Consider the following 55,903-nt stretch of genomic DNA (forward strand, 5'->3'; position numbering starts at 1 on the left):
GCGGCCTCGTCGAAGACGGCCGTGTCGGACATCGTGTAGCCGTGGGCGGCACCCTCATAGACCTCGTTGCGCGCCGAGAGACCCGCGTCGGCCAGCGCCTCCCCGAGCCTGGCGACGGCCTCCGGCCCCATGGAGCGGTCCTGGTCCGCGTGACCGAAGACGAACTCGGCACGCGCGTCCGCGAGGCCCCGATGGGGGCTGTCGTCACCCTCGGTGGCGAGCCCACCTCCGTGGAAGCCACCCACCGCGGCGACGCCGGCGTCGAGGTTGGCGGCGCGCACCGCGAGACGGGCGCCCATGCAGTAGCCCACGGTGCCCACCGGACCCTCGGCGACGCCGGTCAGCGCGCGCAGGGTCTCGAGGTAGACCGGGATGTCTGCTTCGGCGCGGGTGGCCGTGAGCGCCTGCACCCTGGGCATCGCGGCCTCGAAGAACTCATCGCGCGCGCCCGGGTCGGTGAGGTCCGTGGTGGGGGCGAGCTCGTCCTTGGTGCCGTCCCGGAAGAAGACGTTGGGCGCCAGGACGACATAGCCCCAGTCGGCGATCCGCTGCGCCATCTCGGCGATGCGGGGGCGCAGCCCGATGGCATCCATGAACAGCAGCACCCCTGGGTGCTCCTCGGAGGTGTCGCGCTGCGGGCGGGCGACGAAGGCCTCGGCCACCGCACCCTCGGCCATGGGGATGGGGATCGTCTGCACGCTGGCCATTCTGCACCTGCGCCTGCGGCTCACGTTTGGGGAGGTATCTGGAGCCCCTTGTCGCGACTCCTCCGTGATGGCAGGCCAACCGGGCGTTGCCAGGACGAAGGAGGACGACCATGCCCACTGCATCGGATCTCATCACGGCAATCGCCCACGGACGGGTGACCCTCGGCCGCGACCGCCTCGAGTTCCTCGCCTCCTTCGACGACCGCGTCTGGGAGGTCGTCGGCGGAGGACCGCAGGGCCTGAGGGTGCACCAGCGCGGTGATGACGCCTCGCTCAACCCCCAACCCCTCCCTCCCCACGAAGCCGGACGCCAGCTGATGAGCCTGATGGCCCGAGGCATCATCATCGTCAGCGGGCGCGACCAGTCCGCCCAGAACGCCTTCTTCGAGGATGTCGAGGACTGGTGTGGGACCAGCTGGCCCCGCCGGTGGCCGTGGCTCGGTCCGGGACCGGTCCCCGAGCCGGACGCGGAGCATGGCACCGAGCGTGGGCTGCGTGACGACTTCCGGCGGTCAGCCCTGGTCGGCGGTGCCCTCGCGGCGGCGGAGATCGCAGCGCGCTACCCGAGTGGTGAGCTGCGGGACGTCTTCGAGAAGGCGGCCCAGCGGCTCACCGAGGCCGGCCTTGGCTGAGCACTCAGCCGACGATGCGCGACTCGCGGTCGTAGTTCTTGCCCAGGAACTGCGGCACGAGCGCCCACCGGAAGGCGAAGACCATCACGACGAGCGTTGCGACGTAGGGCAGCATCGACACGAACTGGTGCGGGACGCCGATGCCGCTGACCTGGGCCCGCTGGGCGAGGACCTCCATGGCGGCGAAGAACGCGGATCCGGCGAGGATGAACTGGGGCCGCCAGCCGCCGAAGAACGCCAGCGCGATGGCCAGCCAGCCACGGCCGGCCACGATGCCGTCGGCATAGACGCCCGAGAAGACCATCGGCAGGTAGGCACCACCCACGGCCATGAGCGCAGCACCGACGGTGCCTGCCCACAGCCGCGTACGAGTGACGTTGATGCCCAGTGAGTCGGCAGCCTTGGGGTTCTCACCGACGGAGCGCAGGCGCATGCCGGCGTCCGTGCGGTAGAGCCACCACCAGAGGAACAGCGACAGTGCGACCGCAACGAACACCAGCGCGTCCTGGCCGAAGACGAGGTCGGGCAGCGGTGCGATGCGGGGAGGCTCGTCGTTGCCGATGACGACCCGGTAGAGCAGGGACGCGGTGCCGCCGGCGAGGAAGAACAGCGCGAGCCCCACGACGAACTGGTCGAGCCGCAGTGAGGTCGTCGCCCACGACAGGATGAAGCCCACGAGCGCTCCGGCAAGTGCTGCGGCGACGAGGCCGACGACGTTGCCTCCCGCCTTGAGCGACACGACGTAGCCCACGGCGGCACCGAGGAGCATGAGCCCCTCCTGCGCGACGTTGAAGATGCCCGCCCGGCCGCTGAGCATCGTGCCCTGGGCGACGAAGAGGAACGGCACCATCGCGGTGATGGTCAGGGTGAGGAACTCGCTCATGCTGGCGCTCCCGGCGTGGCAGTGGCACTGGCTCGTCGCGCGGAGCGGCCGGCTCGAGCGCGTTGCAACCTCTCGGTCGCGACGTCGGACATGAGCAGGAACAGCAGGATGAGGCCCTCGAGGATGAGGACGATCTCGACCGGCGCTCCCGAGACCCGCTGCATCGACCCCGCCCCGACCTCGAGCACGGCGATGCCGAAGGCCACGAACGGCACCGCGGTGAGGGAGCCACGGGCGATGAGCCCGATGATGATGCCGAGCAGCAGGAAGTTGGACTGGATGCCCTCGAGGGTGCGCTGGTGGACGCCGGATACCTCGATCGCGCCGGCCAGCCCGGCGAGGCCACCGGCGACGATCATCGACGTCACGGCGACGCGGCCGGTCCGGATGCCGTGCAGCTGGGAGGCGCGCTCGTTGAGGCCGACCGCCCGCAGCTCGAAGCCCGCGACGCTGCGCTTGGCCATCACCGCTGCGACGACGGACACGAGCAGGACCAGCAGGACACCCGTGTGCATGGGCGGACGACCGATGCCGGGCAGGACGGCGCCGTCTCCGATGGGCAGCGTCACGGCCCCTCCGGCACCGGGGTCGGACCACACCACGGAGGCGACGTAGTCGAGCACCTCGAACGAGACGAAGTTGAGCAGCACCGTGGACAGGATCTCGTTGACGTGGAAGGACTCCATGAGCCAGGCGGAGATTCCGGCCCACACCGCACCGGCGAGCGTGCCGACCACGATGACGAGCGGCAGCAGGACCACCATCGGGAGGTCCGACATCGTGATACCGACCGCGGCCGCGCCCACCGAGCCGAGGATCATCTGGCCCTCGCCACCGATGTTGAACCGGCCGGCCCCGAGGGGGATCGCGAACGCCAGTGAGAGCAGGGTCAGGGGCGCCCACTTGTGCACGGTCTGGACCATCCCGGTCTCGTTGCGGAACGAGTTGGTGAGGACCGCCCGGAACGCCTTGGCCGGGTCGTGTCCCAGCACAGCGATGAGGACGCCCACGACCACGAACGCAGCCAGCACGGCAATGACATAGGGAATCGCGGCATACGCCATGCTCTTGGCCCGCTGGGCGAGCGGCGGAGCGACGGCGACATCGTCCACCGTGCCCGTGGGGGCTTCCTGGAGGTCGGAGCTCACGCGCCCACTCCTGTCATGAGTCGACCAAGGTCGTAGGGGTTGGCCTCACCACGCGCGAACTCGCCGACGAGCCGGCCGGAGTAGGCGACGGTCACGCGGTCGGACAGCGCGAGCACCTCGTCCAGGTCCTCGGAGATGACGATGACCACGCAACCCTGCGACGCCGCCCGGCGGACGCGGTCGTAGACGAACTGCGTCGAGCGGAGGTCGAGTCCGCGGGTCGGGTTGTGCAGGAGGAGGAGCTTGGGGTTGTGCGCGAACGCCCGCGCGAGGATGACGCGCTGGATGTTGCCGCCGGAGAGCTGTCCACACGGGGTGGCCGCACTGGGCGTCTTGACGCTGAACTCCTTGATCGCGGCGACCGCCTCGGTGCGCGCGGCACGCCAGTTGATCATGCCGGCCTTCGCTCTGGTCCGGTGCGATCCGAGGACGAGGTTCTCGGTGATCCCGGCACCCGGGAGTATGCCGTCCCGCTGGCGGTCCTCGGGGACGTAGACCACGCCGCTGCCCAGCCAGGCGGCGGTGGGCCGACCGACGAGCTCGGCACCGTCGACGCTGAGGGAGCCTGTGGCGGAACGGGTTCCGGTCAGGGCCTCGGCCAGCTCCCCCTGGCCGTTTCCGGCGACCCCGGCGATGCCCAGGATCTCGCCGGGGCGCAGGGAGAGCGTCACGTCGTCGACGAGCGGCTTGCCTCCCTTGCCGGCCACAGTGAGACCGCGGACGGTGACCCGGGCAGGGGTTGGGGTCACCGTGTCCGCGGCCGCACCCTCAGGTTCGGCCTCGCTCGACGTGTCGAGGGAGGCCTCCCCGAGCTCTTCCTCACCGAGGGAGACCTGCGCCGTCTGGGCCAGGGCAGCGGCCTCGGCGTCACCACCCGCGATCTCACCGATCATCGTGGCGGCGAGGTCGTCGGCGGTGGTGTCCGCCTTGTCGACGGTGGCGATCCATCGGCCGTCGCGCATCACCGTCATCCGGTCGCAGACCTCCATGGTCTCGCGGATCTTGTGGGTGATGAGGACGACCGACATCCCGTCGTCGACGATGGCGCGCATCGACGAGAACAGGTCGTCGACCTCCTGCGGGGTGAGGTTCGTGGTGGGCTCGTCCAGGACGAGGACCTTGGCGCCGCGATAGAGCGCCTTGAGGATCTCGACGCGCTGGCGCACCCCGACGGGCAGGTCAGCCACGCGGGCGCCGGGGTCGACCGTGAGTCCGAAGCGCGAGGACAGCTCAGCGATGCGCTGGGCCGGTGTCTGCGTCGAGCCGTCGGGAGCCACGAGCTTGGTCGAGTCGGTGCCAAGGACGATGTTCTCGGTGACCGTGAAGACGTCCACCTGGAGGAAGTTCTGGTGGACCATGCCGATTCCGGCGGTGATCGCATCCTTGGGCGAGGTGATCGTCACGGGAGAACCGTCGACCTCCACCGTACCGGCGTCGGGCGCGTAGAGGCCGTAGAGGACGTTCATGAGCGTCGTCTTGCCTGCGCCGTTGCCGCCGAGCAGGCCGTGGATCTCGCGGTTGGCGACGGTGAAGTCGACTCCGTCGAGGGCCACGACCGGCCCGAAGGTCTTGCGTATGCCGGACATACGGAGCAAGGGTCAGCCGATCTTTGCCGTGTCGAGCTTGACCTTGACCGTGCCGGCCTTGACGTCGGCCATGGCCTTCTCGACCGCAGCCTTCGCGTCCGCTGGCACGCTGTCGGAGAGCTTGATGGTCACACCGGTGTCGAAGCCCAGGAGGTAGTTGCCCTTCTCCTCGCCCGCCTTGATCTTGCCGAGGATCTCGGCGAGCGGCTTGGTGAAGTCGTACTCGACCGACCCGGCGTAGTGGGGACCCGCCGCGGCGGACTTGTCGGTGTACTTGGCCGTGACCCAGCCGTCGCCCGCCGGACGCCCCTCGAACGCCTGGAAGGTGCCGGTTGCGCCCACGTTGAGTGAGCCGACGATGACGTCAGCACCCTGGCCGAGGAGCTGGGTGGTGAACTGCTGGGCCTTGGAGGCGTCGTTGAAGTCACCCGTCCAGACGGGCTTGATGGCCGTCGAGGCACCGGAGTCCTTGATGGACTGCTCCATGGCGTGGACCTCGGCCATCGAGAACGGCAGCGACAGGCCACCGACGTAGCCGACGGTGCCGGTCTTGCTGAGCTTGGAGGCGAGGACGCCGATGCCGTAGAAGCCGAGGTGGAACTGCCGGTCGATGGTCCAGACGTTGGCCGGCTGGTCCTTGGGAATGCCGTCGTACTCGGCGATGAAATTCACGTCCGGGTTGTTCTTGGCGACCTTGGCGGTCGCGTCGTAGAACTGCGAGCCGTGGGTCCACACGACCGTGGCGCCATCACCGACGGCCTCGGTGAGGCGGGCCTCGACGTCGGGCACGGCGACCTTCTCGCTGAACGAGGTCTGCGCGCCGGCGGCCTTGGCCGCTTCGAGCGCCTGGAGGCCGACCGCGTTGTAGTCGGCGTCGTTGGTCGGGCCCGAGAAGATGGCGGCGACGACAGCCTTGCCGTCCTTGCCTCCGTCGCCGCTCGATGCTCCGTCGGTGCCGTCGTCGCTGCCGCCACAGCCAGCCAGCACGAGGGCCGAGATCGAGGCGAACGCAAGCGTGGACGCGGCACGGCGCGTGAGCCGCCCGGAGGTGAGGGTGGTCAGGGGGGAACGCGATCGGGTCATGGCAGGTCCTCTGGTGCCGGGAGCGCCTCTCCGCTGAGCCGCTCGCACGTGTGCCGAGCAGTCTGATGTGTTGGCGGCACACCCCTCATTGGCAGTACCTGCCAATGGTCTCGGACCCGGTTGGCAGTTCTGCAGCGAGGGGCAGGCCCTGTCCGCGGGCTGGCGCGAGGCACGCAACTCACGCGAGCCCCGAGAGGTGCGCGGGCGGCATACCGGCAAGTTCTGCCTGTTCTGCCAACGGAACGTCGCCCCGCGCCTCACCGGCCAGAACCAGCGTTCACCGTTGCTCTCAGCGACCACTGTGACCACCGAGTGGGACCGATCGGGCAGGGCTCGGTGGGCCGGTGGGACGGAGTGCTCAGGCGAGCACGGCGGACAGGGCGTCGTCGAGCTCGTCCTGTTCGAGGGCGGCTTCGCGCTCGGCGGCGTCGTGATCGGCCATCCATTGCTCGACCCAGTGCTCGATAAGGTCATCGGAAGGTTCGTGGAGCCAGGGGTCGGGCGGTCCGGTGTCGAGGTGTGCCCGTTCGGCAGCGCGTGCCTGGGCGGCTGTCGCGGCGGCGTACTTCTGGGCGCGGGCACGGTGGATGGCGGTGAGGAGCCCGGGTAGGTCGCGGTCGTAGGAGCCCGGGGTGAGGTCCCAGGTGACGGACCTGCCCTGTTCATCGGGTGGGTGCACGGTCGCGGTCAGGCGCTGGTCGTGCACGTGCGTGTGGTGGCGTTGGCACAGCAACGCGGCGTACGCCAGGTCTGAGGGGCCGCCGTCGACCCAGTGGACGAGGTGATGGGCCTGGGTCCAGGCGGCGGGGGCGTCGCACCCGGGGTAGGTGCAGCCACCGTCGCGGTGCCACAGCGCTCGGCGTTGGGCCCTGGTGAACAGGCGGACGGCTCGGCCCAGGTTCAGGATCTCACCGTGCGAGCCGAGGACGACGGGAATGATGTCCGCGTCGCAGGCGAGCTGGCGCACGGTGGTCGGTGCCAGGATCGTGGCCTGCGCGCGGGTGAGCATGACCCGCCCACACCCGGTACGCCCGCCCGCACCCGTATCGGTACCGGCGTCGGCATCGGTGCGACCGCTGGTGCCCGTGGCGGTGTCGCTCTCAGTGGCGGGGAAGAAGCCCAGGAGGTCCTCCAGCCCGACCTGCACGTGCATCGTGGTCGGGGCCCCACCGGGGCTGGCGTCGCCGGCGTCCTGTGCAGCAACTCGGGCGCACAGCGCCGCCAGCGCCTCGGCACGCCGCTGCCCCGCCGGGCGCAGGTCCCGCTCACCGGTGACCTCGTTGGGTGCGGGCCTGGACAACGGCCCGATCGCGGCCTCCAGCGCCGCCGACTGCTGCGGGGTCAACGCCAGGTCGTACGTGGTCAGGTCCCCGTCGGCCACGGTGGGGCTGGACAGGTGCGCTCCCGAGCGCAACCGGTCCTGCAGGTCGTCGAACTCGTCCTGGCGACCGAACTGGGCGATCAGGCGGGTGCGAATCTTCTTGGCATCACGTGCGCCCCACTGCACCCCGAAGTCCAGGATGGCCTTGGCGACCGTCGGCACCGCCTCGGGCTCGAGCAGCTCCTCCAGCCGCGACATCTCCCGCAGTGCGGTCACGGCCAACGCGGGCGCGACCTCACCGGTGACCAGGCGTGCCCACACGATGCCTTCGGGTCGGGCGGCATCGGCATACGCCCCCGCCTGCGGTCCGGCACAGCCCCACAGCCCGGCGGGAGCGGAGGCGGCGACGTCCTGGCCGAGCTGGGCCACCAGCCCTGCGCCGCCCTGGCGCAGTGAGGGGGCGTGCTCACGCACCCACTCGTGCACCGAGCCCTGCCCCCGGCGGGCGGAGGTGAACTCCCCACGGTGGGCGGCTTCGGCGGTCAGGCGCACCTGCGCGGCCCCGGCGCGGGCCTTGACCTCGTCGGCCAGGGTCATGAACTCCGCGAGCTCGCCGCCGCTCAGGCGGGCCAAGGCGTCCCCCACGACACCGGCTCCGTCAGCGCTGCTGGCCAACGCGTCACGCGCACCCTCCAGGGCCACGCGAAGCTGCGCGACCGGGGTGGCTGAGGCGTTGTCCATACCCACCATTGTTGTCGAACTCACGTTCGGATGTCAAGCATTTCGAGCTACGCTCTGGGCTGAATTCCGAACTGCCACAACCGAATTCGCCACCATGGCACGACGACCAAGCCGGTCGTCAACCCGCCACCACCGACGCTACAAGCCGGCACCGACAGCCTCATCGAAACCTCCGGCCAGCGACCTCGGCCGCTCGACCGAGCGAGGAGCCGAGGCCGAACCGCCGCACACTGCGACCACCCGCTGCTAGCGTCCGCACATGCGGGATGGACACCGCCTCACTCTGGGATCCGCGCGGGAGGGTGCATGCGCCTGCTCGCCGTCGTGACCAGCGCAACCCTGCTCGCCCTGGCGGGCGTTCACGGTGGGGTGGCGACCTTGGATCACCATGACGGACCGCTCCGGGTCGGCGGCGACGACGGCATCCTCTGCATCCCCACCTCAGCTGACGGGCACTACACGTTCGGCCACGAGGCAGCCAGGAACGCCACGGACCACGCCCTGCAGGTCGATGCCGTCGCTCTCGTCGGAGCACGCAATGTCGCGATGGTCGGGCCCGGCTACCTCTCCCCGATCGATGACACGGGGCTGATCGGGGCGATGCCCGGCTGGCCGCCGGAGGGCGGGTCAGCGACGTTCGACCGCAAGAGGGTCATGCCCCTGACCTTGGCGCCGGGCCACATCGAGAACCTCGTGCTCCAGCTCGTCGCGACCACCCCGGCGGAGTTCGACGCCGTTGAGGTGACCTACACCGCCAACAGGAGGGCCCGGCGCGAGCGCAACAGCACTCGTCTGGAGATCCGCGACTCGTGCCTCAGTCGGTGAGTGAGAGAGCCATCGCTTCGTCCATGCGCTCCTCCTCGGCCGACTCCTCGTCGTCGAGGTGTGACAGAGCTGCGCGGCCGGCATACAGGACGACCATGCCCAGCACGACGGCCCCGGAGCCGACCCAGAAAGGCACGTGCACGCTGATCTCCTCACCGAGCTTGCCCGCAAGCCACGGCGCCACGGCTCCGCCACCGAACCGCACGAAGCTGTAGGCAGCCGACGCCACCCCACGCTCGACCGGTGCGGCCTTCATGACCGACTCCGTGATGAGCGTGTTGTTGATGCCCAGCGCGAAACCGGCAAGGACGACGCCGACGACGAGGACCGGCTTCGACATCGTGAACACAGCCATCGCAGCCAGGAGAACCGCAAACATCGTCATCGCGAAGAAGATCGAGGGCAGCGTCCCAAAGCGGTGCTGCAGGCGCGGGGCGACGAACACCGACGAGATGGCCAAGAGCAGTCCCCACCCGAAGAAGATGAAGCCGATCTGGATCGCACCCATCTCGAGGGCGAAGGGCGTGAAGGCGAGCAGGGTGAAGAACCCGAAGTTGTAGAGCATGGCCGTGATCGCCACGACGAGCAGTCCGCGATGCTTGAGTGCACGGAACGGGTCCGCGAGGCTCGTGGCCTTCGCGGCCGGTGGCGTCGCGGGCAGCATGACGGAGGTCAGCACCAGAGCCAGCACCATGAGGACAGCCACGCCGAAGAACGGTCCCTTCCAGGACAGCTCGCCGAGCAGCCCGCCGATGAGCGGACCGGTCGCGATGCCGACACCGAGCGCGGCTTCGTAGAGGATGATCGCCTGCGCCGTCGACCCCCGCGCCGACCGCACGATGGTGGCCAGGGCGGTTGCGACGAAGAGCGCGTTGCCCAGTCCCCACACCGCGCGGAACATCACGATGCCGTTGACGCCGTCCTGCATCCCGGCGAGCGCCGATCCCACGACGATGATCGCGAGCCCGGTGAGCAGCGTGCGCTTGGCCCCGATGCGGCTCGAGACTGCGCCGGTGATGAGCATGGCGACGCCCATGACCGCCATGTAGCTCGTGAAGAGCAGCGACACCTGCGAGGGAGACGCACCGAGGTCGTCGGCGATCGGCTTGAGGATCGGGTCCACCAGGCCGATGCCCATGAACGCGATGACGGAGGCGAAGGCCACCGCCCAGACGGGTCGTGGCTGGCGCCACATCGAAGTTTCACTCATCTCTTGGTTTCCTATATTTGTTGGCTATATATCGATGTATGCCGGTCCGCCGCCTTCCGCTTCCCACCCGCCTCCCTTTGTGCGGGTGACCCGTCAAAGGCGGCCGGAGCAAGGGAACTGTTCCCTTGTTCGGGACGTGGTTCCCCTGCCTGGAGGGCTAGGTGACCAGTCGGTCGACGATGGCGATGGCGCGGTTGAGGGTGGCGGCGTCTCGTTGGCTCAGGCCCTGCAGCAACGGTGTGATCGCGGCGCTGCGCGAGGCGCGCGCCGTGGCCAGCTCGCGCTCACCGCGTACGGAGAGGTCGATGAGGCTGGCGCGAGCGTCGTCGGGGTCGGGGGTACGCGTGAGCCAGCCGTGGGCCTCCGCACGCTGGATCTGGGAGGTCATGGTCGGCTGGCTCGAGTGGTCCGCCTCGGCCAGGTCGCCGATGCGGGCGGGGCCGATGTCGCCGACGAGGGCGAGGAGTCGCACCTGGGCGGGGGGCACGTCGAGCTGCGCGTTGCGAGTGGCCCATCGGTGGAGTCGAGCGACGGAACGCAGCAGCTCGTAGCCGTCGACGCCGGGGGCCTCCACGCGTGCTTTCTCCACCACCTTCATCCCACCAGAATACATAGGGAGGCGATGTCTCTCAACCGAGGCGCACTCGCCCGGGGCTCACCACGCGAGCGCCGACGCCACACAGCAACCGACCGTCGCCTGTTCGGATGAGCGGCAGCAGCCGCGATCCGGTCCGTTGACCAGTCGCGGGGTCGAGGTCGATGACCGCGCACCGCTCGAGGGGCTGGCCGACCTCCACGACGGCATCGCCGAGCTGCAACCGGGTCCCGGGCGGCGGGTCCTCGTCTGCGACCAGCGTGAGAGTCGCGCGGAAACGGGCATCGAGAGCCTGCGGCATGGCATACCCACTGCTGGCGATCGTCCCGGCAAGGCGACGCAGAGCCCCGGTGGTCACGATCGAGACCGGCTCCGCATAGACGACGTCGCCACGCTCGGCGCGCGCCAGCACCACCTCCCGCCCCAGCGCGCGGGAGAAGACGGCACTGAGTGCGCTGTCCTGCAACCGGATTCGCGCCCCACGACCCCAGTAGTCCGCCACGGCGGCACCGTCCACGGCATCCCGCGTCTCGGCCCGCGCCACCTGCCCGTCCGGGCCGGTGACCTCGAGGCCACCAGCCACGGACCGGGCTGTGAAACCCAGGAGTCCCGGGTTCTCCACGGTGCGCAGGACCCGACGCGCGGCCACGTCGACGAGGCAGAAGTCGCGGTCGCCGACGGGGCCGTGGGCATCGAGCTCCATCTCGTCCAGGTCGACGTGGCGGGTGCCCTTGATGAGGGCGAGGCCGAGCCGCTGGACGTGCTCGCTCACTCGGAGAGGGTGGCCTCGAGGCTGATCGGCACGGACTTGAGCGCCTGCGACACAGGGCAGTTCTCCTTGGCGTCCTCGGCAGCGGCCTGGAAGTCGTCGGCGGACATGCCGGCCACGGAGCCGACGACCTTGAGCGCGATCTCGGTGATGCCGGTGCCGGGGACGAACGTCACCGCAGCGGTCGTGTCGAGCGAGGTCGGGGGCGTGCCGGCCTTGGCCAGGCCGTTGGAGAACGCCATGTTGAAGCAGGACGAGTGCGCCGCGGCGATGAGCTCCTCGGGGCTGGTCTTGCCGTTGGCCTGCTCGGCGCGCGAGGGCCAGTTGACGTCGAACGTGCCGACGCCGGAGGACTCGAGCGTGACCTGTCCGGTGCCGGACATGAGGTCGCCCTCCCAGTGGTTCGAGGCGGTGCGGGTTGTTCCAGCCATGAGTGCTCCTTCATCGAGGTGACCTGAGGTGGTTCCGCTCCCACCTTCGCCTGCCCCGCCCCCGCACACAAGGGCGGGGTCCGTTTCAGACCCGGCCGCGCACTGCCCAGGCCACCGCGGTGACCTCGAACGGCGCGTCCGGCAGCCCACGACGGCACTCCTCACGCAGCGCCTCACGCGCCTGCGGGTCGAGCGACTGCACGTAGTCACCTGCCGGACCGACGCCCAGCGTGAAGGGCTCCCACCACTCCTCGAAGCTCGGGTGGGTGACGGTGACGGCGATCTCGTCGGACTCGACGTCGGTGAGAGCGGCTTTGGTGGCCAGGATCGCCAGCTCGCCCGCGCGGGCCCCGGCGAGGTGCGACTCACCAGTGATGCGCGGGTCGAGACGTCGGGCGGCGCTCCACAGCGGGTTGAGCGGGGACCGGTCACCGGCAAGATCCCACGTGCAGGCCGCCACCTGCCCACCCGGCTTGGTGACCCGTGCCATCTCGGCGAGGCCGGCGACGGGGTCCTGCATGAAGTGGACGACCAGCTGCGCCAGGGCCCGGTCGAAGTCGTCGTCGCCGAAGGGCAGGTGCTCGGCCGGGGCACGGTGCACCTCGAGCCCGGGGAAGCGCGCGACGATGGCCTCGACGAACGGTGGTGACGGGTCCACCGCGGCCACGTGGCCGACACCCAGCCTCTCGATGAGCACGCCGGAGAGGGCCCCCGGACCACAGCCGACGTCGAGTGCGCGCTCACCGCGACGAACCCCGACCCAGTCGGCGAACACCACACCGAGCGGTTCGGAGTAGCGGCCCATGAACCGGCCGTACGCCTCGGCAGCGACCTCGAACGTCACCTGGCTGACGCTACGCCCGCCGGGGCTGTGCGTCGAGAGTCATCTCCTGTATACATGTGGAGCACTTGCACACATCAAACTCGGGAGTATGCCGTGACCCACCGTCCGTGTTTCCACCTCGCCATCCCTGTCGACGACATCGCCGCGGCGCGCGAGTTCTACGGCGGCGTCCTCGGACTGAGCGAGGGCCGCTCGGCCGACGTCTGGATCGACTGGAACTTCTATGGCCACCAGGTCGTGACGCACCAGGTGCCGGTCCACCCCGGATCTGCAGGTCACAACCACGTCGACTCCCACGAGGTCCCGGTCCCCCACTTCGGCGCCGTGCTCTCCACCGGGGACTTCCACGACCTTGCCGACACGATGAAGGCAGCCGGTGCGACGTTCGTCATCGAGCCCTACCTGAGGTTCGAGGGCCAGCCGGGCGAGCAGTGGACGATGTTCTTCCTCGACCCGGCCGGCAACGCCATGGAGTTCAAGGCCTTCGCCGACGAGTCCCAGATCTTCGCGAAGTAGGCGCCGCGCCCATGACCCCTGGCCCCTCAGCCGCCTCCACCAAGGCCGAGGCCGTGCATGCGGCCGTGCTGGCTGACGTCATGTCGGGTGCCCTGCCACCGGGGACGCCGCTGGACGAGGTCGCCCTCGCCGAGCAACACACCGTCTCGCGGACCCCCGTGCGCGAGGCGCTGCGCCGTCTCCAGAGCGAGGGCCTGCTCGAGACCGGCCCCCGCCGCCAGCTCCTCGTCGTCGACGTCTCGCCCGAGCACAAGCGGGAGATCACGACACTCCGCATCGCCATCGAGAGCGCCGCCGCAGCCCAGGCGAGCAAGATCCGCACCGACGACGACCTCGACGAGCTCGAGCTGCTCGTCATGAAGCAGCGGCGGGCCGCACAGGCCGGCGACGCCGAGACGTTCATGCAGCTCGACGAGGAGTTCCACCTCACCCTGGCCGGTGCCGCCCGCATGCCGACCCTGTCGCGGATCCTGGGCCAGCTCGGAGCGTTCGTGCGCCTCATCCGGCTGGGTGAGGAGACGCCCACGACGCACATGCTCGGGCTGGTGCGCGAGCACGAGGAGCTCATCTCGCTGCTGACCCTGCGCAAGGCGCCGAAGCTCCAGTCCGCCCTGCGCAGCCACATCCAGCGGACCAGCCCCCGCGACTGACACCCTCGGCCGACTCCCTCCCCCTGCCGCCTGTCGGGACCTTCGGCCCTGTGACCGCTGCCGGACTGCCGTCACAGTGGGAGAAAGGCCCGCACGCAGACGAGGTGATTGGAATGATGGACTGGGGCGACATGGGCCGCGGCTACGGCTCGATGACCTTGGGCTGGGTGCTCGCCACCCTGCTGCTGATCGGACTGGTGAGCCTGCTCGTCTTCGTGGCTGTGGGAGCACTCTCCAAGGGCAGGTCGGAGCCGGCGCCACCGGCGGCCGATCCCGCCCGCTCCGCGGCGGAGTCCGAGCTGGAGCTGCGCTATGCGCGGGGCGAGATCGACGCCGCGGCGCTGGTCGAGGCCCGTTCGGTCCTCCGGCAGCGATGAGCCGGTGATGGACACCAGCACCCTGAGGGCGCGGCAGCACCGGGTGGTCATCGGCGTGGGGTCTGTCCGCACGACCGGTCCCGCATTGACGTGGGCCATCGAAGAGGCGGCTCGGCGGCACCGCCCCCTGCACCTGATCCAGGCAGACACCCCCGCGGGCCGGGCGCGCCCCTCAGGGGTGGACGCGCCAGGTGCTCCCCTCACGCCGGAGCTGCGTGCCGTCCTGTCGCGCGTGCGGGAGCTCTCCCCGTCGCTGGAGGTCACCGCCGAGGCGTCCGGCCAGACCCCGGCCCACGCGTTGACCGAGGCCTCGGACTACGCCTCGTGCGTCGTCATGGGCGGGCATGGGCGGGGGCCGCTCGGCACGGGCCTTCTCCGTTCGACGTCCGACGAGGTGGCGGTGCACGCGCAGTGCCCGGTCGTCGTCGTGCGCGGCCCGGCCCAGTCCCGTCAAGCGCGCGCCCGCGTGGTCGTCGGAGTCGATGGTTCGGAGCTCTCTGCGGCGGCGATCGGCTACGCGTTCGCCAAGGCGGCGGACTACGGGCTTCCCCTGACGGTGGTCCATGCCTGTCCCTCGCGCGCCACCGCCGGCTATGTCCCCCCGTGGCAGGCAGACGACCCGGCCGCCAGGGTCGAGTCCGAACGTGCCGCCACGGCACAGGAGGTCGCGGGTTGGTCCGGGGAGTACCCAGATGTCCGCGTGCACCGTCACGTCCTGCGAGGGGACCCGGTCTCGGCGCTCGTCGACCACTCCCGTGGAGCCGCGTTGCTGGTCGTGGGCAGCCGAGGGTTCGCCGGCCTGAGCGGCCGGCTGGTCGGTTCGGTGAGCCAGGCCGTCCTGGGCCGGGCCCACTGTCCTGTGGCCGTCGTCCGGTCCGGAGAGGTGACGCGATGAACACCTCAGGCCTGGGCGGCCGTGCGGCCGTCGTCACCGGAGGAGCCTCCCAGCACGCCCTGCAGCGCGTCGGCGAGCCAAAGGAGGTCGCCGAGCTGGTGTCCTGGCTGGCCAGCGACGGCGCCTCGTTCGCCACCGGCACCTGCTACCCCATCGACGGCGGATATCTGGCTCGCTGAGAGTTTCAAGGGGCACACGCCCCCGATCGAGAGGAACGGAGCTCCACATGACGAAGGCGTGGGTCGTCTACGAGTCGATGTACGGCAACACGCGCGAGGTCGCGGACGCGGTCGCGCAGGGGGTCAGGGAGTGGGCAGACGTGGAGGTGCGAGAGGTCTCGACCGCCACGGTCCTGCCCGACGACCTCGACCTGGTCGTCGCGGGAGCCCCCACCCACGCCTTCGGTCTCAGCCGTCCCAGCACCCGCGAGGATGCTGCCCACAAGGCGCACCGGTCCGTCGAGTCGGCGGGCATGGGACTGCGCGAGTGGATGGACGCAGTCGACCTCCCGACGTCCGCACCATCCTTCGTCACCTTCGACACCCGCGTCAGGCATCCCCACCTGCCGGGGTCCGCGGCGAAGAAGGCGGCCAAGCGCCTGCACGCGGCAGGTGGCACCCAGATGGCGAAGCCGACGTCGTTCTGGGTGGACGGCATGGAGGGACCTCTGCTCGAAGGTGAGCGCGAGCGGGCCCAGGCGTGGGGTGCTTCGCTCGACATGAGCTCGGCACCATCACGCGAGCAGTGACCGTGCCGGCATCCGGGCACTGCGGCGGCCGCGGGCCCACGGGCGCCAGCTCGGGGCGTACTGTCACACATAGCGGGACCCTTCGGGTCTCCCCACCAAGGGACTGATCATGTCCGACAAGTCACCACGCAACTCGCTCTCCAAGAAGTCGGACAAGTCCATCAAGGAGAAGCGGGCCGACAAGCGGGCCAAGTCCACCGAGTCCACCGGAATTGAGACGTCGCTGCATGGCAAGAAGCGCTGAAACCAGCCCTCTGCTCTCCCTCGGAGTCATGGCTCGCTCCCGCAAGGAGAACGAGCGCCGCCTCCCGATCCACCCCGCGCACCTCGACCGGATCGACCCGGAGCTGCGTGCCCAGATCTTCGTCGAGGAGGGCTACGGCCTCCCCTTCGGCGTGCCGGACGAGACCCTGGCTGCCTCGCTCGGTGGGGTTCGCACCCGCGCGGAGCTCATCGAGCAGTGCGACGTCATCCTGCAGCCCAAGGTGCAGTCCGAGGACCTCGCGGAGATGCGTGACGGCCAGGTCGTCTGGGGCTGGCCCCACTGCGTCCAGGACACCCCGCTCACCCAGGAGGCCATCGACCGCCGGCTGACGCTCATCGCGTTCGAGGCGATGAACCACTGGGCCCGCGACGGCAGCTTCCTGTTGCACGTCTTCCACCTCAACAACGAGCTCGCGGGCTACAGCTCGGTGATCCACTCGCTCGCCCTTTCAGGTACCACCGGCACCTACGGGCGCAAGCTGCGTGCCGTCGTCATCGGCTTCGGTGCGACCGCTCGTGGCGCCGTGACGGCACTGAGCGCGCAGGGCATCGACGACGTACGCGTGCTCACGAGCCGCAAGGTCGCGGCCGTCGCCTCGCCGATCCACTCGGTGCAGATCGTCCACCTCGACCACGACGACGAGGACCCGAACCAGACCCGCGTGGTCACCAACGAGGGCCGGGTGCCGCTGGCGACCTATCTCGCGGACAACGACATCGTCGTCAACTGCGTCCTGCAGGACCCCACGGCACCGTGGACCTTCCTCCAGGAGGAGGACCTCGGTGCGTTCCGTCCCGGCAGCCTCATCGTCGACGTGTCCTGTGACGAGGGCATGGGCTTCAGCTGGGCGCGGCCGACATCGTTCGAGGACCCGACCTTCGTGGTGGGCACCAACAACACGACCTACTATGCGGTCGACCACACACCGTCCTACCTGTGGAACTCGGCGACCTGGGTCAACAGTGAGGCGATCCTGCCGCACCTGCGCACGGTGCTGTCAGGCCCCACGGCGTGGGCGCAGGAGCCGACCATCGATCGAGCAGTCGAGATCCAGGACGGCGAGATCCGCAACCCGGCGATCCTGTCCTTCCAGGGCCGGGACGAGACCTACCCCTACGCGCAGTCGGGCGCCCGCGAGGACGACGGCTCCCGCTCCGACTAGGGTCCGGTCCTCGCGGGGTCCCGGTCCTCGCGGATCCCAGGGGTCGGGACCTTTGGCCCTGGCGCCGCCGACCGCCCGCACGGGACGGTGGTCTCGGAAGGAGTGAGTGACCAGCGACTCGACGAACCACCTGGTCGCTGGACCGGACACAGTGCCCGGTCGCCATGTCCACTCAAGACGTCATCGACATGAACCGCCCCGACCCCGCCACCGCCTTCATGACCCCGTCCCCCAGTGCCGGTGAAGCCACCGAGCACCTGGACCAGCTCTCGGCCCGTGAGCTCATCGCCGAGCTGGCACGCGTCGAGGACTCCCTGCGCAGGTTGCGCACCCTCTCGACCGGCGCAGACAGCCGGAGCCCCGACCACCGGCAGGGTCCGTGGCGCCGGCAGGAGCACGCGATCGTGGATGAGCTGACCGTGCGCCGCCGTCGCCGCGGGCTCATCGCTGCCCCGCTCGCGAGCGAACAGCCACCTGAGAGGACCCGACCGCCCTGGGTCTGAGACTGCCCAGCGCGAGTCTCAACACGGCCCCCGGTTCAGAGCGAAAAGAGGCGCGCCGCGTTGTCGTGCAGGACCGCTCGCAGCCAGTCGTCACCCAGGCCCAGGTCGACGAGCACGTCCACGGCCTCCTTGTAGGCATAGGGGATGTTGGGGAAGTCGCTGCCGAAGAGAATCCGGTCGGCGTTGACATCGAGGCGAGCACGGTCGTGCTGCGGGAACGGCGCCAGCCGCTCGAGGAACGGCGTGAACGCCATCGTCGTGTCGAGATGGACGTTGTCGTGGCGCTCCACGAGGTCGAGGAACTCTGCGTATTCGGGCGCACCCATGTGGGCGATGACCAGTGCCAGGTCAGGGAACCGTTGCAGCACTTCCGAGATGGGCCCGGGCCCGGTGAACTCACCGGGGTGGGGCCCGCTGCCGCAGTGGATCACCACGGGTGTGCCCGACTCGGCCAGCTGACCCCACACCGGGTCGAGCAGCGGGTCACGCGGGTCATAGGCACCGACCTGGACATGAGCCTTGAACACGCGAGCGCCGGCATCGAGAGCCGCGGCGACGTCCGCGCCGGCCGACTCCTCCGGGAAGAACGTCGCGGTGTGCAGGCAGTCGGGCGTGCGCGCCGCGAAGTCGGCGGACCAGCCGTTGAGCCAGGCCGCCATCCCCGGCTTGTGCGGATAGAGCATCGACGTGAACGCACGGACCCCGAAGCCTCGCAGCTGCTCGAGCCGCTCCTCCTCGTCACCGCGGTAGGTGATCGGCCACGCCTGCCCGTCCCCCTCTCCGAGCCGGTCGAAGAACGCCCAGACCTTCCTCATCACGGGCTCGGGCATGAAGTGCGTGTGCACGTCGATGATCCCCGGGAGGCCAAGTCGCTCCACCAACCCAGCGGTCGTCACGGTGCCAGAGCTTCCACCAGCTGGTCGACGGTCGGCGAGCCAGACAGCCCATCGGGACCGGAGTAGACCCGGCAGGCGAAGCCCACTGGCTCATCGCCCGTGGAGAACGGATCCCTTCCGTCGATGCGAAGGCTCGGGGAACCGATGAATGCCAGGCGTTCGGCAGCCTCGGCACCGGTCACCTCGATCCGGTCCACCACCAAGTCACCCAGACCCAGCCGGTGCGCTGCCATCACGAGACGCCGTTCGATGATCGCGGTGTTCGGGCAGCCGTCGAAGGAGAGCAACTCGATCTTCATGGTTCCATCATCCCCGTCAGCCTCCTTGCCCAGCGCCGAGATCAGGGCCGAGCGGGGTCAGTGCGCTGATCGCGCAGGCGCCGGACGACGTCCACAAGCGCGGCACCCTCGGCAGGGGTGAGGTTGGCGCCGAGGCCGTCGACGAGCTCGGGCAGCGTGTCGAAGTCGTCGGGCGTGATCGCCCGGTGCTCGGTCGGCCGCCGCGGCCGCCGGACAGTCACGGCGTCCTCGCTCATGGAGACGATGACGGCGGTGCCGTCCGAGTCGACTCCGTGCGCGACGCACATGAGGGACGTCATGAAGTGGCTCGTCGTCTTGGTGCTGGTCCAGTGGTGCCCCATGGCGACGTCGACCGGCCTCACCGGCAGCGTGTCGATGGTGTGCACCCGCTCCCACTCTTCTCCGGTGTGCCGCAGGACTTCCCACACATCGACCGTGCCGTCCTTCGCTGCCCGTATGCCGTGTCGCCACCCTTGCGCCGTCACGTCGGCTCCGTCCACGAGCGGGATCGGACCAGCGGCGAGCGACCGACACCCGGGTCGCAGACCAGTGGCTGACCATCGAGTTCGACCTCGACGGTGAGGTGCGTGCGAGGGGCGAGCTGCGGGTCACCGACCCGACCGAGGTGACGCGTCACGGCATACCCCAGGCGTTCGAGAACGGCGGCGAAGAGTGAGGAGTGCTCGAAGCAGTAGCCGCCACGTCCGCGACCGACGAACTTCTCCTGGATTGCGGCAAGCGTGACGCCGGGGTCGGCGCCGAGGAGGACGTCGATGTTGTCGAAGGTGAAGGCGCGCACGTGCGCGGTCTGGAGTCGGGTCAGCGCGTCCAGACTGGGCGGCTCTTGGTCGACACCTACCTTCGCGAGATAGGCGTCGAGGTCCAGGGTCTCGGTCAGCCACGGGTCAGCGGGCAGGGCGTCAGTTTCGCTCCGGTCCCGGGGATCGTGCATCACAGTCTCTGGGCGCGAAGGCGCAGAGCGTTGGCGATGACGCTGACGGAGGACAGGGCCATGGCCGCAGCCGCGATCATCGGCGAGAGCAACCATCCGAAGGCGGGATAGAGGACTCCAGCGGCGATCGGCAGGCCCGCAGCGTTGTAGATGAAGGCGAAGACGAGGTTCTGCCGGATGTTCGACATGGTCGCACCGGACAGCTTGCGGGCTCGCACGATCCCCGTGAGGTCACCCTTGAGCAGGGTGATGCCGGCGCTCTCCATGGCGACGTCCGTCCCGGACCCCATCGCGAGCCCGACGTCGGCGGCGGCCAGAGCCGGGGCGTCGTTGACGCCATCGCCCGCCATGGCCACGACGCGCCCACTCTCGCGCAGTCGCTTGACGACATCGGCCTTGTGGTCGGGGAGCACCTCGGCCTCGACCTGGTCGATGCCGAGACGCCGAGCGACGGCCTCGGCGGTGACCCGGTTGTCACCGGTGAGCATCACGACGTTGACACCGTCGGCACGCAGCGCGGCAATCGCGGCAGGACTGGTCTCCTTGATCGGATCGGCGATGGCGATGATGCCGGCGAGCTGATCGTCCGAGCTCGCGAAGACGACCGTCGCCCCTTCCGCCCGGAGGCGGTCCGCTTCAGCAGCGAGGGCGCTCGGATCGACCCCCTCCTCAGTGAGGAACGCGGCACTGCCGACGCGGATACGCCGGTTCTCGACGGTGCCGGTAACGCCCTTGCCGACGGGGGAGTCGAAGTCCGTGACGTCGGGGATCGAGCCACCGGCGTCGTTGACAGCGTTGACGATCGCCAGCCCGAGGGGATGCTCGGAGGCCCGCTCCACCGCTGCGACCTGACGGAGCAGGTCGTCCCGGTCGAAGCCGTTCGTCGTCACCACCTGTGTCACGGACGGCTTGCCCTCGGTGAGAGTGCCGGTCTTGTCGACGACGAGCGTGTCGACCTTCTCCATGCGTTCGAGCGCCTCGGCGTTCTTGATCAGCACGCCCAGACCGGCACCTCGCCCGACACCGACCATGATCGACATGGGAGTGGCCAGCCCCAGGGCACACGGGCACGCGATGATCAGCACCGACACGGCCACCACGAGGGCATGAGCCAGGCGGGGGTCCGGCCCCACGATGGCCCACACGAGGAACGCGACGATGGCGATCACGATCACGGCCGGGACGAACCAGGCGGCGACCTGGTCTGCCAGACGCTGGATCGGGGCACGCGAGCGCTGAGCCTCGGCGACCATCTGGACGATGCGCGCCAACATCGTGTCGCGCCCCACCCTGTCGGCACGCACGACCAGCGACCCGGTCTGGTTGATGGTGCCTCCGATGACGGCGTCACCGACGTTCTTGGTGGCCGGCATGGACTCACCGGTGACCAACGACTCGTCGAGGGTCGAGCGGCCGTCCTCGACCTCTCCGTCGACAGGGACCTTCTCGCCGGGCCGCACCCGGAAGCGGTCACCGACGGCCACCTGGTCGAGAGTCACGTCCTCCTCGGTTCCGTCCTGGTTGATTCGACGGGCCGTGTCGGGCGTGAGGTCGAGAAGTGCCCTGATCGCACCGGAGGTCTGTTCGCGGGCACGCAGCTCCAGCACCTGCCCGAGCAGGACGAGCGTCGTGATCACCGCCGCGGCCTCGAAGTAGACGGCGACGACACCGTCCATGCGGAACGCGTCGGGGAAGAGGCCCGGTGCGATGGTGCCGACCACGCTGAACAGCCAGGCCACTCCTGTGCCCATGGCGATCAGCGTGAACATGTTGAGCTTCATCGTCCGGACCGAGGTCCAACCCCGCTCGAAGAACGGCCAACCAGCCCACAGGACCACCGGAGTGGCGAGGACGAGCTGGGCCCAGGCCGAGGCCTGTCGCGAGATGAGGTCGTGGATCGCCGGGACGAGATCCCCGCCCATCGCCAGGAGCACGACGGGGATGGACAGCGCCACCGCGACCCAGAACCGGCGAGTCATGTCGGCCAGCTCCGGACTCGGTCCAGTCTCAGCCGTGACCATGACCGGTTCCAGCGCCATGCCGCAGAGCGGGCACGATCCCGGACCGGGCGTGCGGATCTCGGGATGCATCGGGCAGGTCCACTCGGCGACCTCACCCGCGGGCGGCATCGCACCGACACTGCTCTCGTGACCGTCGTGATCGTGGTGATCGTCGTGATCGTGCTGCGTGCCGGCGGCGAGGTAGGCCGACGGGTTGACCGCGAACTTGGCCTGGCAGCTCGCAGAACAGAAGTGAACCTGCGTGCCCTCGTGCTCAAGGACGTGTGTGCTCAAGGTGGGGTCGACAGCCATCCCGCAGACGGGATCCTTCGCCGTCGGCGTACCCGTCGGAGGTGCAGCATGCTTGTTCATGTCACCCACCATACCCCCTAGGGGTATGGACTCAATAGCCGCGGTGCGCGGGCGCCACTACGCGACACAGGCCCACGCACTACGGTCAGCGCCCATGGACCTCGGCGCTGACCTCACCTCGCGCGTCGCGTCCGCCGCGCCCGGCCTCGACACGGGGGCGCTCGCGACGGCTGCCCTCGCCGCCCTGGCAGTCGTCCTCATCCCGATGGTCTGGCTGCGGCTGCGCATCGCCGTGACCCTCGTCCACGAGCTCGGCCACGCCGTCGTCGGCGTCGCGTTCGGGCGCCGCTTCACCGGCTTCGTCGTGCGCGGGGACATGTCCGGCCATGCCGTGACCGTTGGCCCAGCTCGCGGTGTCGGCCGGGTCGCGACGACGTGGGCCGGCTACCCGATGCCGGCGCTCGTGGGCCTGCTCATGGTCTGGACGGCAACGACGGGGTATGCCGCGGCGCTGCTCTTGGGATGCCTCGTCACCTTGGTCGTCGTGCTCGTCTTCGTGCGCTCCGCCGGGACGCTGGTCACGGTGGCTGCAGCGGCGGCCGGGGTCGGGGCGCTGTGGTGGTGGCGGCACGACGAGGTCCAGGTCCTGGCCGTCGTCACGACCGGGCTGGTCCTGCTCGTCGGCGCCTGGCGCCACCTCGGGGCGGTGGCGTCGTCGCACGGCCGACGGGACCCGGGAAGTGACGCGGCGGTGCTGAGGCGACTGACCGGCATACCGGCTTCGGTGTGGCTGCTGACGTTCGCCGCCACGCTCGCGGGAGCGACGTGGATCATCGCGCGACTGCTGCTTGACCTTGCCTGACGGCGACCGGCAGCTACCAGTCGTGGCCGTGGGTGAGGAGCTCCACCTCGAGCTCGAAGCGCTGGCTGCGTGAGAGCGAGCCGCGCCCGGTGGGCACCGGCAGGTCCACGCTGCGGCAGTAGTCGCGCAGCGCGAGGTCGTAGGCGAGGGTGCTGGCGGCGAGGCGTTCGGCCTTCCATGGCTGGTTGTCCGCCTCGACCTGCCGGACGTGCTCGGCCAGCCGCGACAGCTCGAGCCCGAGGAGGACGGGAGGCAGGGGCTCCTTGGCGCGGCGGCGGCGCATCACCACGGCGACGCCCGGCAGCGCGCACAGCAACGCCACCGCTGCCACCGTCCCGAAGGTGCCATCCATCCCGCTCACCTCGAGACCAGTTTGCCCCACGTGGGAGCCGGCCAAACCCCTGTCGTGGCCTTCAGCTCAGAAGGGTGCGCACCGCCTTCTCGATGCCGGCCTGGCGCTTCATCGGGTCCCGGTCGGACGAGCTGGGGACGGTGATCGTCTCGCCCCTGTCATAACGGTCGAGGACGCGCGGGTCGACGTAGGAGTTCTTGGCGATCGTCGGGGTGTTGCCGAGGTAGTCGGAAACCTGCTGGATGGCCTCCTTGACCGCACGCCGCCTCGAGGCCTGGGTGTCGCCCGGCTCCGGTGAGGTGGCGAGGGCGACCGCGGCGTGGACGGTCGCGTGCCAGGTCCGGAAGTCCTTGGCGGTGACGTCGGCGTCGAAGAGTTCAGCCAGGTAGGCGTTGACGTCGCCGGACTCGAGGTCACGCCAGCCGGAGGCCGTGCGGTAGGCGAGCACCCGGTCGGACCCGCCGCGCCGGCGACGCATCTGCGTGATGGCGGCGGCCACGTCCTCGTCGCGGATGGTCACCTGCTGGCTGATCCCGCCCTTGCCCTCGAACGAGAACACCAGCCCTTCCTTGACCTTGCGCACGTGCTTGCGCTCCAACGTGGTGAGCCCGAACGAGCCGTTGGCGTCGGTGTAGACGTCGTTGCCGATGCGGAAGTAGCCCAGGTCGAGCAACCGCACGGCGACCGCGGCGGCGCGGGTGAGCGGCATGCCTTCCTGGTGGAGGTCCTGGGTCACCCGCTTGCGGGCGGCGGGGAACTGCGCCGCGGCCTCGAGGATCCGCTCGAACTTGAGCTGGTCCTGCTTGGCCCGCCACTCCGGGTGGTAGAGGTACTGCTTGCGGCCCGCGTCATCGATGCCCACCGCCTGGACGTGGCCGTTGGGGACGGTGCAGATCCAGACGTCGCGCCAGGCCGGCGGGATCGCGAGGGAACGGATCCGCTCGACCTCGCTCTGCGGCAGGCGCTTGCCCGACTCGTCGACATAGGTGAAGCCCTTGCCGGCCCGCTTGCGCGTCCAGCCGCGGTCCTGGGGTGAAACCTTGCGCAGTCGGGTCATGGAGCACATCGTCGCAGGTCAGAGGCCTCCGGAACCGACTGATTGCGCCTCCGGCCAGCACCGTCGGTGCGGCGGGCGGGCCGGAGCCGGTCGTGGACCGTCCCGGGACAGGTGAAGGGCCCTCGGAAGTATGAGTTCCAAGGGCCCTTCGGGGTGATCGGTCGATGTGACGAGCCCGATCGACATCTCTTCGCCGGCGATCCCGAGCGCCACGTCACCTGGCTCCCGCAGCGGGCGGACCCGCTGTGTGGACCTCGTCTCCGAGCTGTCCCGCTCTCCCCGAGGGGAGTGCGTAGGGCATTTCTACGCCCGAATTGACCTGTGGCACAAGGGCTTTCGCGAAACTGCTCGGAGAAACATTTCTGTCCACAGACGTCCGGCACTTGTGCACCCTTTCTTGTCGCTTGTCCACACGCAGCCCGCACCTGTCCCCAGCTTGTCCCCAAGCGCCTGTGGACAGTCGATGCCGGGAACCGTCGTCTGCTCGATTCGCCTGCGGGAGTGCGCCGCCCCGTCCTACATTGGAGAGCATGCTCGGCCATGCCGATCGCACGTGGCGCACTCACGACGTCGCAGCTCCAGAGCAGTTCAGGGCTTGGGAGCGAATGGCGACCGAGGCTTTCGCGCCGGTGTCACTGTCCCGGTCGCCAGGGGATGAGGGCGATGCCGGGTTCCTCACGGCCTGTTCCACCCGGGCTGTGGACGACCTCGGCATCGCCTGGCTCGACTCCGGAGCGCAGCAGGTCCACCACCTGAGCCGTCACGTCGCCCAAGGTCCTTCGGGCACCTACTTCCTCAACCTGCCCCTCGTCGGCGAGGGCATGGCCCTGCAGGACGGTCGCGTGAGCGTGACCGGGCCGGGGGACTTCGTCCTGGTGGACGGTGACCGGCCCTTCACGCTCGAGTTCGGGACGCGATTCCAGCAGCTTGCCATCGCCATCCCGCGACACCGGCTGGACCCGCTGCTCGCGGACCCGACCCAGTCGAACTGCGTGGTCATCAAGGGCGATACGGGCGCCGGCGCCATCGCCTCCACCGCGATCCAGTCGCTCGCCGCGCAACGGTGCCGGCTCAGGCCCCGAGAGGCCCACGGCATCGCCAACGTCCTCGTGGAGCTCGTCTCCCTCGCCGTCACCGCAGCGGTGGAGCAGCGTCCGGCCCCGTTGCGGCTGCGTCGCTTCCAGGCCGTGCTCGACGAGGTCGAGCGTCGCCTGTGCGACCCTGGTTTGCGTCCGCAGGACGTGGCTCGCGAGCTCTCGATCTCGGTGAGCTACCTGACCAAGCTCTGCTCCGAGCACGGCACGAGCTTCGGGCGCATAGTCCTGAACCGTCGGCTCGATCGGGCGCGTTCCCTGCTCACCGCGGAGGCGGCCGCGGGCGGCGCCGGCGCCGGTATGACCGTGACCGAGGTGGCGAATGCGTGCGGCTTCTCGGACTCCGGCTACTTCGCCCGGGCCTTCCGGGCCCGGTTCGGGACCACGCCCACCGAGCACCGCTGCGCGACAGCGCAACGCGAGCGGCCGGCATACACGACATCGGTGGGACGAACTCCCTAGGTCCGTCCCACCGATGCGTGGCGCGGTCAGCAGTCGACCGACTCGGCTCCCTCGACCCAGGTGTTGATCATGGTGAAGGGGAGCTCGGATCCGGCGCCGAAGTACTCCAGACCCTTGTTGTTGGCACCGTTGGGGTTGGTCCGCCCCGTCTCCTTCGGGTCACCGATCGTCATGTGCTCGAAGATCTTGATGCCCACGGGAAGCCCTGCCGCCCGGAGCGCGGCATAGCCCGCGTCGACCGCAGCATCACAGGAGGCCTGGTAGCCCATTTCCAGGTCGGCGCCCTGCTCCGCGCTGACGACGAACCAGTTCGAGGAGGTGGGGCCGTTGAGGGAGTACATCGGGATGAAGCAGTGGTGGGCCAGCGCCGCGGGGGCGGCGACCAAGAGCGCGGTGGTCGCGCCGGCGACGGCGAGCAAGGGGCGCCGCAGACGTGTGGACATCTTCATGAGTTCCTCCTGGAGTGATGTGCAAGCGGGGTGCAGGGAGTGGTGAGTGAAGCGTGACGCAGGGAGGACCGCGTCGTCCTGCACGAGTGCGCACTCGAGGTGGGACGAGCGCGCACAGTTCAGCCGTCTCAGAAGACGGTGTAGCCGCCGTCGATGACGAGGACCGACCCGGTCATGAAGCTCGCAGCGTCCGACGCCAGGAACACCACGGCCGGACTGATCTCGTCCGGCACCGCGTAGCGCTGCTGCGGCGCGTCCTCGATCCAGAACCGTTGGAACTGCGGCTCGTCGACCGGGGCCATGTCCGTCTTGACATAGCCCGGTGCCACCGCGTTGACCCGAACCCCGGAGGGCGCCCACTCGGCTGCCAGCGACTTGGTCAGCTGGTGCACAGCAGCCTTGGAGGCGTTGTATGCCGGTTGCCACTGTGGGCGGTTGACGATCATCCCCGAGATCGAACCGACGTTGACGATGCTTCCGGTCCGCCGCTCGACCATGTGGGCTCCCACCGCCTGCGACACCCGCCACAGGGCGGTGAGGTTGGTGTCGATGACCTGGGCCCACTCGTCGTCGGTCACCTCGAGGGCGGGCCGGTGCACGCATGCTCCGGCGTTGTTGACGAGGATGTCGATGCTCCCCGCGCGGGCCAACGACTCGGCCACCACGGCATCGACCGACTCGCGGCTCGTCAGCTCGCCGAGGACGACGTGGGCGGTGCGCCCGAGGGACTCGACCTCGGCCCGGACCTCTTCGCCGGCTTGGGCATCCCGGCCGTGGATGACGACGTCACCGCCGGCCTCGGCGATGGCCCGGGCGAACGCCCGGCCGAGACCTCGGGTCGCACCGGTCACCAGCGCGGTGCGGCCCTCGAGCGAGAACGTGTCCAGGACTGCCATGGCGAAACTCCTGAGGTGAGGGAAAGGGTCGGTCAGGGGGTGAGGTCGAGGGCGCCGGCGGTCCATTGCCACATGCGGCGGCGCTCGTCGGGTGTCGGCTTCGTCCTCGGCAGGAAGGAGGTGGGGCGTTCCCGCCGGTCCATCCACAGGCCCCCGCCGGTCGGCCGGGGTTGGGCGGCGAGAAGCCAGGTGGTCGTGTCGGCGCCGGCGTCCACGTCGCGCAGGAGCGGGCCCATGACCTTGTCGAACGTCGGGAGTGAGTCGCTGACGCCGGGCGTCGCGGCCCACCCGGGGTGCATGACATAGGTTTCGATGCCGTGCGCGGCCCAACGGTCCGAGAGGACCGGCAACAGCTCGACCTGGGTCCGCTTGCTGCGGGCATAGGCAGTGGAGCCGGAGTACTCGCCGCGCGTGTAGTCGGGGTCGTCGACGGGGAGCTTCTGGGTGTACATCCCGCCCGAGGTCACGAAGACCACGCGCGCGTCGCCGCCCTCGAGGGCCGGCAGCAGGAGCTCGGTGAGCAGCACCGGCCCGAGCACGTGCAGCGACATCGACAGCTCGTGCCCCTGCGGTGACTCGGTGCGCGTCGGCGGCATGGCACCCGCGTTGTGCACGAGCCCTTCGAGGTGGAGGTCGGCGGCAAGCATCTCCGCCGCGCAGGCCCGCACGCTGTCGAGGTCACCGAGGTCGCACGACCACGTGGTCGACGGTCCGGTGAGGTCGGCGGCCACGCCGGCAGCCTTGTCGGCGTTGCGGACGATGAGGTGGACGTGGGCACCGAGAGCGCTCAGCTGTCTCGCCGTGGCGGTCCCGAGCCCGGAGGTGGCACCCGTGACCGCGACGTGGCGACCAGCCAGTGCCCCGACGGCGGGGTCGGCCGGCCACGTCGGGAGGCGACGGCGCACGGCATACCCGATCTTCGAGAAGCCGGGCACGACGGCTCGGTCGAGTGCTGTGTCCAGGGCGGCGGCAACCGGGCGGGGGTCCATGGCCTGACCCTACGTGTGCGCGCCTCTGCTTCGGCCGGTCAGTCGGCGACGCCGAGGAGCGTGCGGCAGGCGTCGGCGCAGGCACGGCATGCCTCGGCGCAGATGCGGCAGTGGTCGTGGTGCTCGCCGTGGCTGCCGCACTCGTCCGCACACTCGGTGCACACGGTGATGCAGGCCTCGACGATCGCCCGCCAGCTGTCGCCGTTGGGTCCGGGGCGCGAGAGGATGTCGGCCGTCGTGCGGCAGATCGCGGCGCACTGGTTGTCGAGGTCGATGCACCGCGCCATGGCGCTGGCGTCCTCGCCGTGGAGGCAGGCATCGGAGCAGGTGGCGCAGGTGCTCGCGCAGTGGTTGGCGGCGTCGATGGCCGCACGCAGTTGCTCGAGGTCGAAGGAGTCACGGCTGGGGTGGGTGGTGAGGATGTCGTCCATCCTTCGACCGTAGGACTGTTTCCGGGCGTGTGGGCGGCAGAGCACTCCTCAAATCCGGGCGGCACCCGTGGCGAGGGCCAGTCCAGGTGGGTCTTGTTGGGGCGGTTCGGAGGGAGGACCGTGAGGCCATGGGTGTCATCGAGCTGGAGGTGTCGCGGGTCGTCCACGCCCCGATCAGCGACGTCTTCGACCGACTGGCCGACATCGAGGGGCACAACGACTGGATGCCCAGGAAGGGCAGCATGCTCCGCCGCACGCAGCAGACGTCGCCGGGTGAGCCGGGCGTCGGGACGACCTACGTCGACCGGACGCAGGCGGGGACCTTCCCGGGCGAGATCGTGGAGTTCGCACGGCCCACCCGGCTCCGCTACCACTGGTGGAGCTCGACGAAGGGTGGCCGCATCCACATGGAGGGCTGGCCGGGCTACTTGCTCGAGGCCAAGGCCGACGGCACGACTCTGGTGCGCCATGACGCGAGGATGAACACCCATGGCGCCTATCGCCTCGCGACGCCGGTCATGCGCTGGATGGCCACGCGGGAGCGCACCGCCACGGTCGATGCCCTCCAGAAGTCCTTCGAACGCAAGCCCTAGGTATGCCGTGTGGTCACCTGAGGTGACCACACGGCATACGCCGGGGTTGTGCGTTTGTGGTCAGAGGCTCGTGAGAGCCACCTTCCAGATGCCGCGGCCGTGGGTCGCGGCGTAGAGACTGCCGTCCGGCGCGACGTTGAGGTCGAAGACGGTCGACAGCGGGAGGGCACCCGCCGTGCCGGAGACGCCACCGACGCGCTTCCACGACGTGACGTTGCCGTCGCTGTCGAGGGAGCCGACCAGCACGCCGTAGTCGGTGCCGGCCACGAGCGAGTGGCCGACGTGGACGAGGTCGGTGAACGGGACGTCCGGGGTGCCGGCCGACTCGTTCGTCCAGGTGACGCCGCCGCTCTTGCTGAGCACGCCCTTCCAGACGTGGTCCTGCTGGGCGCCGGGACCCTCGATGAAGCGGCGGTTGTAGCCGTTGAACGCGACGTAGACGGTCGCCGAGTCCGCCGAGACGGAGTCGATGTAGACCGCGTTGGGGTAGCGGTTGGGCAGACCGGTCATGTCGAGCTCGTGCCAGGCGCCACCGAAGTTGGTTTGCACACCCCGGGTGAACCCGGCGCTGTTGCAGTTTGACTCACCACACCAGCCAGCGACGACGACATCCTTCGTCGCGTCCTGCTTGGCACTGGGGTCGGCGACGGCGTCCAAGGCGACGGTCATGCGACCACCGCTGCCGAGCGTGGCGCGCTTGGTCCAGCCGTGCGCGGACAGGGTCGCCGCCTGGTTCGCCGTGGTGGCGAAGCCGAGGTCGTCGCTCCAGATGGAGTTGCCACCAGCCACCCAGCGCTCACTGGCGTGGTCACCGGTGTTCTCCGAGCCGCGGACGACGCGGAAGGGAGCGGTGAAGCGCGGGTTGGGGTCCGGAACGCTCACGTCGATGATGGCGCTCTTGGACCCGTCCGTCTGGCCGCAGTTGGTGGTCATCCAGAGCACGAGGTCGGTGTACTCGTCGAGGATGTTGCACCCGTTCCTGGGGTCGACGATGCTGTCGCCGCCGTCGCCGCCGAACGGGCTGACCATCTCGGTGTGGCCCTGGTTGTCCTTGCGGTCACCACGCACGAGGGCTCCGCCGTTGTCCTGGAGGCCACCGAAGACGGTGTAGCCGGCGCGCTCCGGGTCCTTGCCGACGCCGACCGAGTAGTACTGCAGCGTGCCGAGGCCTGGCGAGTGGTTCGCCCAGTCCGTCGCGTTGCCCTGGGCGTTGACCTTGCCGTTGACCGGGCGGGACTTCACACCACCGTCGTTGCCGACGTAGACCCGACCGCCGCTGACGACGATCGAGTGCTGGTCGGAGTGGGTGGTCTGCGGACAGGTGTTGTCCGACTCCTTGAGGGACCAGCACTTGAAGCCGAAGTTCCAGTAGGGACCGACCGTTGTCCAGCTGGAGCCGGCGTTGGTGGTCTCGTAGACCTCCTCGAGGCCGAGCCACACGTGGTTGGGGTTGCCCGGCTCGGTCTCGATGAAGTTGTTGTACCAGGCCTGGACGCCGGGGCTGTAGCCCTTGCCGGCGAACCCGTGCAGGGCCGAGGTGGAGTTGCCGAGCTTGTTGCTGTCGGCGATGCGGTTCCACGGGCCCTCGAGGGTCCCGCTCGAGGACCGGTAGACGCCGTCGAGGACGGTGTCGGCTCCCTTGAGAAGCCGCTGGGGCGACTCGACGACGGTGTAGAGGACGGTCTTCTTGCCGGCCTTGTCGGTGCCCCAGGCGAACTCGGCGTTGCCGACCGACTGGTTGGCGAGGGCACCTTGGGGCTGGACGACCGCGTAGGTGCCGTTGGCTCCGGTCGCGCTCTTGTAGAAGCCGTTGTAGGCCGCACCGCTGCGCCAGGCCGCATTCGCGAGCACGGCGCCGGAGTCGTCGATCGCGACGTCGTTGACCATGTTGTTGTAGGGCGCGGCAATGTTGGAGTCGTCGGCCGGGTTGGGCATCAGGACGTTGGTCCAGTTCGTCGCTGCCTGGGGCGCACCGCTGGCGGCGAGCGGGTAGCGCCACAGGCCACGGGTCGTCGCGGCGTAGGCCCAGTGGTGCACGTCGTCGAAGCGAACCTTGTTGATGCCGCGGCTCTCGAGTTCGGTGCCGCCCAGCCGGTCGCCGTCCGTGAACTGCGCGGCCGTGGCGTTCGCGTCGGCTGCGCGGCCGTTGCGGAACATGCCCGCGCCGACATAGGAGGTGCCGCCGGTGTTGGCCTCACCCGTGGCGTACCAGAGGGCGTTGTCGTGCCACTCGAGGTCACCCGTGGACAACGAAAGGATCTTGTCCGAGAGGGGCTGCCACGCTCCGTCGTCCGAGGGGTCGGCCGCCACGTTGAGCTTCTTGCGCCACACGCCACCGTTGGCGCCGCCGGCGAAGAGGTAGCCGCCACCGACCGCCAGACCGGTCACCCGTCCGGCGACGAAGCCCGCTCCGCCCGACGAGTTCGAGAAGCTCGGGTCGCGGTAGTTGGGGTCATCGGCGTCGTAGCTGAGGTTGGTGACCTCGCTCCACGCACTGCCGTTGGACGCCAGCGAGCGGAAGTTGCCCAGGCTGTTCGAGAGCTGGCCGGCCGCGACCGAACCGTAGGGCGCCAGTCGCGCATTGGCGGTCGAGGTGAGCGAGGCAAAGATCTCGCTGGACTCCGAGGACGGGTCGCCGACCTTGCCCTCGATGCCGTGCTCTGCGGCCTCGCGCGCGGCCTCGTCACCGCCGGCCTTCTCGAGATAGCCGCGGTAGTGCGGCTGGCTGTTCTCCTCCTGGATGTGGGCGTAGATGCCCCCGGCTGCCCCTGCTGCGATGAGTGCGCTTGCCGCGGTGGCGGCGAGCAACCTCTGTCGTACTGCTCGTGTTGCCATGTATGCCCTCCTGGGGCGCGAATCCTCCTGAATGGGTGGGGTGTGCCGCGGATCCGGCCGCCACGAAGGGGGGTCGCAGGCATCGGCGCATTGGGGAACCTACGCCCATGACGAGGGGGCTGAGAAGACCAAAGAACTTCCGAGTTTCCGGCCGTTCTCAGGGTCCTTTCAGGTGACGTCTGTCATGCGGAGGATGGCCACGAGAGCCAGCCCCGGGATCGGCGCCGGCAGAGGTGTTACGAGCCCAACCCCCCGGGTATGCCGGTGGGCTGGGTCACGCGGAGGCGGTCACGTCAGGCTGCAGTGTCGAAGTCGTCGGGGTCGGGCCAATCGCTGTCGTCGAGGAGGGCTGCTTCGTGCCACGCGATGAGTTCGTCGACGTAGGCGTCTTCGTCGGGGTCCAGCTGTCGCCAGGGGTCGGGTGGGCCGGTGTCGACGGTTCGGCTGCGGGAGGTGGCGGCGTCGATGGCGTGCAGGCGTGCGGCGGTGTCGGCGCGTCGCTGTGCGAGGCGCTGGTTCTGGGCGCGGGCCATGGCGTTGAGTCGGTGGGCGAGTGCGCGGTCGTAGCTGCCGGGGGTGGTGTCCCAGGTGACGCTGCGCCCGTGCTCGTCGGGGAGGTGGGTGGTGGCGATGAGGCGTTGGTCGTGGACGTGGGTGTGGTGTCGTTGGCAGAGCNGCGGGTTGAGTCGCTCATGCCCGGGAAGCCTACGGAGAGAGGGGGCGAGTGCACGGTCGTAGCTGCCGGGGSTGGTGTCCCAGGTGACGCTGCGCCCGTGCTCGTCGGGGAGGTGGGTGGTGGCGATGAGGCGTTGGTCGTGGACGTGGGTGTGGTGTCGTTGGCAGAGCAGGGCGGCGTTGGTGAGGTCGGATCGGCCGCCGTCGGCCCAGTGGATGAGGTGGTGGGCCTTGGCCCACGCCGGTGGGGAGTCRCAGCCGGGCCAGGTGCAGCCCTGGTCGCGGTGCCACAGGGCACGGCGTTGACCCCGGGTGAACAGGCGCGCGGCGCGTCCGACGTCGAGGACCTCGCCGGCGGTGCCCAGGACGACGGGGATGATGTCGGCGTCGCAGGCGAGGCGGCGGACGGGGAGGTGGGTGGTGGCGATGAGGCGTTGGTCGTGGACGTGGGTGTGGTGTCGTTGGCAGAGCAGGGCGGCGTTGGTGAGGTCGGATCGGCCGCCGTCGGCCCAGTGGATGAGGTGGTGGGCCTTGGCCCACGCCGGTGGGGAGTCGCAGCCGGGCCAGGTGCAGCCCTGGTCGCGGTGCCACAGGGCACGGCGTTGACCCCGGGTGAACAGGCGCGCGGCGCGTCCGACGTCGAGGACCTCGCCGGCGGTGCCCAGGACGACGGGGATGATGTCGGCGTCGCAGGCGAGGCGGCGGACCTCAGCGGGGCCCAGCAGGGTGCCCGCAGCGGTGGACCCGAGAACCGTGCCCGCACCCGTGCTGCCGGTGAGGGTTTGACCGAATGCGTCGGTGTCGGTGGTGCAGCTGTCGGGCGTGTGGTCCGGCAGGGCGATCAGTCGCAGGAGGTCGGCCAGGGCGATGGTGACGTGCAGTGCGGTGGACGCGGCGGCGGGGCCCTGGCTCTCGCCGTCGCGGGCGGCGTGGCCGGTGATGATCGCGGCCAGGGCCTCGGCGCGGCGTTGGCTGTTGGGGCGCTCGTCGAAGACCCCGGTGAGGGGGTCGGGGATCGGCTTCGACAACGGCCCCAGGGCCGCTTCGAGGGCGGCGCACTGCTCGGGAGTCAGGCCCATCCGGTACTCGGTGATGTCACCGTCGCTGACCTGCGGCTGGGTCAGGTAGGCCGCGGTCCGCAGCCGCCGCTGCTGGTCCTCAAGCTCACCGTCGAGCCCGTGCTGGGCCAGCAGGCGGGTGCGGATCCGCTTGGCATCCCTGGCGCCCCACTGCACCCCGTGGTCGAGGATGGCGTCGGTCACGGTCGGGACGGCGTCCTCCTGGAGCCGGTCCTTCATGCGGGCGATCTCGGACAGGGCGGTCAGGGCCAGCGCAAGGGCAACCTCACCGCTGACGACGCGGTCCCACACCCTGCCCTGCGGCCGGGTGGAGTCAGCGAACGCGCCCGCCTGTGGGCCCTTGGTGGACCACTGGCCCTCCGGTGTCGCGTGCGCGACCTCAACGGCGAACGAGGCCAGCTGACCCGCACCTGCCTGCCGCAGCGAGGGGGCGTGCTCACGCACCCACGCATGCGCCGACCCCTCACCCCGTCGGGCTGAGGTGAACTCGCCACGGTGCGCCGCCTCGACAGCGATCACGACCTCCGCGGCACCGGCCTGCGCCTTGACGTCGTCGACCAGGGTCAGGAACTCCGCCAGCTCGACCCCACCCAGCTGCGGCAGGACCTCACGCACCTGCGCGACCGCAGCACGCGCCCGGACCAGGGCGTCACGCGCAGCCGCGACGTCAGGCACGGGCCGAGCGCCCTGGCCTGAGTCGTCCTGCGTGCTGTCCGCCATGTCTCCATTATCCTCGAACTGGTGTTCGACTGTCAAGGGCGTCATCGAACTTTTTTTGGCCGAAATCCGCTGGGACACAGCGGAATTCACGAAAAGGGTGCAGACGGCATACGCCGCCTGTGTCCACCGTAGAACGTGGCACTGACAGCGACGCACGGAGGTGCTCGAGGTCTGAAGTGTCAGCCTCGGGTTGACGACTCAGGATGGCGTCCGTCCTCGACCGCACAACTGCTGCGAGCGCGTGGATAGGCTCTGCTTCAGTCGTGAGCTTCGTGCAGCTCGCGACCCAGCAGGTCGAGGAACTCGTCGGCCATGGCCAGCTGCGTCTCGAGCCTGGCGCGACGTTCGCCTGCCTCGGCCAGGACGGTGGCGAGGCGGGCGTGGGCTGCGTCGCGGTCGGCCTTGCTCGAGGCCGGCTCCCGCAGGTCCTCAAGGTCGCGCATGGCCGCGCTCATCTCGTCGAGGGTGAAACCGAGCGGCTTCATCCGCCGGATGACGAGGATCTTGTCGACGTCGGCCTCGGTGTAGAGGCGGAAGCCACCGTCGGTGCGTCCCGACGGGCGCAGCAGGCCGACCTCGTCCCAGTGGCGCAGGCTGCGCAGGGACAGCTCCGTGCGCTCGGCCACCTCGCCGATGTGCATGGACCGTGCCGGCTCCACGCTGTCCTCGGTGCTCATGGCGTCTCTCCCTCCGGCAGAATTTCAACCCTCACGTTACGGAAGGTTAGGCTGCACCCCCGTGACTACTGCACACGGGTCGACCCCCACGACCGCCCTCGAACCCACCGTGCGCAACGCGTTCCGTTCGCCCCGGATGCTGCGCACCGAGGTCCTGGGAGGCCTCGTCGTCGCCCTGGCGCTCATCCCCGAGGCCATCTCCTTCTCGATCATCGCCGGTGTCGACCCACGCGTCGGCCTCTTCGCCGCGTTCACGATGGCGGTCTCGATCTCGTTCCTCGGTGGGCGTCCCGCCATGATCTCGGCCGCGACCGGGGCCGTCGCGCTCGTCATCGCCCCCGTCGTGCGGGACCACGGCCTCGACTACCTCCTCGCGACCGTGATCCTTGGCGGTCTCATCCAGGTTCTGCTCGGAGTTCTGGGCGTCGCGCGGCTCATGCGCTTCATCCCGCGCTCGGTCATGGTCGGCTTCGTCAACGCGCTCGCGATCCTGATCTTTCTCGCCCAGGTGCCGCACCTGGTCGACGTGCCCTGGGCCGTCTACCCGATGGTTGCCGTGGGCATTGCCGTCATTGTCGGTATGCCGCGTCTCACTCGCGTCATACCCTCCCCGCTCGTCGCGATCGTGGCGCTGACCGGGTTCGTCCTCGCCACCGGGCTGGGGCTGCCCAACGTGGGCGACGAGGGAGAGCTGCCCGACAGCCTGCCCTCGCTACTGCTTCCCAACGTGCCGTTCACGATGGAGACGTTGCGGATCATCGCGCCGTTCGCCCTGGCGATGGCCCTCGTCGGACTGCTCGAGTCGCTGCTCACCGCCAAGCTCGTCGACGACATCACCGACACGCACTCCGACAAGACCCGCGAGGCCTGGGGCCAAGGAGCGGCCAACGTCATCACCGGGTTCTTCGGTGGCATGGGTGGCTGCGCGATGATCGGCCAGACGATGATCAACGTGAAGGCGTCGGGGGCTCGCACCCGCATATCGACCTTCCTCGCCGGCACGTTCCTGCTCATCCTCGTCGTCGGCTTCGGCGACGTGGTCGCCCTCATCCCCATGGCGGCCCTCGTTGCGGTGATGGTCATGGTCTCGGTCGGGACGTTCGACTGGCACAGCATCCAGCCCGCCACGCTGCGACGGATGCCCAAGTCCGAGACGTTCGTCATGGCGTCGACCGTGGCCGTCGTCGTTGCCACCCACAACCTCGCCATCGGGGTCGTCGTCGGGGTGCTCGTGGCCATGGTGCTCTTCGCACGCCGCGTCGCCCACCTCACCAACACCCACCGCGAGCTCGTCGAGAACCCGGACGGCACCGTCACCGCGCTCTACACCGTGACCGGCGAGCTGTTCTTCGCGTCGAGCAACGACCTCTACACCCAGTTCGACTACGCCGACGACCCCGAGCAGGTCGTCATCGATCTGTCCCAGTCGCACGTGTGGGACGCCTCCACGGTGGCCTCACTCGACGCGATCACGACGAAGTACGCCCGCAAGGGCAAGTCCGTCGAAATCGTGGGGCTCAACTCCGCGAGCGCCGAGCGCCATGGCCGACTGTCGGGGTCACTGCCCTCCCACTGAGCGGCCCGAGCACCCACGGCCAGGCACGTCAGAACCGGAAGCGGGTGCAGTCCGTGGGGAAGGCGAACCACGCCATCGCTCGATGCGGCGTGATGACGCGCAAGCCTCCGCCATCCTCGCCGGACCAGGAGTCCGGCCCCGGGGAGTAGCCGCTGTCCTTGTATTTCGTGAAGGCCTGCGAGAGCCGCACCCCGAGCCCGTCGGCGTCGGCGCGGGAGGCCACCGACTCGCCCTCGACGATGACGACCTCGGTGCCGCTCTCGAGCGTCAGCGTGACGGCCGGGTTCTGCTCGACATTGCGCGTATGCCGTGTGCTCGGCGCTCCGTCGTACCAGAACTTCCCGTCCAGCCAGACTCCCCACCGGGGCACCGAGTGCGGGGTGCCGTCGGGCCGGACACTGCTGAGCCAGTAGTGCATCGACTGCACGAGGCGTGGCTCGATGTCGGCCCAGGTGAGCAGGCCCTCGGCCGTCGTGGGGATGCCGTAGCCGTCCGGAAAGACGGGACGGTCGGCAGCGGGTTGGTGCGCCGTGGTGTCCATGCCCGAGACGCTAGACCTGCTCACCGACACGAGAGCCGATGCTGCGTCGCCCAAAGATCAGGCGTCGACGACCACCGGGATGATCAGCGGACTCCGACGGTGCGCCCGGTGGGCCCAGTTCGACGCCGCCCGACGGACCAGCTCCTCGACCTGCGCCAGGTCCTCAATGCCGTCGGACGAGGCCTTGGTGAGCGCCTGCTGGATGAGGGGCGTGGCGGCCGAGAAGTCCAGCAGGTCGGGCGGGAAGCCGTGGGCGAGGTAGTCGGGCTCCTCGACCAGGGCTCCGGTGTCCGGGTCGGTGATGCACACGATCGTGATGACGCCCTCCTCGGCGAGGGTGCGTCGCACGTGGAGCGTCTCCTCGGTGGCGCCACCCACGGTCATCGCGTCGACGTAGACCAGCCCGGCGGGGACGTTGCCGGTGATCTTTGCCTGACCATCGACGAGGTCGATGACGCTGCCGTCCTGCGCGATGAGGACCCGGTCGGCGTCCACGCCCGTGCGGATGGCGATGTCGGCGTTGGCGCGCAGGTGGCGCCACTCGCCGTGGACGGGCAGCACGTTGGTCGGCTCGATGATGTTGTAGCAGTAGGCCAGCTCACCGGCGCTGGCGTGCCCAGACACGTGCACCTTGGCGTTGCCCTTGTGGACGACGTTGGCGCCCCAGCGGGTGAGCTCGTTGATGACCCGATAGATCGCGTTCTCGTTGCCGGGGATGAGGGAGCTGGCCATGAGGACGGTGTCGCCGGGGGTGATCTCGACGGGGTGGTCGCGGTTGGCCATGCGCGCCAGGGCGGCCATGGGCTCTCCCTGAGACCCGGTGGCGATGACCGTCTGTTGGTCAGGGCGCAGCTTCTCGAGGGCCTTCATGTCCTTGACCACGAGGCCGTCGGGGATGGTGAGGTAGCCCAGCTCGCGGGCGATGCCCATGTTGCGCACCATCGACCGTCCGACGAACGCGACCTTGCGGTTGTGCTGGTGGGCGGTGTCGAGGACCTGCTGGATGCGGTGCACGTGGCTGGCGAAGCTCGAGACGATGACCCGGCCCTTGGTCGTGCGGAACACCTGGTCGATGGCGGGAGCGAGCTCGCCCTCGGACACCGTGAAGCCGGGCACCTCGGCGTTGGTGGAGTCGGGCAGGAACAGGTCGACGCCCTCCTCACCCAGGCGCGCGAAGGCGCGCAGGTCGGTGACGCGGCCATCCAGCGGGAACTGGTCCATCTTGAAGTCGCCGGTGTGCAGGACCAGTCCGGCCTTGGTGCGGATGGCGACGGCGAGCCCATCGGGGATGGAGTGGTTCACCGCGATGAACTCGCAGTCGAAGGGGCCGAAGGTGCGGCGGTCACCCTCGGCGACCTCAATGGTGCGGGGCTTGATCCGGTGCTCGGTCAGCTTGGCCTCGATCAGGGCCAGGGTGAGGCGGGAGCCGACCACGGGGATGTCGGGACGCTCGCGCAGCAGGTAGGGAACGCCGCCGATGTGGTCCTCGTGCCCGTGGGTGAGCACGATCGCGTCGACCTTGTCGAGGCGGTCCCTGATCCAGCTGAAGTCAGGGATGATGACGTCGACCCCGGGCTGGGACTCGTCGGGGAAGAGCACCCCGCAGTCGACGACCAGCAGGCGCCCCGCGTGCTCGTAAACGGTCATGTTGCGCCCGATCTCGCCGAGTCCACCCAACGGCACCACCCGCAGGCCGTTCGGCGGCAGGGTGGGCAGTGCGCCAGTGCGCTTGCTGCGGGTCGACCGTCGACTCATCGCTGCACCCCCGCCACCGGCTGGGTGTTGGGCAGTGACACTGGGCGGGGGTGCTGCAGGTGGTTCACACGTACTCCGATGGTGGGTGTCGAGCAGCCCGGCGACGGGCTTGCTGTCTCTGGTTGCTGTCGTCCTTGAGACCCATGGTGGTCGCCGCCTTCCCCATGGCGGCGCACCTGGTCTCCAGAGCGTTCACAACCGGGACAGTGCAAGCGTCCCAGATGTGCGGACCGAACGCCTCCATCACCCCTTCGCCCGTTGTCGACGGCCGGGTGCGATGGGCCGCACAACACGTCAGGACAGTCATGACTTTGCCGACGGGGTCGCTCGCGCATGCAGGCTAAACCGAGCGACTCGTATGCCGCCCTGCCAGCACCTCGTCCTTGTGGACAGGACGGGCCGGCAGCAATGCGGCGCAACCGAGGCCGACGACGAGCGCGCCCGCGAAGAACACGAGCAGCACGTGGTGGTCGGAGATGACCTCTGTGCGCGAGGCATGGACGTCCAGGACGCGGCTCATGACGGCGACGCCGATGATGCCGCCGAGGTACCGCATCGTGGAGCCGATGCCCGCGGCCATACCGGCAGCTTCCGTGCTCGCGGCCGTCATCGACGCGCTCTGCGCAGGAGGCGTTGTGAGTCCGACCCCGACGCCGAGGAGCGCCAGCGGAATCACGAGTTGGCTCGAGGAGGTGAGGTCGGTCAAGGCGAGGTCGGCCAGACCCAGCAGCGCCACCAGCGATCCTGCGACCCCGATCCGCCGGGGGCCCAGGTGATCGGTGAGCCGGCCAGCGATGGGGGAGGTGATCATCATGGCGAGCGTCAGCGACAGGAGCAGCCGTCCGGTGTCCTCGGCATTCAGGTCGAAGAGGGCCACCCCGAGCAGCGGCACCTGGAAGATGAGGGTGTACATCACCAGGTTCTGCACGGAGATGAGCACCGCGCCTGCCGAGAAGTGCAGCGACCTGAACAACGAGAACGCGATGACCGGGTCAGCGATTCGTCGCTCCCACAGCGCGAACAACAGGAGCAGACCTCCTCCGAGGACGAGGAGCACGAGCTCATGTGCAGCTCCAGGGCGCAGGCCCACGATGAGCGCCGTCAGACCGGCCGCGAGCAGCACCGTGCCGACCCAGTCGAACCGCGACGGCGCGCCGCGACCTGCCGCGGCCGCGCCCGTGAACGAACCGGTCAGCGAGCCGAGCGCAACGGCGACCACGAGCACCGGCAGGTTCGCCGCAAAGACGCTCTGCCAGCCGAAGAGCCTCACCAGCTCACCACCGACGAGGGGCCCCACCGCCGCACTCAGCGCCATCAGGGCACCGAAGGTGCCGTAGGCCCGTCCGCGCCTCTCGGGTGCGAGCACCTGACGCATCAGGGCAAGCGTCGACGGGACCAGCGCCGCGCTGCCGGCGGCCATCAGGATGCGGGCGAGGATCAGCCACGCCAGCGCAGGAGCCATGAAGCCGAGGAGCGCACCGGCGCCGAGGAAGAGCTGTCCGAGCACGATCATCCGGCCGTGTCCGATCCGGTCGCCGATCTTTCCCGCGGGGCTCTGGAGCACCACGGCTCCGACGAGATAGCTGGTGACCAGCGCCTGGGTGACGAGCGCAGGGTCATGGCCGAAGTCGGAGCTGATGTCCGGCACCGCGACGGCGACCATCGTGGAGTTCAGCGGCATCAGGGTTGCTGCGAGCACGGGGGCGAAGAGGCGCAGCGCCTCCTTGCTAGGCACGGGTGATCGGACGTCGTTGCAGCAGGAAGACCTCGCCGTCGCGGAAGGCGAACTCGATGTCGTGGTCCGTCGAGCAATACAGCTGGTCGCACTTCGAGGCCAGGGCGTCGAGCACGGCCAGGGCGTCCTCATCGAGGCAGAACTCGTCAACCAGCCCGGGCTCGACAGGCACCTCACCCTGCGGACGGATCGCGATGTCCTTCTCGCCGAGGATCCGCTCCAGCAACCGGCCTCCACGGGCGACGCGGTAGCCGTCGGGGGTGACCAGCCCTGACACCACCGATTCGCCCAGCCCCCAGCTGGCCTCGACCACCCGCTCGTCGGCCCCCGTGACCGGGTTGCGGGTGAAAAGCACACCGGCCACGTCGGCGTCGACCAGCGACTGGACGACGACGGCCATGCGGGCCGTGAGGTCGAGGCCCATCTCGGCTCGGTAGCTGACCGCTCCAGCGTCCTGCCCGGAGGCGTGCACGGCTCGCACGGCGGTGGCGACCGCTTCGGCCCCCGACACCGCGAGCACGCTCAGGTGGGCCCCGGCGAAGCTCGCGTCGAAGGAGTCCTCGTCCAGCGCGCTGGAGCGGACGGCCGAGAGTCCGAGTCCCGCGATCGCGGCCGCGAGGTCGGCCATCGTGGCCGCGTCCTCGTGCGCGATGGCAGAGACGGCCTCGCACGAGATCGCAATCCCATCAGGCACCGGCAAACCCCAACAGATCGCGGCACCCAGCTGCGCCGCCTTGCCGCCGAACACCTTGGCATCGGTGGCGTCCGCCAGTGGGCTGATCATCGACGGTCAGGACGCGCTGAGGACGTGGACCTCAGCCGTCGTCCCGTCGACACGCACGCGCGCACCGTCCTGGATCGTCGTGGTGGCGTCCCGGGTGCCGACGACGCCCGGGATTCCGTACTCGCGGGCGACGATGGCGGCGTGGCTCAGCTGGCCGCCACGGTCAGTCACGATCGCGCCGAGCAGCGGGAGGACGACGTTGAAGTACGGCGAGGTGTTGCGCGTGACGAGCACGTCGCCCTGCTGGATCCGTCCGAAGTCGGCCGAGCTCTCGACCAACCGCGCGGTGCCCTCGTAGGTGCCCTGGTTGACCGACATGCCGTGCAGCACGACCTCGGTGTTCTCCTCCTCAGAGACGGCGAACAGGTTGCCCATCACCACGTTCACCGCATTCATCGCCGGGCGTGCGCCCGCCGGCAGGAGATCCGCCGACGGCGGGGCCGGCGGCATCGCGTTGAGGAAGGGTGGAGCATCGGCGACGGTGTGGGTGGTCCGCCAGGTGTGACGTTCGGCCGTCTCGTCCGGGGTCGGGCCAGCGTCGCCCCGGAGCAGTGCCTCGATCTCATCGCGATCGAGGTCAGGAGCGTGCTGTGGGTCGAGGAGCAGCCCTCGCTCGTGCAGGCGGCGCCCCGCCTCGAGTACCGCGCGACGACCCAGCCCGGTGGCCCAGCCGTCGGAGTAGTTGCCTCGCTCGTCGCGGATCCGGTTGGCCAGGCGTGCTTCGACCAAGGCCTCGTCGAACTCGGCGACGTGCTCGGGCGGGACCTGCGAGCGCAGCCGCTCCTCGAGCCGGGTGTCCGGTGCTTCGGGGGCCAGAACACTCTGGCTGGCGGTGGTCAGCGCGGACACGAGCAGGTCAGGCATCTCGCCGGCCGTGAAGTCCCCGACGTCATACCCGACGGACCGGTATTGCACCGCTTCGACATAGGCGCGAACGGCCGGACCGACGTCTGGGTTGTCGGACAGTGCCTCGAGGGTCTGGGTGGAAGGACCGGTTGAGCGCAGCAGCGCTGCGGCGTCGACACTGCCGGCGATGGCGTCACCGGCCTTGGTGAGCTCGTCGGCGGCGAAACCATTCGAGATGGGCGACGAACCCCGCAGCAGCTGGCACGCCTCGCTCACCGGGGCCCCGGTCCACTCGAGGGTCTTCGCGATCAGGTGGCCGGGTGCCACGAGAGAGGTTGCGGTGTACTTGTGGTGCATCGCGATCATGTCGCCCATGTGGTCGAGGCACGTCCGTAGGTGCTCGACCAGTCCCTCGTCGGTCAGCGCCCGCACGTCGATGACCTGGATGGCGAGATGCTTCTCGATGCTCGCCGGCTTGTCGACGTTGTCCCACGTGTCGAGGTCCGTGCGCCACTGCTTCTCCTCGAACGCGCGAGCCGACCGGGCGATCCTGGCCCGCATCTTCGGATGCAGTCGCGTGAGGAGCCACAGGACCGGGCCCGGCGGCGGCTTCATGGCTCCCTCGGGAGCCATGAACGGGACAGGCTGCATGTAGATGAACCCGTTGGAGATGCCCGGCTTGAGGTAGTCGATCAGCAGGCCATAACGAGCTGTTCCCTCAGCAAAGCCTCGTGGGAACGCGGCCACGTAGGTCGCAGAGGTGAAGCGGGCCACCGGGCGGGAGAAGTGCGTGGTTTCCAGCTCCCACGGTCCCTTCCCCGGCGCAAGAAATGAAGCGCCCATGGGTCGATCCCTTCGTCGGACGAACTTTACGCCCGATGAACACCGAGCGCACTGGAATTGACGAGTGGGCCGCGAATGGGAGCGGCCGCCTGCGCAGAGTCACTTGCCCTTGGCGCGGCCTCTCACGACGACACCGGGCTCGAGCCGCCCGCCGCCGTAGCCGGCCTCAGCCAGTGCCTTGGGGTGGGCTAGCGAGAGGTACTCCCCGAAGCGCACCGCCACCGTCTCGTCGCGACCGACCTCGACACCGCTGACCTCACCCTCGACCATGAGCGCTGGCGCCGCGAACGTCTGCACGACGTCGGCCGGCAGCGCGAGCAGCCCGAACGTCGCGGCCGTGATGGTGATGCGGCCCTCACCCTCGCGGAGGCCGTGGCCGGACCAGCTCTGCGCGAGCAGCCCGGAGAACGCCTCGTCCAGCGACTGCGTCGCCACCTCGCCGGTGGTCTCGACGCCGCGGTTGACGTGGAACATCCGGGCGAGCGAGACACCGCGCCCGTCGTCCTCGGGGTCGAAGTGCAGGTTCGTCTTCGCACCGGGACCGATGAGCGCAAGGCCGTCGACGGCATACGCGAATCGCACTGTCGCGCGCCCGGGTCCGCTGTCCACCTCCTTGCCGTCCTCGTTGAGCTGGGCCCACTGACCGAGGCTGACGTCGATGCTGGCGTGCTCCTGGAGGAGCCCGACGCGTCGCAGCAGCTGCTGACCCTGGATGAGCAGGTTCTTGGCCTGCTCGTCGCCGAGTCGGTAGGTGCCGTCGTCGCTGCGTTCGACGTCGCGCCACTTCCGGCGTTCGTCGTCGTATGCCGTGAGGCGCTCGGTGTTGCGCGCGCGGACCGCGCCACTCGCCGCGAAGACCTCGACCTGGCCGCGGTCGCTGCCGACGGCATACCCGTGGGGAACCTGGGCGGTTCCCTTGAGGTCGATGTCGAGCGCCTCGGCGATGGCCCGCGTGCTCTCGGAGTGCTCCTTGAGGCACGGCGGGGTGTGGCTGACCACCGGTGCGGTCCGGGGGATGTCGGGCAGGTCGACCTTGAAGTCGAGGTCCGTGAATTGCAGTGGCATGACTGGCTCCTCAGCGTTTCAGCACGTGCCGCGCGCGGTCCAGAAGGACCGGTTGCTCACGGGGTCGGTGGTTTCGTCGGCGCGCAGCCGCTCGTTGTAGGTGGGGGCCCCGGGGGCCTCTGCCCGCAGGTAGGCCCAGGTGACGTTGCTGCCCTCGACGATCTCGTTGGCCTCGGCCCACGCCTCACGCACGGGGATGTCGACGCGGAAGAGCCAGCTGCCGCCCCAGTAGTAGAGCCACGCGGCATACATGGCGAACCACGTGCCGCGAGAGCTCTGCCCGCCGCCGGAGTAGCTGTGGTTGTGGAAACCGAGCATGTAGTGCAGGCGTTGGAACGCCGGGATCCAGCGCCCCACCGAGTTGCTCGCGGAGTGCTCGAGCAGGTCGCAGGCGTGCGTCGCGAAGAACTCGAGGTCGTTCTTGCCGAAGTCGATGGCCTCGCTCGCGTTGACGCGACCGTCCCAGACGAGGAACTCCTGGGTGTTGCCGTGCGAGCTCATCTGCATCGCGTCGACCGAGTCGCTGCGCTGGGTCGTGCCGGCGGTGGTGACGAAGTCGGACTCCTTGACGCCGGAGTCGCCGTGGTTGTGGGTCCAGTCGAACTCGGCCAGCCCGCCAAGCGTCGACGCGAAGCCTTCAGCCTCGAGTCGACGGCCGTCGATGCCGTCCTTGATCCACCAGGACCCCACGTACTTGGACATGGTGCGCCCCCTTCGTTGTGCGTTCCGCCGCCGGGTGGCGACGACACAGGGAAGGAGGAGCCGGTATGCCGTCCAGATACGTTCTCGTGAGCCGCTTTTGCTGGCGACCGCTCCTTTCACGCCCGTCGACGCTTCCCCCTTGGGCCGTATCCTCGACCGCATCTGGACGACGGGCACCCGGCCATGCGCGCCGCGACCCAGCTGATCTACGACGCCGTCACGGACGACGTCGAGGACTCAGCCGAGGGAGACAACTGGTGGCTCGACGTGGCGCTCACTGCTCTGGAGTCAGCGACCGGCGCAGGCAAGATCTCCCTCGCCAGCACGCTGCATGAGATCCCCAAGGTGTACTTCGTGTCGGCCGAGGCGGAGCACCTCATCCGGGACCGTGTCCCCGCCGCACCACTCGACCCCGAGTTCGATCTGACTCTCGAGTCGACGCCTACCGAGCAAGCACCCGTGGTGCGCGAACTTCTGGACACGTTCGTGGCATACGGCATCGCCCACGGACGCTCCGACGACCACGTCTCCTGATTCTCCAGATACGTTCTGACGAGACGCCGCAGGCTGACAGTGGTCGCCCGCTGAGACCCCTCAGCGCTTGGCGGCGCTGCCCTTGGAGTGCTCGACGGTGTAGCGCTGTGCGCTGGCCTCGATCTTGGCGGCCATGGCGGCGTCGAGGTCGATGTCGAGGACGTCAGCGAACCGTAAGAGGTAGGTCATCACGTCGGCGACCTCGTCGCGGACGGCTTGGCCGCGTTCGGTGCTCATGATCGTCGCGGACTCCTCGGCTGTGAGCCACTGGAAGATCTCTACGAGCTCCGACGCCTCGACGCTCAGGGCCATGACGAGGTTCTTGGGGGTATGGAACTGCTGCCACTCCCGCTCTTCGGCAAATGAGCGGATCCTGTCGGTCCAGCCCGTCGTCTCCATGGATGTCCTACTCGTTGTCGCTGATTCGTCCCGGGATGAGGGACTCGAGGTGGGACTGGGTCTCGGCGTCGGTGGCAAAGATGACCACTGACCGCATTCCGCGGGTCATCAGAACCTTGTAAACGTTGCGGACCAGTCGGTCGAAGTCATCATCACCGACCGTCTTGCGACTTCGGAAGTCCGGGTCCTTGCTCGCGTCGCGCACGGTGATCCATCGGCCATGGCGCCACACGAGGTCGGGCCCGATGATGACGCCAGCGTGGTCGTACTCGAAGCCCTGAGCGGTGTAGACGCAGCCGATCTGGCCGAAGCCGGCGGGGTCGGTCGCCCACAGCGCGGCAGGCGGAGCGCCTCCCACGGAGCGATCGCCCCGCAGGTTCCACGGTCGCGCCCAGTCACCGATCACAACGTCGGGAACGAGGGTCCCGTCGGCTCGCGGGTCGCTCCAGGGCCAGGCGTAGCCCGCGGCGATGCGTGCCGTGAGTCCGGCATCTTGGTGCCTTCGCAGCCACGCCTCCATGTCCTCCGGAGAGCTTGCCGTCCGCAGCTCGAAGCGCGGGTCGCCGGGCCAGATCGAAGGCACGCCGCCCTCGAGGCCAAGCAGTTGCTGCACCCATGAGACATAGACCTCCGAGCCACCGCTGCGGAACTGGTCGTCGAGGCTGATGCGACGGACGCGGAGGCCGCGCGCGACGGCATACTCCTCGATCTCGTCAGCGGTGCCCAGCTCGCCGGGCCGCACAACTTGGTGGTCGTCGAGGAGGAAGACAGGCACCCGCGCGGCGTCGACGAGCTCCTCAAGTTGTGGGCGGGCGACGAGACGCACCTCCTTGCGCGTGTATCTGTTCACAGAGGTCTCGCGAAGGCGGTGGGCCTCGTCGAGGATGAGGCAGTCAAGGCCGTTCTTCTCTGCGTCCATGAACGAGTTGAAGTAGGCGAAAAGCTTCTGCACCCTCGGCGCTCGCTTCCCCGCCACCTTTCGCAGGGTCTGGGTAAAGGACCGCGACCCGGTCGCGTGCATGACGGAGCGACCCTGTCGGGCCAGCTCACCCATGACGGACAACGCAATCACGGACTTGCCGCTGCCGGGGCCGCCGGTGATGATGACGACCGTCTTGGTATCCGCGCCTCGGGCCCGGCCCACGCCGTTAAGGACCTGCTCATAGGCCAACCGCTGCTCATCGAGCAGCGTGAACATCTCGCGCTGCTGCACCTCCTCCGCTGCGACAGCGAGAAGGTGACGGCTGGGCGCAATGCGGCTCGCCAGCAGCGCGTCCGCGGTCTCGGCGCCAGGCTCGGGTGCCAGGTGTGCGCGCAGGAAGTTGACGAAGTCGCCGCGTCGCTGCCCGGTGAAGACGCGAGAGCGTGAGCCGCTCGGTGCGGCCACGATGTCGCCGACACCGGCGTCGGTGGCGTTGTGGAGGTATGCCGCACCTATCAGTGAGTGCTCGTTCTCGGCAAGGTAGGTGGTGAAATCGCGGAGGTAGTCGCAGTAGCCGTCGACTTGCAGGCCGGGGTGCAGATATTCGCGCTTGATGTGTGGTGCGACTCGGAAAAGAGTGTCCGACCCCTCAATGCCCTCGGCCTCACTCCATTGCTTGAGTTCGACGACGACGAACGACGGCTTGCCAGTCGACGGGTGCTTGCCAGCGAGAACGACATCGGCGCGCTTGCTCGTGAGGGGCAGCCTGTATTCGAGGAGCACCTCGACCTGGCCGAGGCCCGCGTCCATGAGGTCGGCCCGGAGTGCCGGGATCGAGCGCTCCCACGAGTGACGTTCGCTGGGTGAGGGGCTGTGCCCAACCTGGATTGCCATTTGTTCCGCCAGTCGATCAGCGAGATGAGCCTCGAGAGCTGACAGCCCGTCGACGGAGGTGCGAAGCAGGTGCACGAATAGTCCCCAAGCAGCACGAAGTAACTCGTGCGGGTGGGGGCATATCCGTGGGAAGCCCGTCGGGCCGCAATGACGAGGTCAGGCTATGACACGGAGAGGCCGCAGCTGGGAAGTTCACCCCAACACCGACTGGTCGCGTGCTGCTCAGGGAAGGTACGGCCATGCAGCGCAACTGGAGCGGTCACTACACAAGGGCGATGGCTCGCGTCACTCCGCCCAGAAAGATGCACATAGGTGCGCAAAGGAGAGTTACCTGGCAGTGAGGGGTTCTCATATCTGACGCACGTTGACTGGCGACTTCTAAGGCCAGGGGTCGCCGCGGATCTCTGCTTCTCGAGCTTCCTTCTTGGCGGCTGCGAGGCGTCGGGCCCAAGTCTGTACGCCTTGTTCGCCAATCTCGGCAACATCGGGGTTGTCGGACCCTGCGAGCTTCTGGGTCTGTTCGACCATCTGCTCAGCGAGTTCGACGTCGCCGCCGGCCATCGGGTCTGCGATCGAGGCGAGGATGCGTTCCGGTTCCGCCTTGCCGGCGAAGAGGGCTGCGATGTCCTCGATGGGTGGGCATTCTCTTCGTTGGAACCCAGATCTGCCGAGCAGTTCGTTGGGATCGGGAACTGATCCGTCCGACAGTCGGGCTTCGATCCAGGCAGTGTCCTTGCCGGCGATCGCCCAGAACACCTCTCGCTTGCACGGGTGTTCGTTGAAACGCGCCCAGAGTGCGGTCTTCTGGTCCGCTGGCAATGTGTGGGTGGCCGGTGCCCACTCGTCGAAGTCGTTGAGGGGGTACTGCACTTTCTCGACGTGGCGGATGAACAGGTCGCTGAACTTGCTGGGTGCGGTGCCGGCTAGCGCTACCAGTGCTCGTTCGAGCGCGTGGTCATCGATCTTGTTCGGGATCTCGAGACTCATCATGGTGTCGGTCCATGTGTCGCCGAGCGCGGCGAGCTGTGCTTCAAGGCGGCCGTTGTCGTCGGTGTCGCGCCGATTGACGTACTCGAACCAGCCGGCCCAGCAGGCGATGCCGAGCGCGGCGACGCGGCGGTCTGTGTGCTCGTTGAGGAGTTTGAGTGCTTCTGGTGTTACGCGAACGAATGAGGTCCAGATCTGGCGGTCGAAGTCGGCTTCGGTGACGAGGTTCAGGATGGTCTGGAGAGATTTGCCGGTGCCTCGTTCAAGGGCGGCTCCGATCACCCCGGCCCGGCTGTCGCCGCAGAGGAGGCGGTTGAGCAGAGGCTCGGGAACTGTGTCGGTTCGCATGAGCTTCTCGATAAGCGGCAGGGCATGCCAGCCGAGTTCGTGCTCGAGCGCTGCCTCGACCCACGGCAGCGGATCAATGTCGAGGGTGGCCAGGTGGTGGAACACGCCTCTGGTTTGATCGGTGCCGCGAAGTTCAGCAACTCGGATCTCGGGTTGGAGTTGCTGAAGGCGGGCGCAAAGGACGGTGGGCGCCTGGTCAAGGTATTCCGCTATGGCTGCGACGACCCGCGCTCGGAGTTCGTTCTCCTTCTTCTCGTGGAGGGCAAGGTAGTCAGGCTCCTCACCTTCATCGTCCTCGTCGCTGGCGTCGTCTGGATCATCGAGAGGAGCTAGAGAATTGAAGAGCGGGTCCGGCTCTGGCCAACGCAAGTTCAGCGGCCGACAGATGCCGTTCAGCCGTCGCCGGGACCCGGGGGAGAGCGCAGAGTTAGCGAGGACGGTGGCGAGCCGGGTCGCTACATCGACTGCGGCGGCCTGCTGGTCTTCCGCGGCTCTCAACCCGGCCGGGAGCGCGTATCCGGCGCCGGTGTGAACCCAGGTGTCGAGCGGTTTCGCGAGCTGCCCGAACGCGGTGTTGTCGATGTCGCCGGCGACCGCTTCCAGGCGGGTGAGAATTGGCGAGGCTACGTCAGCCATCGCACTGCCCGGTAGGAGGAACGACTTGAGGTTGAAGGACCGTGGCTTGTCGGGCGCCATGTAGTTCGCCTCCCACGAGGGTGCAAGCCCTTGCGCGGCGACCTCGAAAAGGACCGTTCGCTCAGTGGCGGTGCTCGTGGGCATCCCACCTATTGCTTCGGAGAGTTTGACGAGTTCAGCGACCTGCACGGACTCTCCGATGTCGGATGACCGGACGTGCTCGAAGTACTCGCCCACGCATGAGGCGCAGTCCTCGCCGGCCTCGACCAGTAGCGCTGCGCCGACGGCCAAGTGCTTTAGGGAAGCTTCGTACCCGATCTGCGGGACGCTGTTACCGGCTAACTCCGCCAAGAATTCTCCGCGCAGCATCGCTGCGTTCTTCACGTAGGCGTTCACTTCGGAATGCTCAAGGTTCGCGACCGTTGAACGAAGGATCTTGAGCATCTGTTTCAGGACGAAGGTGGCTTCGACCGGTCCGAGTGTTGAGTAGTACCGGAGCATGTTTTTCTGCGGGTCTCGAAGTTCCGTGCCTAACGCGGCGAGCACCTGCTCGTGGGTGGGCCGCGCGGGGTGTGAGGCCCCGACGAGTTCAGCGATGATGGTGTTCATCACGATGTCGAACTGACGCCCAGGAAACGCAGCACGCAGTTCGGCGAGCGGATGAGGCGCGACACCGCTCGAGAAGTATGCGTCGGCAACGAGGCTGGCGGCGAGCAGATCCGGTTGAACCGTGTAGGTCACCACCCTGTCTGCTCCCGGTAGCTTCGTCGCAGTGGCGTCGAGGAGACCAGACTCAGCGACCTTCCGGAGCGTCGCATTCACGTCTTGAACCGAACCGCCCTGAACGCTTGCTAGGTCGCGGAACTCGGTGTCTTTCAGGCCGCCGAGGAGTGCCACCGTAGCGACGGTTTCGTACGCATGAACGGAGATGCGTGAGTTGCGCAGGTATCTCCGTACCTCCTGCCGTACCGATTCACCCCGAAGGACGTCGCTCCACTGGCTGCCGTCCTTCAGGAGGGTCCCCAGGCGCACCGCCCAGGCTGGACGACCGTCCGACTGGTCCAGGATGCGCCGCAGTATCGCATCACGGGTGATCCCCATGCCTCGTAGGATCGCGCCGAGCTCAGACCTCGTCATTCGACCTACGGCGACGGACTGGGCGGCCGGCAATTGGTCCTTGACCAGTTCCTTCTCGTGTGGCCAACACACCGCAATCAGCCTGTAGCTCAACTGGTGCTTGCGCCGAATGGTGAGGAGCTCAGCTACCACCTCGGGCCTGGCGCCAGCGTCATCAACGACCACCACGGTTGGGTGCGACTCGAGTAGGTCATCGGCCAATCTGGAGAGGTCAGCGAGTTTCTCTAAGAACAATGCTCCCGCGACCTTGGCAACGAGGTGTGTCTTGCCCACTCCGGGCTCACCGCTGACGACCAGGTCTCCCGCGGCTCGGCTGATCATCTCGATCTCCGCGGCGCGACCCACGGTCGTGAGAGCGACGTCCTCACCTAGTTCGTCGCCCGGTGGACGACTTAGTGTGTAGACGCCCCCACGCAACTGGAGGAGAGAGACTCGCCATTCAGGATTCCCTCTGAGCCTGTGAGCGAACCACGGTCGAGGGTAGATCTCGACGATCTTGAAGTCGAGCTCTTTGGCGGCCGCATGTATCTGCTTCCGTTTCGATGCGTTCAGGACCGCCAGGTTCGCCAGGATCAGCCGCCGGTTCGGCACACCCTTGGTGACCATCTGTCTGCAGCCCCTACGGAGGTTCTCGAGAACGCCCTTGATGTCTCGTGCCGAGGTGACCAGGACACTGATGGTCCCATCGGGGTCAATGGTGTCGGCGTCGCGACCGTCGTCACTCCCGCCGGTGATCGGCACCAGACTCGGATAGAGCTCGGTCAGAAGGTCCGTCGCACAGCGCTCAAACACGTCACGGCTGAAGTAGAAGTCAGGATCTCCGAGGCGACGATCGATCTGATCGAGAAGATTCACGTCAAGCCCCGCTCAGGTCCGTAGACCACTCAACTGACAGAGAACACTCACGGTACCGAACCAGAAACCCGATTCAGGCGCGGAGTCTGCCGACGCAGACAAAGGGTCTGCTGCACGAACGTCGGACTGGACTCGCGCATGAAGTCGCAGTCGCGGCGCTCGGCAACGTTGTTAGCCCGCAGCAACGACGACGCGGCAAACGTGGCCGGCCAACCGCGATTCTGAAACGACAGCGTCGGTCGCGCCCCTCGCGTCCGTGACGTGCGTCTTTCCGCCTCGAGCCGGTCAGCCCGGGATGAGGTTGGCCGGATACGGTGCTCATATCCTTGCCACCCCTCTAGTAACTCGCGGAATCTTCCATGAGCATCACGGAACACACCCTCAAGCTTCTCTGGGGTGACGCCGCAAACTGCTGCGCCATCTGCAAGCGTCTGCTTACCGACGACTCAAGCACCGATCGACGGACCGTGCTTGGCGAGGCGGCACACATCGTGGCCAGAAGCCCTCGTGGTCCGCGCGGCGCGGGCCTGCGGCCTATCGATATCGATGGCTACGACAATCTGATCCTTCTTTGTCCCGACGACCACAAGGTCATCGATGATCGGCCCACCGAGTATTCAGTCGACTGGCTCGTAGCCCGCAAGCGTGCCCACTGCAGGTGGGTAAGGGATTGCGTGAGCACACCGGACACTCCACTAATCGAACGACCCGCCGGGATGGACCAGTTGCTGCTTCGCAACTACGGGCCGACCAACTGGCTATGCCCGCCCAACTCAAACGGCCCGGAGGTCTTCATACGCGTAGCTATCGCCCTGCCAACACCTATGCCAAGGCGTGTTGAGCAACCAAGTGACATTGCGTCACTCCTCGAACCGGAAGACCGCGAGGACCTCATCCTCAGAATGTTGGACAACTCGGTGCTGACTCGAGAGCTGCGTAAACTCCAGGATTCATGGCATTGGGTGGGCGACCTCGCGTGGCAGATCCAGGGCGGGGCGCCGGGACCTGAGGTCACTACCGCGACCTTCGGATTCCAGTGGCCTGCTGCGCGACTCCGTCAGCCACTCGCGCTGAGCTGCGCGGTATTGACTGGGTGGGCCGGAAATCCTGAATGGCAACGGACTCTGCTTGTCGCCATCGATCTCTCCATCAACGTACTCGAGCTTGACCATGAGCGACTTCCTGCCGATGTCAGACATTTCTCGACGCCTGCTCCTGTGCCGGGCGCGCTACAACCGGAGGAACTGGGCGACCTAGTGAGCCTGATGGCTTCCGAGGTTGGTCCGCTCGGGAGCGAAGTCATCGAATCGCTGGCTGGCCTTCAGCCAGAGACGACTGGCCAGGTGGCCGCGTGGCTCCACCATGACGGGATCAGCCTCGATCGATTCGTGAACCTCTCCGGGTGGACCCGGCTACCCCACCCATCTTCGTCCACGCGCGCCGAGGCTGTTGAATCCTGGCCATTCTCTGAAGACAGCGATCAGCGCGGACAACGCCGACTGGCAAGAGGGCTACTTGCCGGCGCGCTTCAGGGCAATGACTACCGGCGCTACGACCAAACACTTGACCGGATCTTCGGCCCCGGCTCCTGACCGACGGATGCCAGGTTCGGGATCCGCGCCTTGCCACCGCGGCTAGCGCGACGGGTGTGTCCTATCGCCGCTTGTGCAGCGGACCGGAGACCCGCATCGACCGCGAAACTCTCCTGATGGCATGCGGGCGAGTCCCGCGAGCAATGGCGTCAGTTGACCCCTTCTATCGCGCTTCCGTCCTGATGGTCGCCAGCCTCGGCCTGGTCTGGGCCGTCCTGTGATGAGTAGTCGGTGGATGACAGGCTGACGGGTTGAGTCGGCTCACGCTCGTCAGGAACCGTCGGAGTCTCGGGGCGCAACTTGGGCGGGGCCGCCGACCACGTCTTCAGATCGCCGAGGACGTTTGCATAGAAGGAATCGGCTGCAGTGAGAACCGAGTCGATGAACGCTCCTCGCCCGCGGCCACGTTTGGTGCCCAACGGGCTGGTGAGCGCGACCCGGAACGACCGAATCTCACGGGCGGGATCGTGCACCAACAGTGCTGGATTCTCGCGCACCGCCCGCAAAAGTTCGGCGCTGGATGAACCTCGAGAGTGCGCGGTCATGCACTCAATACGGGTGCTGTCGGGAGCGTTCTTCAGTTGACGGATAAGCCAGTTGACGCGGGTTGTTGGACGCCCTTCGCGAGGGGCATCAATGTCTACATGGCAGGTGACCTGACCAGCGCGGAGGTCAGCGGTGATCACGAGGTGGCCCGCCGTGTCCGGAATCCGGATCGTGCCGGACAGCTGCCCGGCGCCTGCCAGCTGCTGAGTGAGAGCAGCTGCTCTCAGTGCGGGGTCGGCCATCTCCTTGCGAGACAGGATGGGCACCACTTCGGTGCCGAGGCGGCGTCCCAAACTCAGGCTGGTGAAGCGGAGCAAAGCGTCGAAGCGGGACACCACGGTCGCGACGTTCTTGTCGGTTGCTCGCAGCGTCGCGGTGGCGACTGCGTCGCGGACGCCGGTCCAGGACTCACCCATGTCGTCGAACTCCAACGCTCCACTTCGGGTGTGCTCGAGGTAGCGGATGAGCTCGCCGAGGATCCAGGCTTGGTCCGGGTCAGCGATGCCGCGGAACTCCTTTTGCATGACCGCCTCGGCCAGGACCTGAGACCAGGAGAGGTGGTGCAGTTCGACCTTTCGCAGTTTGCGCTTGTCAAGCTTGGTCGGGTGCTGGCCAGCGATCGCCGGGATCTCGTTGCTGATCGTCAGGAGTGCGTCGAAGCCCTGCTCTCGGGCCACGTCGAGGTAGTTCTCGAGCTGCTCAGTTGCGAGCTCGTTGCTTCCGGTCTTGACCTCCACCAAAGCCGTCCACGCCTTAGCGCCTCGCGAGACGCGGATGAGCCCGTCGGGGAAGACCTTCTTCTCACCAAGCATGAATGGCACTTCGATGTAGCACTCGACCGTTCCGGCGGGCGCGCCCAATGGCTTCAGAAGAGCGCGGTTGAACTCCTTAACCGCGCCGAGAACCGCCAGCAGTGCTGACGTCGCTCGGCGCTCTTGCTCCTCAGCGCCATTGATTCCCGACGTTGGAATCAGACGTGCCTCGTGCCACGACTGCTCAGCCATGTCGCTCCCCCGGTGTGTTCGGATGTGGTTAAGGCACCGTACCGAGACTTGGCGTGGAGGTACTACACCTTCGCCGATCCCCGCGCCGGCGCACAGAGCACCGCGTGAATCCCCAATTCGATTGCCCGGGCCAACTGGTCAAGTCGCCACGGATGCATGGTGGCGACCTCTCGGGCGCCATACGTGTGGCCCATTGAAGTCGTGTGCAAGTGGGGCTCAAGGAGCCAGCGTCACTCTCGTGGACAACAGCTCGTCCACGACAGGAGTCATTGATGTCTACCCCAGCCCAGCCAACCGTCCTTTTCCTCGGCTCGACCGGCCTCATGGGCCGCGAGGTCGTCCGCTCGCTCAACCAGCGTGGCGTCACCCCGCGCGTCCTGGTCCGCGACCCCAGCCGACTGCGGCCCACCGACCAGGTCGAGATTCACCGAGGCGACCTCCGCGACCCCGCCTCCCTCCGCGAAGCCATGCGAGGTATCGACGCCGTCTTCCACATCTCACCGCACGAGGCCGACGAGGTCGAGCTGACCCGCACGGTCCTCGACGCCGTCGAGCGTGAAGGCGCCCGCCTTGTCTTCTCCGGCATCCACATCGACGCCTCAAACCGACTCGCCAGGTGGGCGATGCGCACCGTCTATGGCCGGCTGCTCCCGCGCTACCGCGGCAAGATCTCGATCGGCC

At 68.5% G+C, this 55,903-nt stretch carries 53 protein-coding genes and 1 pseudogene (2 of these 54 cut by a window edge); 18 read left to right on the forward strand and 36 right to left on the reverse strand.

Annotated elements, in window-relative coordinates:
* A protein-coding gene (locus ASG74_RS10105) for a dienelactone hydrolase family protein (protein ID WP_442910084.1) crosses the window boundary here: on the reverse strand, positions 1-698 show its 5' portion. Its footprint begins 67 nt before the window's first position; the window shows 698 of its 765 coding nt (coding positions 1-698); the start codon lies at positions 696-698; its stop codon lies off the left edge, out of view.
* A gap of 119 nt (positions 699-817) precedes the next feature.
* On the opposite strand from ASG74_RS10105, the gene ASG74_RS10110 reads away from it, so the two are divergent.
* Positions 818-1,339: a hypothetical protein gene (locus ASG74_RS10110; protein WP_056142272.1), complete on the forward strand. Its 522-nt coding sequence runs from the start codon at positions 818-820 to the stop codon at positions 1,337-1,339.
* A 4-nt stretch (positions 1,340-1,343) separates the two neighbouring features.
* Here the strand turns inward: ASG74_RS10110 and ASG74_RS10115 are convergent, their stop codons facing one another.
* From ASG74_RS10115 to ASG74_RS10135, 5 genes are all read right to left on the reverse strand, one after another.
* Entirely contained in the window at positions 1,344-2,222 is an 879-nt protein-coding gene (locus ASG74_RS10115; RefSeq protein ID WP_056142274.1) for an ABC transporter permease, read from the reverse strand.
* Positions 2,219-3,370 carry an ABC transporter permease gene (locus ASG74_RS10120; RefSeq protein WP_056142276.1) on the reverse strand — a complete coding sequence of 384 codons (1,152 nt, stop codon included), beginning with the start codon at positions 3,368-3,370 and terminating at the stop codon, positions 2,219-2,221. The genes ASG74_RS10115 and ASG74_RS10120 overlap by 4 nt, the downstream gene beginning before the upstream one ends.
* The gene (locus tag ASG74_RS10125) at positions 3,367-4,956 is read right to left on the reverse strand and encodes an ABC transporter ATP-binding protein (RefSeq protein WP_056142279.1); all 1,590 of its coding nucleotides are present in this window, start codon (positions 4,954-4,956) and stop codon (positions 3,367-3,369) included. The genes ASG74_RS10120 and ASG74_RS10125 overlap by 4 nt, the downstream gene beginning before the upstream one ends.
* 12 nt (positions 4,957-4,968) lie before the next feature.
* Positions 4,969-6,039 (reverse strand): BMP family ABC transporter substrate-binding protein, encoded by a 1,071-nt coding sequence (locus ASG74_RS10130; RefSeq protein ID WP_056142282.1) that lies wholly within the window; start codon positions 6,037-6,039, stop codon positions 4,969-4,971.
* Positions 6,040-6,397: 358 nt separating this feature from the next.
* Positions 6,398-8,101, reverse strand: a complete 1,704-nt coding sequence (locus tag ASG74_RS10135) for an HNH endonuclease signature motif containing protein (protein WP_056142286.1) — start codon at positions 8,099-8,101, stop codon at positions 6,398-6,400.
* A 306-nt stretch (positions 8,102-8,407) separates the two neighbouring features.
* Here ASG74_RS10135 and ASG74_RS10140 point away from each other — a divergent pair, with 306 nt between their 5' ends.
* Positions 8,408-8,926, forward strand: coding sequence for a hypothetical protein (locus tag ASG74_RS10140; RefSeq protein WP_056142289.1), 519 nt, complete (start codon positions 8,408-8,410; stop codon positions 8,924-8,926).
* Here the strand turns inward: ASG74_RS10140 and ASG74_RS10145 are convergent.
* The 5 genes from ASG74_RS10145 to ASG74_RS10165 all read right to left on the reverse strand — a co-directional run bounded on the left by ASG74_RS10145 (position 8,916) and on the right by ASG74_RS10165 (position 12,775).
* Positions 8,916-10,136, reverse strand: coding sequence for an MFS transporter (locus ASG74_RS10145; RefSeq protein WP_235498884.1), 1,221 nt, complete (start codon positions 10,134-10,136; stop codon positions 8,916-8,918). The two genes, ASG74_RS10140 and ASG74_RS10145, sit on opposite strands and share 11 nt — an antisense overlap.
* A 157-nt stretch (positions 10,137-10,293) precedes the next feature.
* A complete protein-coding gene (locus tag ASG74_RS10150; protein ID WP_056142296.1) occupies positions 10,294-10,734 on the reverse strand; it encodes a MarR family winged helix-turn-helix transcriptional regulator in 441 nt (146 codons plus the stop codon).
* 31 nt (positions 10,735-10,765) lie between these two features.
* The gene (locus ASG74_RS10155) at positions 10,766-11,503 is read right to left on the reverse strand and encodes an MOSC domain-containing protein (RefSeq protein ID WP_056142298.1); all 738 of its coding nucleotides are present in this window, start codon (positions 11,501-11,503) and stop codon (positions 10,766-10,768) included.
* Positions 11,500-11,931, reverse strand: coding sequence for an OsmC family protein (locus ASG74_RS10160; RefSeq protein WP_056142301.1), 432 nt, complete (start codon positions 11,929-11,931; stop codon positions 11,500-11,502). Before ASG74_RS10160 ends, ASG74_RS10155 begins: the two co-directional genes overlap by 4 nt.
* A gap of 85 nt (positions 11,932-12,016) precedes the next feature.
* Positions 12,017-12,775, reverse strand: a complete 759-nt coding sequence (locus tag ASG74_RS10165; protein WP_056142304.1) for a class I SAM-dependent methyltransferase — start codon at positions 12,773-12,775, stop codon at positions 12,017-12,019.
* 93 nt (positions 12,776-12,868) lie between these two features.
* Here ASG74_RS10165 and ASG74_RS10170 point away from each other — a divergent pair, with 93 nt between their 5' ends.
* The 9 genes from ASG74_RS10170 (at position 12,869) to ASG74_RS10205 (ending at position 17,891) form a co-directional block, all read left to right on the forward strand.
* Entirely contained in the window at positions 12,869-13,291 is a 423-nt protein-coding gene (locus ASG74_RS10170; RefSeq protein WP_156465346.1) for a VOC family protein, read from the forward strand.
* A gap of 11 nt (positions 13,292-13,302) precedes the next feature.
* Entirely contained in the window at positions 13,303-13,941 is a 639-nt protein-coding gene (locus ASG74_RS10175) for a GntR family transcriptional regulator (protein WP_056142309.1), read from the forward strand.
* A gap of 113 nt (positions 13,942-14,054) precedes the next feature.
* A complete protein-coding gene (locus ASG74_RS10180) occupies positions 14,055-14,318 on the forward strand; it encodes a hypothetical protein (RefSeq protein ID WP_056142313.1) in 264 nt (87 codons plus the stop codon).
* Between the two features lie 7 nt (positions 14,319-14,325).
* Positions 14,326-15,213 carry a universal stress protein gene (locus tag ASG74_RS10185; protein ID WP_056142316.1) on the forward strand — a complete coding sequence of 296 codons (888 nt, stop codon included), beginning with the start codon at positions 14,326-14,328 and terminating at the stop codon, positions 15,211-15,213.
* Positions 15,210-15,392 (forward strand): SDR family oxidoreductase, encoded by a 183-nt coding sequence (locus ASG74_RS10190; RefSeq protein WP_056142321.1) that lies wholly within the window; start codon positions 15,210-15,212, stop codon positions 15,390-15,392. Before ASG74_RS10185 ends, ASG74_RS10190 begins: the two co-directional genes overlap by 4 nt.
* 47 nt (positions 15,393-15,439) lie before the next feature.
* Positions 15,440-15,961 (forward strand): flavodoxin family protein, encoded by a 522-nt coding sequence (locus ASG74_RS10195; protein WP_056142325.1) that lies wholly within the window; start codon positions 15,440-15,442, stop codon positions 15,959-15,961.
* 109 nt (positions 15,962-16,070) lie between these two features.
* On the forward strand, positions 16,071-16,205 hold the full coding sequence (locus tag ASG74_RS17830) for a hypothetical protein (protein WP_268766029.1): 135 nt from the start codon (positions 16,071-16,073) through the stop codon (positions 16,203-16,205).
* Positions 16,206-16,233: 28 nt separating this feature from the next.
* Positions 16,234-17,388 (forward strand): N(5)-(carboxyethyl)ornithine synthase, encoded by a 1,155-nt coding sequence (locus ASG74_RS10200; RefSeq protein WP_082569642.1) that lies wholly within the window; start codon positions 16,234-16,236, stop codon positions 17,386-17,388.
* Positions 17,389-17,552: 164 nt separating this feature from the next.
* Positions 17,553-17,891 carry a hypothetical protein gene (locus ASG74_RS10205; RefSeq protein WP_056142330.1) on the forward strand — a complete coding sequence of 113 codons (339 nt, stop codon included), beginning with the start codon at positions 17,553-17,555 and terminating at the stop codon, positions 17,889-17,891.
* A 35-nt stretch (positions 17,892-17,926) separates the two neighbouring features.
* Here ASG74_RS10205 and ASG74_RS10210 read toward each other — a convergent pair whose 3' ends face one another.
* Genes ASG74_RS10210 through ASG74_RS10230 form a run of 5 tightly spaced genes read right to left on the reverse strand, consistent with a single transcriptional unit; the run spans position 17,927 to position 22,410 of the window.
* Positions 17,927-18,787 carry an amidohydrolase family protein gene (locus tag ASG74_RS10210; RefSeq protein ID WP_056142334.1) on the reverse strand — a complete coding sequence of 287 codons (861 nt, stop codon included), beginning with the start codon at positions 18,785-18,787 and terminating at the stop codon, positions 17,927-17,929.
* Positions 18,784-19,086, reverse strand: coding sequence for a hypothetical protein (locus ASG74_RS10215; RefSeq protein WP_056142336.1), 303 nt, complete (start codon positions 19,084-19,086; stop codon positions 18,784-18,786). Before ASG74_RS10215 ends, ASG74_RS10210 begins: the two co-directional genes overlap by 4 nt.
* Positions 19,087-19,127: 41 nt before the next feature.
* Positions 19,128-19,571: a hypothetical protein gene (locus tag ASG74_RS17445; RefSeq protein WP_235498885.1), complete on the reverse strand. Its 444-nt coding sequence runs from the start codon at positions 19,569-19,571 to the stop codon at positions 19,128-19,130.
* Complete coding sequence (locus tag ASG74_RS17450; protein ID WP_056142343.1) at positions 19,568-20,038, reverse strand: arylamine N-acetyltransferase family protein; 471 nt, start codon at positions 20,036-20,038, stop codon at positions 19,568-19,570. Before ASG74_RS17450 ends, ASG74_RS17445 begins: the two co-directional genes overlap by 4 nt.
* On the reverse strand, positions 20,038-22,410 hold the full coding sequence (locus tag ASG74_RS10230; protein ID WP_235498886.1) for a heavy metal translocating P-type ATPase: 2,373 nt from the start codon (positions 22,408-22,410) through the stop codon (positions 20,038-20,040). The genes ASG74_RS17450 and ASG74_RS10230 overlap by 1 nt, the downstream gene beginning before the upstream one ends.
* 94 nt (positions 22,411-22,504) lie before the next feature.
* Between ASG74_RS10230 and ASG74_RS10235 the strand changes: the two genes are divergently transcribed.
* A complete protein-coding gene (locus tag ASG74_RS10235; protein WP_056142351.1) occupies positions 22,505-23,212 on the forward strand; it encodes a M50 family metallopeptidase in 708 nt (235 codons plus the stop codon).
* 13 nt (positions 23,213-23,225) lie between these two features.
* Here the strand turns inward: ASG74_RS10235 and ASG74_RS10240 are convergent, their stop codons facing one another.
* Together ASG74_RS10240 and ASG74_RS10245 are read right to left on the reverse strand one after the other, a co-directional pair.
* The gene (locus ASG74_RS10240) at positions 23,226-23,564 is read right to left on the reverse strand and encodes a hypothetical protein (RefSeq protein ID WP_056142353.1); all 339 of its coding nucleotides are present in this window, start codon (positions 23,562-23,564) and stop codon (positions 23,226-23,228) included.
* A 61-nt stretch (positions 23,565-23,625) separates the two neighbouring features.
* Positions 23,626-24,621 carry a DNA topoisomerase IB gene (locus ASG74_RS10245; RefSeq protein ID WP_056142356.1) on the reverse strand — a complete coding sequence of 332 codons (996 nt, stop codon included), beginning with the start codon at positions 24,619-24,621 and terminating at the stop codon, positions 23,626-23,628.
* A gap of 605 nt (positions 24,622-25,226) precedes the next feature.
* Between ASG74_RS10245 and ASG74_RS10250 the strand changes: the two genes are divergently transcribed.
* Complete coding sequence (locus ASG74_RS10250; protein ID WP_235498887.1) at positions 25,227-26,177, forward strand: helix-turn-helix domain-containing protein; 951 nt, start codon at positions 25,227-25,229, stop codon at positions 26,175-26,177.
* Positions 26,178-26,203: 26 nt separating this feature from the next.
* Here the strand turns inward: ASG74_RS10250 and ASG74_RS10255 are convergent, their stop codons facing one another.
* The 4 genes from ASG74_RS10255 to ASG74_RS10270 all read right to left on the reverse strand — a co-directional run bounded on the left by ASG74_RS10255 (position 26,204) and on the right by ASG74_RS10270 (position 28,942).
* Positions 26,204-26,626, reverse strand: coding sequence for a hypothetical protein (locus ASG74_RS10255; RefSeq protein WP_056142362.1), 423 nt, complete (start codon positions 26,624-26,626; stop codon positions 26,204-26,206).
* A gap of 128 nt (positions 26,627-26,754) precedes the next feature.
* Positions 26,755-27,522: an SDR family NAD(P)-dependent oxidoreductase gene (locus ASG74_RS10260; protein ID WP_056142366.1), complete on the reverse strand. Its 768-nt coding sequence runs from the start codon at positions 27,520-27,522 to the stop codon at positions 26,755-26,757.
* Positions 27,523-27,554: 32 nt separating this feature from the next.
* Positions 27,555-28,511, reverse strand: coding sequence for an SDR family NAD(P)-dependent oxidoreductase (locus tag ASG74_RS10265; RefSeq protein WP_056142369.1), 957 nt, complete (start codon positions 28,509-28,511; stop codon positions 27,555-27,557).
* 38 nt (positions 28,512-28,549) lie between these two features.
* Positions 28,550-28,942, reverse strand: coding sequence for a four-helix bundle copper-binding protein (locus ASG74_RS10270; protein ID WP_056142371.1), 393 nt, complete (start codon positions 28,940-28,942; stop codon positions 28,550-28,552).
* Positions 28,943-29,070: 128 nt separating this feature from the next.
* On the opposite strand from ASG74_RS10270, the gene ASG74_RS10275 reads away from it, so the two are divergent.
* Positions 29,071-29,535, forward strand: a complete 465-nt coding sequence (locus ASG74_RS10275) for an SRPBCC family protein (RefSeq protein ID WP_056142373.1) — start codon at positions 29,071-29,073, stop codon at positions 29,533-29,535.
* 60 nt (positions 29,536-29,595) lie between these two features.
* Here ASG74_RS10275 and ASG74_RS10280 read toward each other — a convergent pair whose 3' ends face one another.
* The 3 genes and pseudogenes from ASG74_RS10280 to ASG74_RS10290 form a co-directional block, all read right to left on the reverse strand.
* The gene (locus ASG74_RS10280) at positions 29,596-32,370 is read right to left on the reverse strand and encodes a glycosyl hydrolase (RefSeq protein ID WP_156465347.1); all 2,775 of its coding nucleotides are present in this window, start codon (positions 32,368-32,370) and stop codon (positions 29,596-29,598) included.
* A 676-nt stretch (positions 32,371-33,046) separates the two neighbouring features.
* Positions 33,047-34,889: pseudogene (locus tag ASG74_RS17880) on the reverse strand (DUF222 domain-containing protein); the annotation flags it as partial.
* A 212-nt stretch (positions 34,890-35,101) separates the two neighbouring features.
* Positions 35,102-35,521, reverse strand: a complete 420-nt coding sequence (locus ASG74_RS10290; protein ID WP_056142381.1) for a MerR family transcriptional regulator — start codon at positions 35,519-35,521, stop codon at positions 35,102-35,104.
* A gap of 136 nt (positions 35,522-35,657) precedes the next feature.
* Here ASG74_RS10290 and ASG74_RS10295 point away from each other — a divergent pair, with 136 nt between their 5' ends.
* Complete coding sequence (locus tag ASG74_RS10295; RefSeq protein WP_442910086.1) at positions 35,658-37,097, forward strand: SulP family inorganic anion transporter; 1,440 nt, start codon at positions 35,658-35,660, stop codon at positions 37,095-37,097.
* A gap of 28 nt (positions 37,098-37,125) precedes the next feature.
* On the opposite strand, the gene ASG74_RS10300 is transcribed toward ASG74_RS10295, so the two are convergent.
* From ASG74_RS10300 to ASG74_RS10330, 7 genes are all read right to left on the reverse strand, one after another.
* Entirely contained in the window at positions 37,126-37,638 is a 513-nt protein-coding gene (locus ASG74_RS10300) for a pyridoxamine 5'-phosphate oxidase family protein (protein WP_056142386.1), read from the reverse strand.
* Positions 37,639-37,695: 57 nt separating this feature from the next.
* The gene (locus ASG74_RS10305; RefSeq protein WP_056142391.1) at positions 37,696-39,393 is read right to left on the reverse strand and encodes a ribonuclease J; all 1,698 of its coding nucleotides are present in this window, start codon (positions 39,391-39,393) and stop codon (positions 37,696-37,698) included.
* Between the two features lie 340 nt (positions 39,394-39,733).
* On the reverse strand, positions 39,734-41,128 hold the full coding sequence (locus tag ASG74_RS10310; RefSeq protein WP_056142393.1) for an MFS transporter: 1,395 nt from the start codon (positions 41,126-41,128) through the stop codon (positions 39,734-39,736).
* Positions 41,121-41,912 carry a PEP/pyruvate-binding domain-containing protein gene (locus tag ASG74_RS10315; RefSeq protein ID WP_056142396.1) on the reverse strand — a complete coding sequence of 264 codons (792 nt, stop codon included), beginning with the start codon at positions 41,910-41,912 and terminating at the stop codon, positions 41,121-41,123. Before ASG74_RS10315 ends, ASG74_RS10310 begins: the two co-directional genes overlap by 8 nt.
* Before the next feature lie 6 nt (positions 41,913-41,918).
* The gene (locus tag ASG74_RS10320; RefSeq protein ID WP_082569645.1) at positions 41,919-43,601 is read right to left on the reverse strand and encodes a PEP-utilizing enzyme; all 1,683 of its coding nucleotides are present in this window, start codon (positions 43,599-43,601) and stop codon (positions 41,919-41,921) included.
* Positions 43,602-43,700: 99 nt separating this feature from the next.
* Positions 43,701-44,666: a hypothetical protein gene (locus ASG74_RS10325; RefSeq protein WP_056142402.1), complete on the reverse strand. Its 966-nt coding sequence runs from the start codon at positions 44,664-44,666 to the stop codon at positions 43,701-43,703.
* A gap of 18 nt (positions 44,667-44,684) precedes the next feature.
* Complete coding sequence (locus ASG74_RS10330; protein ID WP_056142405.1) at positions 44,685-45,368, reverse strand: DUF6345 domain-containing protein; 684 nt, start codon at positions 45,366-45,368, stop codon at positions 44,685-44,687.
* 183 nt (positions 45,369-45,551) lie between these two features.
* Between ASG74_RS10330 and ASG74_RS10335 the strand changes: the two genes are divergently transcribed.
* Entirely contained in the window at positions 45,552-45,902 is a 351-nt protein-coding gene (locus ASG74_RS10335) for a hypothetical protein (protein WP_056142408.1), read from the forward strand.
* 60 nt (positions 45,903-45,962) lie between these two features.
* Here ASG74_RS10335 and ASG74_RS10340 read toward each other — a convergent pair whose 3' ends face one another.
* The 3 genes from ASG74_RS10340 to ASG74_RS10350 form a co-directional block, all read right to left on the reverse strand.
* Positions 45,963-46,301 (reverse strand): nucleotide pyrophosphohydrolase, encoded by a 339-nt coding sequence (locus ASG74_RS10340; RefSeq protein WP_056142411.1) that lies wholly within the window; start codon positions 46,299-46,301, stop codon positions 45,963-45,965.
* 7 nt (positions 46,302-46,308) lie between these two features.
* Entirely contained in the window at positions 46,309-48,117 is a 1,809-nt protein-coding gene (locus ASG74_RS10345) for a DNA/RNA helicase domain-containing protein (protein ID WP_082569646.1), read from the reverse strand.
* Between the two features lie 378 nt (positions 48,118-48,495).
* Positions 48,496-52,080 (reverse strand): ATP-binding protein, encoded by a 3,585-nt coding sequence (locus ASG74_RS10350; RefSeq protein ID WP_056142417.1) that lies wholly within the window; start codon positions 52,078-52,080, stop codon positions 48,496-48,498.
* Between the two features lie 359 nt (positions 52,081-52,439).
* Here ASG74_RS10350 and ASG74_RS17190 point away from each other — a divergent pair, with 359 nt between their 5' ends.
* A complete protein-coding gene (locus ASG74_RS17190; protein WP_156465348.1) occupies positions 52,440-53,672 on the forward strand; it encodes an HNH endonuclease signature motif containing protein in 1,233 nt (410 codons plus the stop codon).
* A gap of 149 nt (positions 53,673-53,821) precedes the next feature.
* Here the strand turns inward: ASG74_RS17190 and ASG74_RS10355 are convergent, their stop codons facing one another.
* Complete coding sequence (locus ASG74_RS10355) at positions 53,822-55,222, reverse strand: hypothetical protein (RefSeq protein WP_056142420.1); 1,401 nt, start codon at positions 55,220-55,222, stop codon at positions 53,822-53,824.
* Positions 55,223-55,494: 272 nt separating this feature from the next.
* Between ASG74_RS10355 and ASG74_RS10360 the strand changes: the two genes are divergently transcribed.
* Positions 55,495-55,903 carry the start of an NmrA family NAD(P)-binding protein gene (locus ASG74_RS10360; protein WP_082569647.1) on the forward strand. Its footprint extends 1,289 nt past the window's final position, so 409 of the gene's 1,698 nt are visible here — the first part of the coding sequence; its start codon is at positions 55,495-55,497; its stop codon lies off the right edge, out of view.

It is taken from the genome of Knoellia sp. Soil729 (genome assembly GCF_001427985.1).
Classification (GTDB): domain Bacteria; phylum Actinomycetota; class Actinomycetes; order Actinomycetales; family Dermatophilaceae; genus Knoellia.

What these genes read in the sequence shown, in the direction of transcription:
- ASG74_RS10110 (WP_056142272.1), top strand. Translation starts at nt 818, where the DNA reads ATGCCCACTGCATCGGATCTCATCACGGCAATCGCCCACGGACGGGTG.
- ASG74_RS10115 (WP_056142274.1), bottom strand. Translation starts at nt 2,222, where the DNA reads ATGAGCGAGTTCCTCACCCTGACCATCACCGCGATGGTGCCGTTCCTC.
- ASG74_RS10125 (WP_056142279.1), bottom strand. Translation starts at nt 4,956, where the DNA reads ATGTCCGGCATACGCAAGACCTTCGGGCCGGTCGTGGCCCTCGACGGA.
- ASG74_RS10130 (WP_056142282.1), bottom strand. Translation starts at nt 6,039, where the DNA reads ATGACCCGATCGCGTTCCCCCCTGACCACCCTCACCTCCGGGCGGCTC.
- ASG74_RS10135 (WP_056142286.1), bottom strand. Translation starts at nt 8,101, where the DNA reads ATGGACAACGCCTCAGCCACCCCGGTCGCGCAGCTTCGCGTGGCCCTG.
- ASG74_RS10140 (WP_056142289.1), top strand. Translation starts at nt 8,408, where the DNA reads ATGCGCCTGCTCGCCGTCGTGACCAGCGCAACCCTGCTCGCCCTGGCG.
- ASG74_RS10145 (WP_235498884.1), bottom strand. Translation starts at nt 10,136, where the DNA reads ATGAGTGAAACTTCGATGTGGCGCCAGCCACGACCCGTCTGGGCGGTG.
- ASG74_RS10150 (WP_056142296.1), bottom strand. Translation starts at nt 10,734, where the DNA reads ATGAAGGTGGTGGAGAAAGCACGCGTGGAGGCCCCCGGCGTCGACGGC.
- ASG74_RS10160 (WP_056142301.1), bottom strand. Translation starts at nt 11,931, where the DNA reads ATGGCTGGAACAACCCGCACCGCCTCGAACCACTGGGAGGGCGACCTC.
- ASG74_RS10175 (WP_056142309.1), top strand. Translation starts at nt 13,303, where the DNA reads ATGACCCCTGGCCCCTCAGCCGCCTCCACCAAGGCCGAGGCCGTGCAT.
- ASG74_RS10180 (WP_056142313.1), top strand. Translation starts at nt 14,055, where the DNA reads ATGATGGACTGGGGCGACATGGGCCGCGGCTACGGCTCGATGACCTTG.
- ASG74_RS10185 (WP_056142316.1), top strand. Translation starts at nt 14,326, where the DNA reads ATGGACACCAGCACCCTGAGGGCGCGGCAGCACCGGGTGGTCATCGGC.
- ASG74_RS10190 (WP_056142321.1), top strand. Translation starts at nt 15,210, where the DNA reads ATGAACACCTCAGGCCTGGGCGGCCGTGCGGCCGTCGTCACCGGAGGA.
- ASG74_RS10195 (WP_056142325.1), top strand. Translation starts at nt 15,440, where the DNA reads ATGACGAAGGCGTGGGTCGTCTACGAGTCGATGTACGGCAACACGCGC.
- ASG74_RS17830 (WP_268766029.1), top strand. Translation starts at nt 16,071, where the DNA reads ATGTCCGACAAGTCACCACGCAACTCGCTCTCCAAGAAGTCGGACAAG.
- ASG74_RS10200 (WP_082569642.1), top strand. Translation starts at nt 16,234, where the DNA reads ATGGCTCGCTCCCGCAAGGAGAACGAGCGCCGCCTCCCGATCCACCCC.
- ASG74_RS10205 (WP_056142330.1), top strand. Translation starts at nt 17,553, where the DNA reads ATGTCCACTCAAGACGTCATCGACATGAACCGCCCCGACCCCGCCACC.
- ASG74_RS10215 (WP_056142336.1), bottom strand. Translation starts at nt 19,086, where the DNA reads ATGAAGATCGAGTTGCTCTCCTTCGACGGCTGCCCGAACACCGCGATC.
- ASG74_RS17450 (WP_056142343.1), bottom strand. Translation starts at nt 20,038, where the DNA reads ATGCACGATCCCCGGGACCGGAGCGAAACTGACGCCCTGCCCGCTGAC.
- ASG74_RS10230 (WP_235498886.1), bottom strand. Translation starts at nt 22,410, where the DNA reads ATGAACAAGCATGCTGCACCTCCGACGGGTACGCCGACGGCGAAGGAT.
- ASG74_RS10235 (WP_056142351.1), top strand. Translation starts at nt 22,505, where the DNA reads ATGGACCTCGGCGCTGACCTCACCTCGCGCGTCGCGTCCGCCGCGCCC.
- ASG74_RS10240 (WP_056142353.1), bottom strand. Translation starts at nt 23,564, where the DNA reads ATGGATGGCACCTTCGGGACGGTGGCAGCGGTGGCGTTGCTGTGCGCG.
- ASG74_RS10245 (WP_056142356.1), bottom strand. Translation starts at nt 24,621, where the DNA reads ATGACCCGACTGCGCAAGGTTTCACCCCAGGACCGCGGCTGGACGCGC.
- ASG74_RS10250 (WP_235498887.1), top strand. Translation starts at nt 25,227, where the DNA reads ATGGCGACCGAGGCTTTCGCGCCGGTGTCACTGTCCCGGTCGCCAGGG.
- ASG74_RS10255 (WP_056142362.1), bottom strand. Translation starts at nt 26,626, where the DNA reads ATGAAGATGTCCACACGTCTGCGGCGCCCCTTGCTCGCCGTCGCCGGC.
- ASG74_RS10260 (WP_056142366.1), bottom strand. Translation starts at nt 27,522, where the DNA reads ATGGCAGTCCTGGACACGTTCTCGCTCGAGGGCCGCACCGCGCTGGTG.
- ASG74_RS10265 (WP_056142369.1), bottom strand. Translation starts at nt 28,511, where the DNA reads ATGGACCCCCGCCCGGTTGCCGCCGCCCTGGACACAGCACTCGACCGA.
- ASG74_RS10270 (WP_056142371.1), bottom strand. Translation starts at nt 28,942, where the DNA reads ATGGACGACATCCTCACCACCCACCCCAGCCGTGACTCCTTCGACCTC.
- ASG74_RS10275 (WP_056142373.1), top strand. Translation starts at nt 29,071, where the DNA reads ATGGGTGTCATCGAGCTGGAGGTGTCGCGGGTCGTCCACGCCCCGATC.
- ASG74_RS10280 (WP_156465347.1), bottom strand. Translation starts at nt 32,370, where the DNA reads ATGGCAACACGAGCAGTACGACAGAGGTTGCTCGCCGCCACCGCGGCA.
- ASG74_RS10290 (WP_056142381.1), bottom strand. Translation starts at nt 35,521, where the DNA reads ATGAGCACCGAGGACAGCGTGGAGCCGGCACGGTCCATGCACATCGGC.
- ASG74_RS10295 (WP_442910086.1), top strand. Translation starts at nt 35,658, where the DNA reads ATGCTGCGCACCGAGGTCCTGGGAGGCCTCGTCGTCGCCCTGGCGCTC.
- ASG74_RS10300 (WP_056142386.1), bottom strand. Translation starts at nt 37,638, where the DNA reads ATGGACACCACGGCGCACCAACCCGCTGCCGACCGTCCCGTCTTTCCG.
- ASG74_RS10305 (WP_056142391.1), bottom strand. Translation starts at nt 39,393, where the DNA reads ATGAGTCGACGGTCGACCCGCAGCAAGCGCACTGGCGCACTGCCCACC.
- ASG74_RS10315 (WP_056142396.1), bottom strand. Translation starts at nt 41,912, where the DNA reads ATGATCAGCCCACTGGCGGACGCCACCGATGCCAAGGTGTTCGGCGGC.
- ASG74_RS10320 (WP_082569645.1), bottom strand. Translation starts at nt 43,601, where the DNA reads ATGGGCGCTTCATTTCTTGCGCCGGGGAAGGGACCGTGGGAGCTGGAA.
- ASG74_RS10325 (WP_056142402.1), bottom strand. Translation starts at nt 44,666, where the DNA reads ATGCCACTGCAATTCACGGACCTCGACTTCAAGGTCGACCTGCCCGAC.
- ASG74_RS10330 (WP_056142405.1), bottom strand. Translation starts at nt 45,368, where the DNA reads ATGTCCAAGTACGTGGGGTCCTGGTGGATCAAGGACGGCATCGACGGC.
- ASG74_RS10335 (WP_056142408.1), top strand. Translation starts at nt 45,552, where the DNA reads ATGCGCGCCGCGACCCAGCTGATCTACGACGCCGTCACGGACGACGTC.
- ASG74_RS10340 (WP_056142411.1), bottom strand. Translation starts at nt 46,301, where the DNA reads ATGGAGACGACGGGCTGGACCGACAGGATCCGCTCATTTGCCGAAGAG.
- ASG74_RS10345 (WP_082569646.1), bottom strand. Translation starts at nt 48,117, where the DNA reads ATGGCAATCCAGGTTGGGCACAGCCCCTCACCCAGCGAACGTCACTCG.
- ASG74_RS17190 (WP_156465348.1), top strand. Translation starts at nt 52,440, where the DNA reads ATGAGCATCACGGAACACACCCTCAAGCTTCTCTGGGGTGACGCCGCA.
- ASG74_RS10355 (WP_056142420.1), bottom strand. Translation starts at nt 55,222, where the DNA reads ATGGCTGAGCAGTCGTGGCACGAGGCACGTCTGATTCCAACGTCGGGA.